The sequence below is a fragment of the Gordonia sp. McavH-238-E genome (assembly GCF_022348225.1).
GTDB classification, from domain to species: Bacteria; Actinomycetota; Actinomycetes; order Mycobacteriales; family Mycobacteriaceae; genus Gordonia; species Gordonia terrae.
Genome location: NZ_JAKRFE010000007.1, coordinates 285,658 through 342,720, shown reverse-complemented (window position 1 = coordinate 342,720; position 57,063 = coordinate 285,658). Strand labels below are relative to the sequence as shown.

Here is a 57,063-nt window from a genome sequence, read left to right as displayed (position 1 = left end):
GATGGATCGGTCCGTGGCCGGGAAGCAGTATGTCGGCCTCGAGCTCGGTGAATCGTTCGACGCTGCGTCGAGCCGTGGGTTCGTCGTGCTGGAAGAGCGACGGGATGCACTGTGGGCCGGTGATCGTCGAGATCTCGTGTCCGCTCACGAGCGCGTCGCCGGATACCAGGGCGCGGCCGTCGGCGACGAGGTAGGCGCTGTGGCCGTCGGTGTGGCCGGGACTCGCGACGGGGACGGGCGCACCCGGGAGATCGAGCGGTTGCCGCTCGTCGACGGCGGCGTCGACGGGGAAACCCGACGCCCGTGCCAGGCCCGCGCGGCTGAGGACACCGAGCGGAGTGGTCTTGGCGAGCCATGCCCATAGTCGCGGATTCGCGACCTGCGGGGCGAGGTCGAGTGCATTGGCCTGCTGAAGGTGGTGGCGCAGCGCGTGATCCACCTCGACCGCATCCATGTAGACGTCGAACCCGTACTGCGCCTGCAGCTTCACGAGGCCGCCGAGGTGATCCACGTGGGCGTGGGTGAGCAGCGCGCCGCGCACATCCTCGGGCGAGCGGCCGATCCGCTCGATGGATTCGACGACCTGACCGGCCTGCCCCGGGTAACCGCCGTCGATCAGCGTCAGTTCACCGTCCTCCTCCAGGAGGATCCAGTTCACGACGTCGGTGGAGACGAAGTGCGTCGTCGAGGAATCGCCGTCGACCCGGGTGATCGTCATCGGCCGCGAGGTGCCGAACGGGCGCCGCATCGTGATCACTTCCGGACGACGAGGACGAACGGGCCGCGCTCGGTGACGTCGAAGCGCGGGTCGTCGAAGACCGTGGGGTCGAAGGTGACCGTGTAGCGCTTCACGTTCGGGTCGTTGGGATAGACGTCCTCGGCGAGACGGAGTGTGTAACCGTCTGCGCTGTACCGGAACAGGAAGACATTCGGCGGAGTCCACGGCGAGCGGTCGAGGGCGTCGACGAGCTGGTCGGCGTTCTCACTCTCCGCCCATCGCGCGATCGCCGCTGCGCGCTTGTCGAATTCGGCGAGCGGATTCGCGTAGTGGGAGGTGAGTCCCTGGAAACCCCAGTAGGGGTAGATCGACAGGAACCCGAAATCGGCGGTGAGAACGACGTTGTCGGTGCGCGGCTTGCCGGTCTGCTCACGGATCAGTGTGTCCAGCTCCGCGAAATACGATTCGGCGCCGGCCGGGCGGGCATCGGCGCGTTCGCCGTAGCCGTCGGTGTCGGTGTAGGCGGTGGTGATCTCGGTCCCCAGATGGCCCGGGATGCTCTGTGCCATCGCGATGGCCGAGAGAACGGCGAGTGCCCCCACGACGACGCGCACGTCGCCGAACCGGCGCACTGCCCAGTGCGTGAGATCGACGACGCCGAAGACCCCGGCCGCGCTCAGGGTGGCGACCAAGATGGGCTCGAGGCGGAACGAGAGCAGGGTGGTGCCCAGTGCGGTCATCAGCATCGACAGCAGACAGAAGAGGTAGACCGTGACGACCGTGACGCCCATCGCCAGGGCGACGGTGCGTGTGCGGAAGCGCAACAGGATCCACAGGAGGCCGATCATCGTGATGGCGCCGACGAGATCCAGGCCGAACATCGGGAGCGGCAACACCGAACCGCGCTCGGGCAGATAGTGTTCGGCGGTCCCCCCGCTGGCGGGGGTATTGGTCAGGCGCGCCCAGAGGTAGGGCGCCCAGACCAGCAGTGCGATCAGTCCGGAGATGACCCCGACGGCGACCAGGCGACCGACCACCGCGAGCACCACGCCGCGTCGTCGGCTCGTGACGGTCGCCGATGGAGTGGCCTTGTTCGACGCGCCCAGCCATCCCTGCACAGCGAAGTAGCCGACCAAGAGGACGGCGGTGAGGGCGAACAAACCGGTGTAGAGCGTGTAGGTCGCGGCCGAGATACCCAGGAACACACCGGACGCCGCCACGGCAGGCCAGCTCGTCGCGCCGAACAGCGGGCCCACCGGTCCGTCGGCGGCTCGCGTTCGCCCGCGCAGCGCGTAGGTCAGGGTGATCAGCATCGGCACGCCGATCAGCACCAGAATTGCGGCGTACGGTTCCGGCGAGGCATACAGGAGAGTGACGGTCGTGACCGCGAGACCGAGCGCGACACCGCGATCCGCGCCGAACATGCGGATGAACAGGATGACGCCCACGGCTGCCGCGACCGACATCGACACGATCGCCCACGTCTTGTAGGCCTCCCAGCCGGGCTGGCCGAGCAGGTTGGCGAAGCGGCCGCCCCACCAGAACCAGCCGGCCGGGTAATAGGGCGCCAGGTCGGTGTAGGTCATGTCCGCGAGGTGCGGGCTCGACGTCATCCGGGTGAGGTACTCGGTGCGGAACTCCTGATCGACCGACAATCCGAACAGGTAGAGACGTGTTGCGCCCAGCGGCATTCCGATGGTGACGGTGACGAACCCCGACATCGCGGCCGCGGACAGCGCCGGCACCAGCAGGCGTCCCTTGCCGTACCGGTAGAGCAGTGCGGCCACCACCAGGATGGCGATGGCGAGCACCTGCCCGGCGGTCGTCAGCGACCGGGTCACGTTGGAGGAGTTGAACGCCGGCCAGTCGACGGTTCCGATGGCCGTCAGTCCCGCCATCGACACCGCCCCGCCGACCACCACGGCGATCAGCAGTGACAGTGCCGTCCGCCCGTAGCCCGTTGGACTTCGACGGTCGGCCGGCGAGGTTTCCCCCGCTCCCTGTGGTGCGGGCGGCGAGTCTCCCCCCGCTCCCTGAGGAGTCCCGGAGCTTGCGGGCGGCGAGTCTCCCCCCGCTCCCTGAGGAGTCCCGGAGCTTGCGGGCGGCGAGTCTCCCCCCGCTCCCTGAGGAGTCCCGGAGCTTGCGGAGGGACGTCTCGAAGGGTCAGGTCGGTTCATCACGTCCACTCAGACTCGGCGATTCAGCGATCAGATCGGCAGCTTGCGGAAGATCGGCCGCGGGATGTGGCGCAGCACCATCATGATGTAGCGGAACGGTCCCGGCACCCAGACGATCTCCTTGCCCTTGGTGGCCGCGGCCACGGCGAGGCGCCCCACATCTTCCTTGTCGACCGTGAGCGGCGCTTCCTTGACATGCGCCGACAACCGGGTCCGCACCTGGCCGGGACGGATGACGAGGACGCGAGCACCGAAGGGGCGCAGCGCCTCTCCGAGTCCGAGGTAGAACCCGTCGAGGCCGGCCTTGGTGGACCCGTAGACGAAGTTGCTGCGACGGACGCGCTCGCCGGCGACCGAACTCATGGCGATGATCTGGCCGTGTCCCTGGGCCTTGAACTTCTCACCGAGCAGCACGCCGACGGACACCGCTGCGGTGTAATTGATCTCGGCTTCGGCGACGGCGAGGCCGTGATCCTGCCAGGCCTGTTCGTCGTCGCCCTGGATGCCGAAGGCGACGATCGCGACGTCGACGTCGCCGTCGGCGAATGCCTTGTCGATGACGGCCCGGTGGGTGTCGGTGGCGCGGGCGTCGAAGTCGATCTGGGTGACCTCGGTGGCGCCGGCGTTCTTGGCCTTCGCCACGGCCGCGGCGGCGGTGGGATCACCCGGCAGGGTGGCGAGGATGACCCGCGCCGGGCCCTTGGTCAGGTACTCGGCGGTGATGGCGAGCCCGATCTCGGAGCTGCCGCCCAGGACCAGGATGGACTGCGGGGCGCCCACGGCGTTCAACATGTGTACTCGCTTTCGATGACGTGCAGGTCGGTGGGGTGCGTCGGAAAGGCTGGGAGTCAGGCGAGTTCGAGTCGCCGGCCCATGTCCGACATGAACACCCGGTTGGGGTCGATCCGACGACGCGTGGCGATCCACTTGTCGATCTCCGGGTACATGGCGTGAAAGTTCTCGGCCGAGGTGCGCGAGTCCTTGGCGGTGTAGAGGCGGCCGCCCATCGACATGACGCGGCGGTCGAGCTCGTTGAGGAACTCGGCGAGACCGGCCTTGACGGGGAAGTCGAGGCAGACGTTCCAGCCCTTGAACGGGAAGCTCAGGGGCGCCCGGTTGCCCTCGCCGAAGAGCTTGATGACGTTGAGGAAGCTGACGTGGCCCGACGCCTGGATGTCCTCGATGAGTGCGGTGAACTCGCCCTCGTTGCCGGTCGGCACGATGAACTGGTACTGGCAGAAGCCGCCACCGCGTCCGTACGCGTTGTTCCAGTCACCGAACACGTCGAGCATGTGATAGAACTGCGCGAGATTTTTGACCTTGCCCTCGCTCGGCGGTCCGATCCGGTAGTAGGCCTCGCCGACCGCGGAGAAGCTGAGCTTGTTGGCGAGCCCGCGCGGGAAGATGTCGGGGAACCGGACCAGCGGCTTGTTGTTGAACGACAGCGGGTTGTCCCGGTACTTCTCCGGCATTTCGTCGACGCGGGCGAGGTTGCCCCGCGAGAAGGTGCCGCGGCCCAGCTTGGGCGGTGCGCTGATGGTGTCGAACCAGCCCGAGGCGTACTCGTACCCGTTCTCGAAGCCGTCCTCGAGGTGCAGGTCGATGGTTTCCTGCAGCGAGCCGGTACGAGCGGTGTCGGCGATGAAGTACGCGCTCTCGGTGCGCTTCATCTGGATCGTCGCGCGCAACACGATCCCGGTCAGTCCGATGCCGCCGATGGTCGCCCAGAAGAGTTCGCCGGTGGGATCGTCGGCCGAGCCGCCCGGGGTCAGGGTCAGGACCCGTCCGTCGGCGACGAGGAGTTGCATCTCGACGACATGATTGCCGAAGCTGCCCTGGCTGTGGTGGTTCTTGCCGTGGATGTCGTGCGCGATCGCGCCGCCCACCGTCACCTGGCGGGTGCCCGGAAGAACCGGCACCCACAGGCCGTGCGGGAGCGCTGCCTGCATGAGCGCGTCCAGGGAGACACCGGCATCGACATCGACGGTGGCCGATTCGTCGTCGATGGCATAGATCCTGGTCAGTGGCGTCATGTCGATAGTGAGGCCGCCGCTGTTCTGGCCCGACTCGTTGTAGGAGCGACCGAGTCCGCGGGCGATGACGCCGCGCTTGAGGTAATCCGGCTTGTCCGCGTTGTCGTCGGCCACGCGGGCCACGGCCTCGGCGATGACCTCGGGGTACGGCGTGGACAGGACATGACCCTCGATCGGGGTGGTGCGAGACCAGCCCACGAGCTTGCGGGTCGTGATCGGCAGCAACTCTTCAGTAGACATCGCTAGAGAGGGTACCTGGGCGAGGTGCTCACCGACCGTCATGCCGGGGCCGGGTCCGGGAGGCGCACCGGTGGACACGAGGGTCGTCGGTGCCATCAGGAAACGAACCATTGACTGATGGCACGATCCGTGGTGGCATGCATCACAGACGCAGTCCCGCGTACGACGAGGAGTCCGGCATGGAAGCGCTCAGTGATGTGACCCGTTCCGACGACGGGATCGACGAGGTGTCGCAGCGACTCCTGGCGTCGGCCGCGCGGTTGTCGCGCAATGCGCTGACGGAGATCGACTGGGAGGCGCCGCTCGACCCGGGCAAGTACGGCTGCAGCCCGGAATGGTCGACGCTGTACGGCACCGCGTACTGGGACGAGATGACCGAGCAGCAGCGGATCGCCCTCACCCGGCACGAGACAGCCTCGATCATGAGCATCGGCATCTGGTTCGAGATGATGCTGCAGGAGATGGTGATCCGCGACCAGTACCTCGGGGACTATCACCGGCCGGAGTTCCAGTTCGCGCTGACCGAGGTCGCCGACGAGTGCCGGCACTCGCTGATGTTCGCCAAGACGTCGTACAAGCTGACCGGGACCAGCTATACGCCGCACCCGCGCCTGGGTCGCTTCGGCAAGCTGTTCATGCGGGTTGCCGGCAGCGAAGTCGCCTACGCCGGAATCCTTGCCGCGGAGGAGGTCCTGGACGTGCTGCAGCGCGGGTGCATGCGCGACGACCGGGTGCTGCCGCTCGTGCGGACCGTCAACGAGATCCACGTCCTGGAAGAATCCCGGCACATGCGATTTGCTCGCGAAGAGGTCCGCCAGTCGATGCAGGACGCCAATTGGTTTCGACGACAGTTCAGTTCGGTGATCACCGCGATGGCAGTGTCGTACATCCTGGTCAGTCTCGTCCGTCCCAAGGCCTACGCCGACGCCGGCTTGGACCACCGTCGCGCCGTGGGGGAGATGCGCCGCAACCACCACTTCCAATCGATGGTCCGCTCGGGCTGCGCGCACCTGATGGGTTTTCTCGACGACGTCGGCCTGCTCACCCGGCCCGCGGCGCGCATCTACCGCAAGGTGCACATGCTCTGACGGCGCGACGAGACCGTCTACTCGACGTTGTCCACGGTCTCATCGGCGTGCTCGAGAACGCCCGCACCGCCTTCGGCGAGTTGGGCGCGTGAGGTGTCCTTCAGTGCGACTCCCGATCGTCCGAGTTTGCGGGCGCCGTCGACGAGGGATGCGGTGATGGCGGCCGCGGTCGTGTAGTCGAGACCGTCGGGCGGATGGATGTTGGAGATGCAGTTCCGGTCGGCATCGCTGCGCCCCGGTCGGGGGAGGTGGGTGAGGTAGATCCCCAGGCTGTCCGCGACCGACAGACCGGGACGTTCGCCGATGATCACGATGATCGTCTGCGCGCCGAGGGCTTCGCCGATGTGATCACCCAGGGCGACCCGGGCCTGGGTGGCGATCACCGGGGGTGCGATCGAGAACCGCGAGCCCAACTCGTCGATGAGCGCCGCGAGCAGTCCGCGTCCGTGGTCGACGAGCGCGCGCGGCGACAGGCCGTCGGCGAGCACGATCCCGACGTCCGAGCCGGTCTCGGGCAGATGTGAGAGGTCGTCGGGCTGCCGTCCGAGGTCGGGTCGTCGTAGATACTCACCGCGGGACCCGGCTCTGCTGGAGACGTGCAACGCCGGCTCGATGTCGACGTCGCTGATCTGCTCGGTGAGGGCGGCGACGTCGAGTGGTTCGTGAACGGCATCGCGGGCGGCGGAGTGGGCGGCCTTGAACTCGAGCACCCGCCGCGACGGGAGCGAGTTCCCCGCCCGGCCGAGTCCGATGCGCGCCTGTGTGGTCTGTCGCAACTCGGCCCAGGGGTCCTGCGCCGGCCGGGAGGAGGCGTTCATCGGGCCACGGTCAGTGATCGCAGGGGTGAGGTGTCCAGATCGACGGGCAGGATGCGTCCGTCGGGGTCGACCATGCCGAGCCCGGCGAGCCAGGTCTCGAACTCCGGGGCAGGGCGAAGGCCCAGTGCGCGGCGAACATACAGCGCGTCGTGGAACGACAGGCTCTGGTAGCCGAGCATGACATCGTCGGCGCCCGGGACCGCGATGACGAAGGCCGCCCCGGCAACGCCGAGCAGGGTCAGCAGAGTGTCCATGTCGTCCTGGTCTGCTTCGGCGTGATTGGTGTAGCAGACGTCCACGCCCATGGGGAGGCCGAGGATCTTGCCGCAGAAGTGGTCCTCGAGGCCGGCCCGGATGATCTGCTTTCCGTCGTAGAGGTATTCGGGCCCGATGAATCCGACGACCGTGTTGACGAGCAGGGGTTCGAGGATGCGGGCCACTGCGTAGGCGCGCGCCTCCAGGGTCTGCTGATCGACGGGTTTGCCGCCGGTCCCCAGGTGAGCGTTCGCGGAGAGCGCCGACCCCTGCCCGGTTTCGAGATACATGAGGTTGTCGCCGACCGTGCCGCGATGCAGCGACCGTGCGGCCTCGTTGGCTTCGCGCAGGATCGAGATGTCGATCCCGAAGCTGCTGTTGGCCTTCTCGGTTCCGGCGATGGACTGGAACACGAGGTCGACCGGCACGCCTTGGTCGATCATCTCGATCGTGGTGGTGACGTGGGACAGGACGCAGGACTGCATCGGAATTCCGAAGCGTTGCCGTATGTCGTCGAGCAGGTGCAGCAGGTCGGAGGTGGCGTGAGGTGAGTCGGTTGCCGGGTTGATCCCGATGACCGCGTCCCCGCACCCCATCAGCAGTCCGTCCAGGGTTGCTGCGGCGATGCCGCGGGGATCGTCAGTGGGGTGGTTGGGCTGTAGGCGGGTGGAGATGCGTCCGGGCAGTCCGACGGTCGTGCGGAATGCTGCGGAGACCGTTGCTGCCGACGCGGCCAGGATCAAGTCCTGGTTGCGCATGATCTTCGACACCGCGGCAACCATCTCTGGTGTCAGTCCCGGTGCGACCGCGGCGATTCGGGCGGCGCTGTCCTTCCGGACCGCGGTTTCCAGGAACCAGTCTCGAAGGCCGCCGACGGTGAGGTGTGCGACCGCCTGGAACGCGCGGCGGTCGTGGGTGTCGATGATCAGTCTGGTGACTTCGTCTGTCTCGTAGGGAACGACGGGATTCTCGAGGAAGGTCGTCAGCGGGAGGTCGGCGAGTTGCCATGCCGCAGCTGCACGTTCGGCATCGGACTCGGCGGCGCACCCGGCGAGTTCGTCGCCGGAGCGACGGGGGGTGGCCTTGGCCATCAGGTCGACCAGCCCGTCGAATGTGTATGTCGTGCCCGAGATGGTCTGGGTGTAGCTCATCGGAGATCCTCCTCGGCTTCGGCGAGGGCGGCGAACTCCTCGTCAGGAGAGTTGGCCACCAGGTGATGGCGGCTGTACAGCGCGAAGTACAGCATGAACAAGGCGAACACACCGAGGCAGCACAACGCTGCGACCACGTCGACCAGGAACGTCGCGATGACGGCGATCAGTGCGACGACGAGGGCGAAGCCGGTGGTGACGACGCCACCGGGGGTGCGGTAGGGGCGATTCATGTCGGGTTCCCGCCGCCGCAGGATGATGTGACTGACCATCATCAGCACGTAGCTCGACGCCGCGCCGAAAACGGCCATGTTCAGCAGCAGGTCACCTTTCCCGGTCAGCGACAACAGGAAACCGATGATGCCGGGCACGATCAGCGCCAGGGTCGGCGCCTTGCGCTTGTTGGTCACCGACAACACGGGCGGCAGATAGCCTGCGCGCGAGAGCGCGAACAACTGTCGCGAGTATGCGTAGATGATCGAGAAGAAGCTCGCGATCAGTCCGGCCAGCCCGATGTAGTTGACCACCTTGGCCATCGACGAATCCCCGAGTGCCTCGACGAGCGGATTGCCCGACTCCGACATCGGCCCTGCGCCACCCGCGCCGGTGGTGAGGAACAGCACGGTCACGCAGGTGACGAGCAGAACGCTGATCGCGGCGATGATGCCCCGCGGCACGTTGCGTTCGGGATCGGCGGCCTCCTCGGCTGCGAGCGGCACGCCCTCGATGGCCAGGAAGAACCAGATCGCGAACGGAATCGCCGCCCAGATGCCGAGGTAACCGAACGGCAGGAACGATGACGCCCCGGCTGCGTCGGTCGGTGCGATGTCGGTGAGATTGCCGACCTCGAAGTGCCCGATCGCGGTGATCGCGAAGATCACCAGGCCGATCAGCGCAATCGCGGTGATCGCGAACATCACCTTCAATGCCTCACCGGCGCCCGACAGGTGAATCCCGATGAAGATCGCATAGACGGCCAGATAGACCCACCAACCGTCGGTGATCCCGAACAGGTTCAACGATTCGACGTAGGCGCCGATGAACGTGGCAATCGCGGCCGGTGCGATCGAGTACTCGATCAAAATCGCTGTGCCCGTGGCGAAGCCGCCCCATGGACCGAGGGCGCGGCGCGCGAACGTGTAACCGCCACCGGCCGCGGGGAGGGCCGAGGACAGTTCTGCCATTCCCAGCACGAGGCACAGGTACATGGCCGCGATCACCACCGCGGCGATCGCGAGCCCGCCGAAACCGCCCTGCGCCAGTCCGAAATTCCACCCCGAGTAGTCGCCGGAGACCACGTAACTCACGCCCAGGCCGGCGAGCAGCAACCACCCCGCGGTCCCGCCCTTGAGCTGGCGTCTTGCCAGATAGTCCGGAGACTCCGAATGGCTGTCCGCACCCCCGGCGTGGTGCGCGCTCGCCGAATCGTCGATGGCCATGATGGCCTCCCTTTACTCAGGGGCCAGCCACTCGGTTCTCCGGGCAACACTGGTCCAAGAAAATGTGACGCCCGACACTAAGTCGCGCAACGTTGCAACCGAGTTGGCCAGGTTGATCACCTACCCGACCGGCCAGGTCGATCGGCCTGCGCACCCTGCCCGCGCCACGGCGGGCCGCAGGGCCCACCTGTTCTGACGGACCAGGGTCGACGGTGCCGTGGATCAGGAATCGTGACGCGGGGGAGTGATGATCGCGGCGTTGACCAACGACAGCAGGTCCTCGACCCCGGTGCCGTCGGGCAGCTCGGTGGCGAAGTCGGTCTCCAGCGAGGCCAGCCCGTGCGCCATCGCGAAGGTCGCGATCGCGATGAGATTGCCGGGCACTCCGCCGCCCCAGCCGTCATCCGCGGCGTCGGAGACCGTGCGCATGTGGAGTTCCCACGCCCGTGCCCGCGCCGCGACCAGCTCCGGGGCTTTGTTGTCGACCAGGCGTGAACCCATCATCAGGCCGACCGCGGCGCGGTGGTCGCGCGCGAACCGGACGTAGACCTGGCCCAGAGTGGCCACCGCCTCTCCGAGCGGCGCATTGCCGGGCAGCTGTTCGAGCGCACGGGTGTGCTCGGCGTGCAGGGTGTCGAACCCCTGCACGGCCACCGCCGTGAACAGCGCACGGCGATCGGCGAAGTGGTGGGCCACCGACTGATGGGTGATTCCCACGCGGCGAGCGATGGCGCGCAGGCTCGCCTTCTCCGGACCGGCCTCGTCGAGCTCGGCGACGGCCGCGACGAGCAGCGCCTCCCGGACCTCGGGTGTGGTCCGGCGTCGGATCGGGCAAGCCGGCTTCTGCATGTCCGCGATTATGTCCCACCCATGCGGGTGAGTTGGCGGACTCGAGCCGCCGGGGCACGTGCTCGAGGCACGTCTCGGACCCCTCACTGCCGCCACGATCCGTTAGGTTAGGATGCGCTAACTGGCAGGGTCGGGGTTGACCGGTGCCGCTCTCGGCAGCGCCGATTCGTGAAAGGGCTTGTTGCATGCGTGCGTCCGTGGTTCGACGTGGAGTGGTGCTGGCGGCGGCGATCGTCGTGGGATTGGCGGGGTGCTCGTCTCAGTCGGACGGCGAGGACGACTCGGCTGCCGGTGGCGGAACACAGAGTGTGGAGCATGCCCGCGGCACGGCAGACGTTCCGACGAATCCGCAGCGGGTCGTCGTGCTCGAGCCGGTGGAACTGGATACCGCGGTCGCGCTCGGGGTGACGCCGGTGGGCGCCGCGGTGGCCAGCAACGTGGCGGGGATTCCGAAGTATCTGGGCGTCGATGGGGTGGAGCCGGTCGGAACGGTGCCGGAACCCGATCTGGAATCGATCGCCGCCTTGAAGCCGGACCTGATCCTGGGTACCGAGTCTCGTCATTCCAAGCTGTACGACCAGCTCGAGTCGATCGCGCCGACGGTCTTCATGGCGTCGCAGGCGGACCCCTGGCAGGAGAACGTCCTCCTGGTCGGGCAGGCGTTGGGCCGCAAGGACAAAGCGCAAGAAATGCTGAACGGCTTCAACGAGCGGTGCGCCCAGATCAAGGACACCTATGACGTCGAGGGCGAGACAGCGAATCTGATCCGGCCGCGCGACGAGACGACACTGAGCCTGTACGGACCGATCAGCTTCGCCGGCGGGACCCTGCAGTGTGTGGGGTACACGATCCCCGACCGCGAATGGGAAGACGGTCTGCAGGCGGACATCTCGCCGGAGAACATCCGGCAGGCGGTGGCCGACGACGTGTTCATCACGACGAGAGATGTCGACGACCCGTCGACGATCCCTGCTGCCATCACCCAGAACCGGGCTGCGTTTCCGTCGGTGACATTGGTGGACACCAGCTATTGGATCTCGGGAGTCGGGCTCAAGGGCGGCGCACTTGTTCTCGACGACATCGAGCGGTTCCTCCAGAAACCCTGATGTCGTCGTTGATCGACGCACCCGCCGGCACCGGCAGCGAGAACGCGGCGTCCGAACGGATGCTGCGGGCCTTGCCGACGCCGATCGGCCTGGTGGGTGTGGCGCTGCTTCTCATTGTCGCGGTGGCGATGTCGCTGATGATCGGGTCGAACTCGATCACACCGGCAGCGGTGCTCGAGGTTCTCCGGGGTGGCGGTTCGCCCGAGGCGCGGTACGTGGTCATGGAGCTGCGGATCCCGCGTACGGCCGTCGGCCTGGTGGTGGGGGCGGCACTTGGCGCCGCCGGCGCGTTGATCCAGGCGTTCACCCGTAATCCGCTCGCCGACCCGGGCATCCTGGGAGTCAACGCGGGCGCTGCGTTCGCGGTTGCGGTCGGAGTGGCGTTCTTCGGGTTGCAGAGCATTCTCACCTCGGTCTGGCTGGCGCTTCTGGGGGCGCTGGTGGTCACGCTCGGGGTGTATGTCATCGGTTCGTCGGGCCGCGGTTCGGCCGACCCGGTGCGCCTCACCCTGGCCGGCGTGGCGCTGGGCGCGGTGTTCTCCGGCATGACCACGGGTATGACGCTGAGCAATCCGGATGCCTTCGAGCACATGCGTTCGTGGAATGCGGGCTCGCTGGTCGGTCGCGGGCTGGATGTGCTGGCCCCGACCGTGCCGCTCGTCGCGGTCGCCTTGCTCGCGGCGTTCGTGCTGGCCGCCGGGTTGAATGCGCTCGCGCTGGGCGAGGATGTCGCGCGGGCGCAGGGGGCGAACGTGCGCGCCCTCCGCATCGGCGTCATCGCGTCGGTGACGGTTCTGGCAGGCACCGCTACCGCGCTCGCCGGGCCGATCGCCTTTGTGGGACTGATGGTTCCGCATGTGGCGCGGTGGTTGTTCGGGGTGGACCAGCGCAGGATCCTGGCGGCGTCGGTAGTCCTGGCGCCGGTGCTCGTCCTCCTCTCCGACGTGCTGGGGCGAATCCTCATCTCGCCGGCGGAGATTCCGGTCGGCATCGTCACGGCGTTCGTCGGGGCGCCGGTACTGATCCTGTTGGTTCGGCGGCAGAAAGCGAGCACGCTGTCATGACCGGCACCGGGTTGATCGACGTCGGTTACCGACGGCGGGTGATCGGCGTCGGTCCGTACGCGGTGCCGGTGCGGGCGCGCAGCGTGGCCGTGGGTGTCGGCCTCGGTCTCGCCGTCGTCGTCCTCGGTGTCGTGGCACTCGGGCTGGGAACCTATCCGTTGTCGCCACTTGCCGTCGTCGAGACCCTGCTGGGCGGGGGCGACGCGCTCGATCGCACCGTGGTCTTCGAATGGCGACTGGCACGCACCCTTGCCGCGATCATTCTCGGCGCACTACTGGCGGTGGCCGGTGCGATCTTCCAGACGGTGACCCGGAACCCGCTGGCCAGTCCGGACATCCTGGGTCTGTCCAACGGGGCGTTCACCGGCATGCTCGTCACCGTTGTGGTGTTCTCGGCGAGCTGGTCGCAGATCGCAGCCGGAGCGGTCGTCGGTGGTGTGGTGACCGCCGCAGTCATCTGGATGCTCGCCTACAAGGGCGGATTGCAGGGTTTCCGCCTCATCGTCACCGGCATCGGGGTGGCGGCGATGCTGGCGTCGCTCAACACGTGGATGCTCCTCGAGGTCGAGCTGGACACCGCGATGTTCGCCTCCGCCTGGGGCGCGGGTAGCCTGAACGGTGTCACCGCAACGCCTTTGATCGGTGCCGTAGGCGTGGCGATCGTCCCGGTGATGGTGCTGGCGGTCCTGACGCCGCGGCTGCGGCAGCTCGACCTCGGTGACGACGTCGCCGCGGCCACCGGTGCCCGCCCCGCTCTCGTTCGCACAGTGGTACTGCTCAGCGCCGTCACACTCGTGTCCGCGGCGACCGCGGTCATCGGGCCGGTCGCCTTCATCGCCCTCGCGGCCCCGCAGATCGCACGACGACTGTCCGCGACTCCGTATCTGTCGCTGACGGTATCGGCGCTCGTGGGGGCACTGTTGCTGTTGGCGTCCGATGTGATCGCCCAGCACGTTCTGCCCGTGACGCTGCCCGTCGGCGTGGTCACCGTCTCGGTGGGAGGCATCTACCTCGTCGCCATGATCATCCAGGAGATCCGTCGTCGTGCCTGATAAACACTCACCCACATCCGGTAACCGGCCCCGCACGTCGACGGAGGGCTCCGTGCGGTTGCGCGCCGACGACGTGACCCTCGGCTACGACGGCAAGACCATCATCGCCGGGCTGAGTGCGTCGATCCCGGACCGGTCGTTCACCGTGATCATCGGCCCGAACGCGTGTGGCAAATCCACACTTCTCCGTGGCCTGTCACGACTTCTCGCGCCCACGTCCGGGCAGGTGATCCTCGACGGCAAGGCGATCTCGAGCCGGCCGGCGAAAGACGTGGCGCGGCGCCTCGGTCTGCTCCCACAGTCCGCGATCGCGCCGGACGGGATCACCGTCGCCGATCTCGTTGCGCGGGGGCGATATCCGCACCAGGGTCTGCTGCGGCAGTGGAGCAGTGCCGATGAGCAGGCGGTCCTCGACGCGCTCGAGGCCACGGGGACTGTCGATCTCGCCCCGCGACGCGTCGACGAGCTCTCCGGCGGGCAACGCCAACGCATCTGGGTGGCCATGGTGTTGGCGCAGGAGACCGATCTTCTCCTCCTGGATGAGCCGACAACATTTCTCGACATCGCCCACCAGGTGGAGCTCATGGAGTTGTTCGCGCATCTCAATCGCCAGGGACGTACCGTCATCGCGGTCCTGCACGACCTCAATCACGCAGCCCGGTACGCCGATCACATCATCGCCATGCGGGAGGGTGAGATCCTCGCGGCAGGCCCACCCGCGGAGGTGGTCACCAGCCAACGGGTCGAAGAAATCTATGACCTGCCCAATGTCGTCGTCGCCGATCCCATCACCGGCGGGCCCCTCGTCGTACCCCGTCCGATGCCCGTCGGATCCATCGCGCACGAGGAGGCAGCACAATGACGCAGTCGATCGAATCGACCCGACCGTGGGAGTACAGCGCGTTCCCGGTGACAGTCTCTGGCACACAAAGGATCTCGCCGGCCTTCATCCGCGTCACCCTGCTCGACCCGTCGCTGGGGAATTTCGCTCCCTGGGGCCTCGACCAACGCATCAAGCTCGTCCTGCCCATGGTCGACGGCACCGAACCCGACTTCGGACTCCTCGAGGACCCGACCCCGCACCCGAAGCAGTGGTACACCCGTTGGAAGGAGCTCCCGGCGGACCGCAGGAACGAGCTGCGGACTTACACCCCGTCGGCGATCCGTCCCGACCAGGGTGAGATCGATGTCGACGTGTTCGTCCACGAGCCGGCCGGGCCGGCTTCGCGGTGGGCTCTGACCTGTTCGGCCGGCGACCGTCTCGTGATCACCGGGCCGGACGTCCGGGTCGGGCGCACCGGTTATGGAATTCACTACCAGCCACCTCACGCACCTGATCGGTTGCTCCTGATCGGTGATGAATCCGCGATGCCGGCGATCGGCAACATCATTGCCGCCACGCCGCCCACCACCCGCACGGATGTGTTGCTCGAACTCGCCGACCCACTCGACGACATCGTCGGCGCGGGTCATCCGCACGCTCGGATACAGCACGTCACCCGCGGGCCCGACACGGGCCGACGGCTCGAAGAAGCGGTGCGGGACTGGGGTGCTCGGCATGCCGGCGACTTCCGGGACACGCTCCCGGCCGCCTACGCCTGGATCGCCGGTGAATCGACCACGACGACCCGGATTCGTCGGTACCTCACACACGAACTCGGCATGGACAAGAACCACGTCGCGTTCCTCGGATACTGGAAACTCGGTGGGCCGCTGGTCGGATGAGGGGCGGGGTCGAGAACCAGATCGCCTCGCCGACCCTCCGAGTCACCGCCCCATGGAGTAGAACTCGTCGTTGGGTGCGACCGCCGTCAGGTGTGCGAGACGGTTGGATGCGGCGAAGAACGCCGTGATCGCACCGATGTCCCAGATCTCGTCGTCGGTGAGCCCCGCTGACCGAGCCCGGGCCATGTCACTGTCCGCGAACAGTTCCGGTGTCCTGGTGAGGGCGAGACTGAGATCGACGATCGCGCGCTGTCGACCATCCAGGTTCGCGCCCGCCGGGTTGGTTGCGACGTGATCGGACAGGTGTGAGTCCTTGGACCGCACACGCAGAATGGCGCCGTGGGCGACGACGCAGTAGATGCACCGGTTCGCTCCGGACGAGGCGACCACGACCAGTTCGCGCTCGGCTTTCGACAGTGGCCCGGGTTGGTCCATCAGGACGTCGTGGTAGTCCAAGAAGGCTCGCAACTCGTTCGGTCGGTGTCCCAGTGCGCGGAAGATGTTGGGGACGAAGCCCGACTTCGACGCGATGGGTTCGATCCGTTCACGAAGGTCAGGTGGCAGGTCGGCAAGCTCGGTCAGGGGAAACCGACTCGTACTCATGGGCAACGCCTTCCGTCACAGGGGCAGACTCTGTTCGCTGCGCGACAAGCCAATGCTCGCGCCTGGTGACGTGACTCACCACCCCCGGAAGGAGGGGGCGAAACCTTGCCAACGACCGATGTCACATATAGAGTCCCTGCCACTGGCAGTCTGAGTGTGGTCAGACCCGGGAAAGTCCAGGTCGAACCGCACGAGGGCTGATGTCGATGGGGGTCCGATGAAGAAATCCGGTGCACGTGGCGGCTCGCTGTGGATCGTTCTGGTGGTCATTGCCGTGATGGCGGTGTCGGCGTTCTATGTGGGCAAACTGCGTTTGAGTGAGATCCCGGACCGGGCGATCGGGCACTCACCCCCGGCGCCGCAGGCGGGCGTCGTGCGCGACAAGTCGATCGAGTACGTGGTGACCGGCCCGGCGGGATCATCCGCGCGGGTGTCCTACATCGAGCCCAGCGGGCGGGTCGTCGACGACAAGGTGTCCGTTCCGTGGCGGGTGGTGCTCCGAACGCGGAAACTGACGACATCCGTCGGGGTCCTGACCCAGTCATCGGGCCGCGGAACGGTGTCATGTGCGGTGCGGGTCAACGGATTCGAGCGCGCGCGGCAAGCCGGCTCGGGCGCCGACGGCAGCACGGTCGCCAACTGTCTGGTTCCGGTGGCGTAGATGAGCACCGACGACGGGGAACGGCAGATGGCCACCACACGCGGACGGCTCGCGCGCCTTCGGCACGGGCTCTTCGCGGAGATCCGGCGACCCGTGCACCGCGAGGTGCTCCGTGACGGGGCATCGTCGCGTCCCCTGTTCGCGCGCTTCCTGTACGCCTGTTCGATCCCGGTCATCGCCATCTGGCTGCTCATCGCCGGTGGTCTCAACATCGTTGTACCGCAGCTGGAATCGACGGTCACCGAACACGCCCGGTCCTTCCTGCCCGACGAGGCGTCGTCGGTGCAGGCGCTGGTCAAGATGGGCGAGTACTTCGGCGGCGGGGGCAGCAACAACTTCGTCTACGTCCTGATGGAGGGTGACGAACCGCTGGGACCGGAAGCTCGCACCTACTACAACGAACTCCTGGCCGAGCTGACCGCGGACACCGAACACGTGAACTCCGCGATGGACCTGTGGTCGAATCCCGATCTCGCCCCGGCGGCGCAGAGTTCCGACGGTCATGTCGCCTATGTGCTGGTCAACCTCGCCGGCAACATGGGCACGGCGCTGGCCATGGAGTCGACCCAGTCCGCGCGCGACACGATCGCCGCGTCGACGCCGCCACCCGGCATCGACGTTCACGTCACCGGACCGTCGGCCGTCGTCAACGACGAGATGGTGGCCATCAACGACTCCATCATCCTGCTGGTGTCGGTGTGCGCGTTGCTGGTCGGCGCCGTGCTGCTGCTCGTCTACCGATCTGTGGTCACCGCGATGGTCCCCCTGTTGGGCGTGGGACTGGCCCTGGCGGTGGCCCGCGCGACCATCTCCTTCCTGGCCGAGAACGAGGTCATCAAGGTCTCGATCTTCGCCGCGGCGCTGTCGGCGGTGATCGTCCTGGGCGCAGGCACCAACTACGGGATCTTCCTGGTGGGCCGCTATCAAGAGGCCCGACGTAAGGGGCGCGACCGGGAGGACGCCTATTACGACGCGCTGGCCGGTGTGCAGCACATCGTCGTCGCGTCGGCGCTGACCGTCGCGGGTGCGATGGCCTGCCTGGCGGCAACCCGACTCGCCATGTTCAGCACGTCGGGATTGCCCTGCACCATAGCAATTCTCATCACCCTCGCCGCTGCACTCACCCTCGGGCCGGCGGTCCTTGCGGTCGCGACCCGACTGGGTTTCGTGGAACCCCGGGAGTCGGCCTCACCGCGACGCTGGCGCCGCATCGGCACCACCGTCGCACGCTGGCCGGGTCCGGTACTCGCGGCGGCGCTCGCCGTTCTCGCGGTCATGATCCTTCCGCTCGCCATGTACGCGCCGAGCTACAACGAACGCCGCGCGCAACCGGCGGACTCGCCCGCGAACGTGGGATTCGCTGCGGCAGACAGGCATCTACCGCCCAACATCATGGCGCCGAGTGTGCTCATCGTCGAATCCGACCACGACATGCGCAATTCGGCGGATCTGATCGCACTCGCGCAGATGACCGACGCGGTCGCCTCGATCGACGGTGTGAACGCCGTCCAGGGCATCACCCGCCCCCTCGGGCAGACCCTCGACCAGGGAACCCTCACCTCGCAGGCCGGGTACATCGGCAACCGCTTCGGGCAGATGACATCGCTTCTGCGCGATCGGATCACCGATCTCGACGCGATCGGCGCAACGGTCGACCGCCTGGACACCGCCATCGACGGCGTCGACGCCGCGCTGCGGCAAGGGGCGGCCGGCGCGGGGTCGCTGTCCGACGCCACCACGCAACTGCAGCAGACCAGCGACTCGACGCTGGCCAAGGTCGACGAACTCTCGGCGGGGATCGCACCGATGCGCGGGCTGGTCCGGTCGATCCCGCAGTGTGGGGATGTCGCCGCGTGCCGCACCGCCTTGACCGGGCTGTCTGTTCTCGACGATGTTCCCGCCCTCCGCGAATCGGTCCGGGATCTCGCCAACGGCACGCGGTCCCTGAGCGGCGCCTTGCCCACCGCCGCCGAGCAGATCCCGACGCTGCGCGCCACGGTCACACAGATCCGTGACCTGGTCGGGCCGTTGCGCACGACCCTGGGGGCTCTCCTCCCGCAGGTGGGTGAGATCACCGACTTCCTCGACGAGGTCAGTGGCGCGTACTCGGCGGGCAGTCCCGCTGCCGGCGGATTCTTCCTTCCGAGCCAGGCGTTGGAGAGCCCGCTCTTCCAGAGCGGTATCCCGTACTACTTCTCCGACGACGGCAAGGCGACGCGGATGATCGTCACCCCGCAGCGTGAGGGATTCAGCCGTGACGCGATGGACGTGAGCGAGCACGTCATCCCGACTGCCCTGGGCGCGATCAAGGACACGTCCCTGGCCGGATCCACCGTCAGCATCGGCGGCCCCGGCGGGACCCTGCTGAACATCGAGTCGTTTGCGCACGAGGACTTCATCGCCATCGTCGTCGCCGCCTTCGCCTTCGTGTTCTGCGTCGTCCTGTTCCTGCTGCGCAGTCTGGTGGCGGCGCTCGCCGTGATCGGGACCGTCGGCCTGTCGTACCTGTCGGCAATGGGGGTGTCGGTGTTCCTGTGGCAGGGCATCATCGGCAATCCACTGCACTGGTCGGTCGCGCCGATCGCGTTCACCTTCCTGGTGGCCGTCGGCGCCGACTACAACATGCTGCTGGTCAGCCGCTTTCGTGAGGAGTACGGGGCCGGCGGCGGCACCGGGTTGATTCGCGCCATGGTCGGCACGGGAAGTGTTGTCACGCAGGCAGGTCTGACGTTCGGGATCACGATGCTGGCCATGCTCGCCAGCTACGCACACAATGTCGCGCAGATCGGCACGACCGTCGCCATCGGACTCCTGATCGACACTCTCATCGTGCGGACCCTGGTCATGCCGGCGATCGCACGTCTCTCCGGCCGGTGGTTCTGGTGGCCGACGCCGTTCGTGTCGCTACCTGCGCGACGGACCCGCCTGGAACCCGAACTCGACGAGCAGATGAGTCCGACCGTCGCGCAACGGCTCTGACGGTCGTTCGGATCCCGACCCGCTACTGCACCGGTTCGATGCGTAGCGAGCTGATGTGGCCGCCGGCGTCGACCGTGAACCGGTTGGCCAGATCCACTCTGCCGCCGGGGAAGTCGCCTTCGATGCGCTGGATGGCGATGACGGCGTCGCCGTCGCGCTCGATACGCATCAGTGTGGCCGTGTACGTGAACGGGCGGCGACAGCCGCGCGCCACGAGGCGATCGCGGCACGCCCGTCGTAAGTGTGTCCGTCGTCGACGACGGTGGCGAACTCGGCGAACAGCGCGGAGATCTGGGTCGGATCTGTGCTCGGTGTCGCCTCGAGGTATGTCTCGACGGCCGGCGGTGACTTCAGCCGAGCCACCCGTCTCAGCGCGAAAGCGTTGCGGTTCTACCACCGCGTCGGTCTGCTCGAGCCGGCTCGCATCGATGCCGCCACTCAGTATCGCTACTACACACCCGAGCAGATCGACGACGCACGTGTGATCCACCACCTCCGGTCACTCGACATGCCGGTCGAGGAGGTGCGCAGTGCGCTGACAGCGCCCTCCGCAGCTGCCAAGAACGAGATCATCGCCGATCATCTGCGTCGGATGGAGCAACGTCTCGCGGAGACGCAGTCCGCGGTGGAATCGCTGCGCCGACTGTTGACGGACTCGGCGCCCACGTCGGCGCCGATCGAGCGCCGTGTGGTCCCGGCAGTATCGGTCCTCGTCATTCGCGACACGATCGACCTGGTCGATCTCGGCGGATGGTTCACCCAGGCCAACGACGACCTGGACGACGAGCTCGAGCGTTCGGCGCTCTCCGCTCAGGGGCCTCGGGGTGGCCTGTGGTCGACGGAGCTGTTCCTCGACGAGCGCGGCGACTGCGCCGTCTTCTGGCCGGTGTCACCGACAGCCGCCGCGACGGGCGGCGGACGCGTGCGACGGGAGGACCTGCCGCCGGTTCACATGGCTGTCGCCACCCACCACGGCGACGACGCGACCATCGGTGATGTCTACGCCGACCTCGGGGCCTACGTCAGCGAGCACGGGATCGGTGCGACCGGGCCGGTCAGGGAGACGTATGTCGACGGCATCCCGGGCCAGAGCGGGACAACCGAGATCGCGTGGCCGGTCCACAACTGACCCCGGTGACGACAGGCCGCGGGTTTCACGGCCTCCGTCGAGGGGCACGCGGTGGACACAACCCGACGACAGGAGCCCGGCACATGAGTCACAAGCCTCCCAAGGACGTCCAGGAAGCAGCCCAGCGCGCGGTTCGATGGATCGACGACGGCAAGGCGGGGAAGGGATTCACCGACACCGGCCGCCATCGGGCCCACCAGTTGGCCGAGGGCAAGGACGTCGACGACGAGCAGATCCGCAAGATGCGCAACTACTTCTCCCGCCACGAGGTGGACAAGGACGCCACCGGGTTCAGCAACGGCGAAGACGGTTTTCCCTCGGCCGGACGTGTGGCCTGGGATGCATGGGGTGGCGACCCCGGACGCCGATGGGCGAACTCGCAGAAGATCGAGGGGGAGTGACCCGGGCCGCCAGGAGAACTCGGTGAAGATCACGGTGTTGGGGGCGCCGAGTAGTGCCGGTGCCTACTGCGTGGGCGTCGAACGTGCGCCCACCGCATTGCGGGATGCCGGCCTCGTCGAGCAGCTGGCTGCCACTGGCGCGGAGGTCGTCGACGCGGGAGATCTCACGACCCGGTTGTGGTTTCCCGACCGGGAGAGCCCGTTCGCGCAGAACCTGGGTGACGAGACAGATGCACTCGAGGAACTCTCCGCAGCTGCTGCCGGCTTGCTCGCAGCCGGGCAGCGTCTGCTCGTGCTCGGCGGCAGCTGCACGGCTGCGGTCGGGATGTGTGCCGCGATGGCGCTGGGCGGCGAACGCCCCCGCATCGTCTACGTGGACCGGCATCTCGATCTCAACACCCCGCGCTCGACGGCGGAGGGCTCGCTGAGCTGGATGGGCATGGCGCACGCGTTGGCCGTCGAGGGGGCGGCGCCGGAGTTGGTCGGCCTCATCGACCGCACGCCGATGCTGCACCCGTCGGACCTGGTCTACCTCGGAGTGGATGTGACTCGGGAGACCACTCGGTGGGAACGCGATCAGGTTGCCGAGCTGGGACTCGCGATCGTCGATCAGCGAACGCTCTGCGACGACCCCGGAGATGCGGCCCGCACCGCCCGCAGCACTCTCGCCCCCGGTCCGTTCGTGGTGCACCTCGACGTCGACGTGCTCGACTTCCTGGACGCGCCGATCGCCGAGAACGTGAACGGACGCAACAGTGGCCCGACCATCGCGATCCTCGAACAGGCCCTGGTCACGCTGCTGCACGACCCTGACTGTCGGGGGATGTCGATCGGGCAGCTGGACCCCGCGCACGCCGCGGCGGATCGAACTGCGATACCGAGGCTCGTGTCGGCACTCGTGTCGGCACTGACCTTCACCTGAGCGGCCCGGGTCGGATCGGTGAGCCGGTCAGCCCAACGCGTCCACTCCCAGTACCGCGGCAGCGGCGTTGCGGCCCGGGATGCCGCTGACCCCGCCGCCGCGTCGAGCACCCGCCCCGCACAACAACACTCGCGGATGCGGGGTCTCGACGCCCCACCGGCCGACTTCGGCGGCGGTCTCGGCCCACGGCCACTGCAGTGCACCGTGGAAGATGTGCCCGCCGGGGAGACCGATGCTGTCTTCGAGGTCTTGCGGCGTCTTCACCTCGATGCACGGACGACCGTTCAGGTCATGCGCGATGACCGACTGAACGGGTTCTCCGAGTACGGAGTTCAACGACGCGAAGGTTGCACCGACGGCGTGTTCGACGGCACCGGGTTCGTCGAACACCTCGGGCGGCATGTGCAGACCGAAGAGGGTCAGCGTGTGCTTGCCGGCCAGCTCCGGTCCCAGGATCGACGGATCGGTGAGGGTGTGGCAGTAGATCTCGCAGGGTGGAAGATCCGGCACCTCACCACGATTCGCCTGCCGCCACGCATCGCGTAGTTGGGTTGCGGTCTGGTTGATGTGGAACGTTCCGGCGAAGGCCGCCGCCGGCGAGACCGACCCGTCGCGGAGTCGCGGCAACCGGTCGAGCAGCAGATTGATCTTGAGCTGTGCTCCCCGGACGTCGGGCTCGCAGGGGATCGGCACCCCGTCGAGAAACGTGTTGAAGACCTGCGGCGCGCACGCCGCATAGAGCATCGACCCGCGATAGGTCCCGTTCGTCGTCTCGACGGTGCCGTCGTCGGGATCGACACCGGTGATCTCGACTCCCGTCACGAAGTCGGCGCCCGCCGAGTTCGCCGCCTGATACAGCGCTCCCGACACCGCGCCCATGCCGCCGACCGGCACATCCCAGTCCCCGGTTCCGCCGCCGATGACGTGGTAGAGGAAGCAGATGTTCTGGCGCAGGGACGGATCGTCGAGGTCGGCGAAGGTGCCGATGAGTCCGTCGGTCGCGGCGATGCCGCGGACGAGATCGTCGTCGAAGTACTGGTGCAGGAGCGTGCCCAGCGGCAGCGTCGTGAGCGCTTCCCACAGTTCGGCGGTCGAGGTGTCGGTGGTGAGCCCGTCTCGGCCGACGACGAGGTCGTGCATCTCGGCCGCGGTGCGTAGGGGTTGGGTCATGGTCGGGAACACGCGGTCGGCGACCACGCCGAGCCGACGGTAGAACGACCGCCATGCGGTGAAGCCGACGTCGGACCCGGTCACCTCCCGGAACGTCGCGGCCGTCGCGTCGTCGTCGAGGGTGTCGACCAGGATTCCGCGCGCCGGGTCCGAGGGCACCGGTGTGTACGACGAATAGCGTCGGCGGACGAGCGAGATGTCGAGGTCGAGGTCGGCGATGACCGCGCGCGGCATCAGCGAGACCAGGTAGGAGTACCGCGACAACCGCGCGGACAGACCGGCGAACGGTGTCGCGGACACGGTGGCGCCGCCGACGTGGTCCGCTTTCTCCAGGACCAGCACGCGGCGTCCGGCGCGGGCGAGGTACGCGGCGGCGGTCAGGCCGTTGTGGCCCGCGCCGATCACGATGTCGTCATACGACGAGTCGTCTGCGATGCCCATCGGTCCAGCGTTCCAGATCGACACACGACGCAGGATGCGGTTGTCGACATATCCTGATGCGGTGGACATCCCCTCGGTCGAGCTCAGCAACGGAAACTCGATCCCCCTGGTGGGGCTCGGCACCTACAACATGCTCGGCCGGCCGTGTGTGAGCGCCGTTGGGTCGGCCATCAAATCCGGCTACCGCCTCCTCGACACCGCGCCGCGGTACAGCAACGAGCTGAGCGTCGGAATGGGCCTGCACGGCGCCGGTGTCCCCCGCGAGGACATCGTGGTGCAGACCAAGTTGGGTGGCGGCGACCAGGGTTTCGACGAGGCGATCAACGCCGCCAAGGAGAGCGCCCGGCGGCTGGGCGTCGCCCACATCGACGTCTACCTCATCCACTGGCCGTGCCCGAGCCTGGGCCGCACCGTCGACTCGTGGAAGGCCCTGCTGACGCTGGCCGACGAGGGATATGTCCGCACGCCGGGCGTGTCGAACTTCAAGCAGCATCACCTCCAGATGCTGTTCGACGAGACTGGGCGGTGGCCGGTGCTCAACCAGATCCAGTGCTCGCCGGTCCTGCCGCGCACCGAACTGCGAGAGTTCATGGCCGAGAAAGGCATTCACGCACAGGCATGGCATCCGACAGGCCGCAAGGAGGGGCTGCTCGCCGATCCGGTCATCCTCCGCATCGCGCGTAAGTACGGCAAGTCGCCCACCCAGATCGCGTTGCGGTGGTCGGTGCAGAACGGCATCAGCGTGGTTCCGAAGTCGTCGCACACCGGGCGGCAGCTCGAGAACGCCGACCTCTTCGATTTTGCTCTCGACGACGCCGATCTTGCCGAACTCGCCACCCTCGACCGCGGCGAACGTGCCGCCCGCGACTCCGACGTCGACGAGGAGTTCTGACCCGCTCGTCGACCGTGCGTCCGTTTTCGTCGACTGTGCGTCTGATTCCGTTGACCGTGCGTTCTGGACCGACGACTGTGCAGTCTCGGGTCAGCGGATCTTGAAGATGACCATCCGTTGGACGACGAAGTTGATGACCGTTGCCGTGCCTTGGGCGACGACGTAGGCCGCGAAGCTGTAGATCAGCGTCTCCTGCCATGCATGGGACAGGGCCGTGTAGATGCCGACGTTGACGAAGTAGGTCACCACATACAGGGCGACGACCGACACGAACCGCGCCATGCTCGGCTCGGCTCGGAAAGTCCATCGACGATTCAGCAGATACGCGACCGTGGTGCCGAGGATGAACCCCGCAGATTTGGCCGGCCAGAACGGCACGTCCAGGCCGTATTGCAGGAGGATCGTCAACCCGAAGTCCAGGAGCCCGGAGAATCCGCCTGTGATGACGAAGCGAATGAGCTGGGTCTGCAGGCTGACATTCGTCGATGCCTCTTCGTCGTCGAGCGGGAGCTCGATCGGCATCGGCGCATGCCGCGTGGCGAAGTCCTCGTGGCTCGGGTCTTCGTCATCGCGGACGTGATCACCAGGGTCGGGTCGAGACACGCTGACACCCTAGCCGACGATGTCCTGGCAACCGACCCGACGGGCGTGTGGTGGGGATCGGACGCCCAGTCGACGGAAACAGGCGCACAGTCGACGAGATCGGATGCACGATCGACGACAAACGACGCACGGTCGACGGGTCGTCACGCCCGCTGCGGCACTTCGGGCGGGATCGCCGCGAGCAGCTTGCGGGTGTAGTCGGTCGCCGGGTCGTGCAGGATCTCCGACGCCGGTCCGCTCTCGACGACCTTCCCCTCCTGCATCACCGCGACGGTGTCGCTGATCTGCTCGACGACGGCCAGGTCGTGCGCGATGAACAGGTAGGTGAGGTTCTTCTCGCGCTGCAGCTCGGCGAGCAGGTCCAGCACGCTGGCCTGCACGGAGACATCGAGCGACGCGGTCGACTCGTCGAGGATCAGGATCTCGGGGTCCGAGGCCAGCGCACGCGCGATGCTCACCCGCTGCCGCTGTCCGCCGGACATCTCGTGCGGATAGCGGTCGAGGAACGACGCGTCCAGGCTGACGTCGGCGAGCAGCTGCTCGGCGCGTTGCCGCATCCCGTTGCGGCTGTCGGCCAGGCCGTGCGTCCGCAACGGTTCGGCGATCGACGCGGCCACGGTCATGCGGGGGTCGAGTGATGCAGCCGGGTCCTGGAAGACCATCGCGACCCGACGCCGGAGCAGGGCCTCGTCGGAGCCACCGACTCCGACGGCCTCCACCTGTCGGCCGTCGACGGTGACCGCGACGCTGCCCCGGACCGTCGTCCCCTGACCGGAGGTGATGAGTCCGGTGATGACACCCGCGATGGTCGATTTGCCCGAACCCGACTCACCGACGATGCCCAGGGCGCGACCGCGGGCGACGTCGAGATCGACACCGTCGACGGCGTGCACCACCTGGCGTCCCGACGGTCCGCGGACCACGTAGTCGACGCCCAGCCCCGTGACACGTAGCAGGGGGTCGGCATCGATCCGCTTCTCGAGGGCCGGGGCGTCGCCGCGCTCCACGACCTTGCTCAGCAGCGGACGCGAATCGAGCAGCGTGCGAGTGTAATCGTCTTGCGGATCGTCGAACAGCGGTGAGACGTCGCTGCTCTCGACGATCCGCCCCTCGCGCATGACCATCACGCGGTCGGCGATCCGACCGATGACGCCGAGGTCGTGGCTGATCCACAGGACCGCCATTCCGCGTTCGCGCTGGAGTTCGGCGACGAGGTCGACGATCTGCGCCTGCGTGGTGACGTCGAGTGCGGTGGTGGCCTCGTCGGCGATGAGCAGCTCGGGGTCGCAGGCGAGCGCGATGGCGATCATCACGCGCTGCCGCTGGCCGCCGGACAACTGGTGGGGATAGGAACGCAGGCGGTTCTCGGGATCGGGGAGGTTCACGTCGCGCAGCAGCTTCAGCGCTCGCTCCCGCGCCTCGGCACGCGTGAGGCCGAGATGGCGGCGCGGGCCCTCGGTGAGCTGCTGCTCGACGGTGAGCAGGGGATTCAGACTCGACGACGGGTCCTGGAAGACGAATCCGACGCGCGAACCGTGCAGTGCCCGAAGTTTCGACGGTGTGGCGCCGACGATCTCGGTGTCACCGAGAACCGCCGAGCCGTGGACATAGGCGCTCGGCGCGTCGAACAGTCCGGTCGCCGACAGGACGCTCAGCGACTTGCCCGATCCGCTCTCCCCGACGATGCCGAGCGTCTCACCCGGTGCGACGGAGAAGCTTATGCCGTGCACGATCTCGCGCGGGCCGACACCGACGACGAGATCCTCGACGCGCAGGACCGAACCGTCGGATTCGCGGCGCTTCCCGGTCGAGGGTCTTGTCACCGTCGGCGACCTGCGCTCGTGCCCCCGGTTGCGCAACAGCGTGCGCTGACGCGGGTCGAGTACGTCGCGGACCCCATCGCCCACGAGGTTGAACGCGAAGACCGTCACCAGGATGGCCAGACCGGGAAAGACGCCCATCCACCACGCGGTGGTGATGAATCCCTGTGCGTCGAAGAGCATCCGGCCCCACGACGGGTCGGGCGGTTGAACACCGAGGCCGAGGAACGACAGTGCCGCCTCCGACAGGATGGCGAATGCCAGCGAGATCGAGGTCTGGACGATGACCGGTCCGGAGATGTTCGGCAGCACATGGCGTGCCAGGATCGCCGGCGTCCGCACACCCATCGTGCGTGCCGCCTGGACGTACTGGGTCTGCCTCACCCGCAACGTGTCCGCCCGGGCGACGCGGGCGAAGATCGGTATGTACACGACGCCGATCGCGATCATCGCCGAGGTGACGCCTGGCCCCAGGACGGCGACGATGGCCAGCGCCAGCAGCAGGACCGGGAACGAGAACACGACGTCGACGATGCGCATGAGCGCCGTGTCGAGGACACCACCCGCGAAACCCGCGACCATGCCGAGGATCACGCCGACCGTGAGGGAGATGGCGACCGCGATGACCGCCACCCGCATGCTCACCGATGCGGCGAGCACGACCCTCGAGAAGACGTCGCGCCCCAGGTCGTCGGTGCCGAACAGGTGCGACCAGCTCGGCGCCTGCAGCGCGTTCGGGACGTCGATCTCGTTGGCGCCGTAGGGAGCGATGAGTGGACCGAACACCGCACAGACCAGCACGACCGCGATGATGACGAGCCCGATCACCGATGTGCGATTGCGCAACAGCAGGCGCCAGGCCGAGTCGGTCGGCGCGCCGGAGCCCGATGCCCCGGTGGCCGACTCGTCGGCGGTGCCCGGCTCGGGAGGATCGGGTGAGGTGAGGGTCATGACAGTCGGATCCTGGGATCGATGACGGCATAGAGGATGTCGACGACGAGGTTGACGACCAGGAAGATCACCGCGATGAGCAGGATCGCACCTTGCAGCACCGGGTAATCGCGGGCGGCGACGGAGTCGTAGACCAGCAGGCCCAGCCCGGGCCAGGCGAACACGACCTCGACGACGATGACACCGCCCAGGAGGGCGGCGAACTGGATACCGGAGATCGTCAGGACGGGTACGAGCGCGTTGCGGCCGACGTGGTCGAGCATGACCTTACTGGTGCTCAGACCCTTGGACTCCGCGGTGGTGACGAACTGCGCGTTGACCACGTCGAGCACGGACGAGCGCACGTACCGGGTCATGATCGCCCCCGTGACCACCCCGACCGTGATCGCCGGGAGCACGAGGTGTTCCAACCATCCGAGCGGGTCGTCGGCGAAGGGTTGATACCCGGCGGAGGGCAGCCAACCGAGCGCGGTGGAGAACAGCCCGATCAGCAGGATGCCCATCCAGAAGTCGGGCACGGAGATCCCGAACTGACTCACGACGCGAATGACGTTGTCGGCCATACGCCCTTCGCGCAGTGCGGCCCAGAATCCCAGCGGGACGGCGATGAGCAGCGCGACGACGATCGCCGCGGTCGCCAGTGTGATGGTGGCGGGGAGCCTTTCGAACAGCATCGTCGTCACCGGTTCGCTGTTGCGGAAGCTGACTCCGAGATCGCCGGTGAAGGCGTTTCCGACGTAGTTGACCAGCTGTGTGGCCAGCGGCTGGTCGAGACCGGACGCGCTGCGCAGCGCCTCATACGATTCCGGGGTGTAGCGGGTGCCCAGGGCGATGCGCACCGGATCGCCGGGAACGATCTGCATCAGGAAGAACACCGCGACGATCACGCCGAGAAGCACTGCGACCGTGTAGAGCAGTCGCACGAGGATGAAGCGCAGCAGCGGTGACTGCAGGGCGGTCATCTCAGCTCCTCTCCAACCGGGCATCGCGGAACCGGATGGCCTTGTCGGGGCGGACGACGTATCCCTGCAGCTGTGTCACGAAGGCCTGTGTCGACGACGGGTTGTAGAGGTAGAGATAGCTGACGTCGTCGGCGATGATGCTCGCTGCGTCGGCATATGTCTGTTTGCGCGTCGCGACGTCGAGTTCGGTTCGGCCGCGGTCCAACAGCGCGTCGACCTCGGGGTTCGAGTACTTCTGTGAGTTCGAGGTGCCCTCGGAATGGTGTTGGGCGTAGTAGAAATCGTCCGGGTCGATGTTGCCCAGCCAACCGAGTAGCAGAGCGTCGAAGTCGCCTGCCGCCTGGCGGTCGAGCCATGCGCCGAAGTCGAGTTGCTCGATCTTGACCGTGATGCCCACGTCCTCCAGGTTCGAGGCGATCACCTGTGCGGCGGTCACCGTCTCGGGATACTCGGTGGTGACCATGAGCCGCATGTCGAGGCCGCGGATACCGGCCTGGCGCAACAGCTCTTTCGATTTCGCCACTGCGGCGTCGCGATCGAGGCCCGCGGTGTAGCGGTCATACGGGGCGAACCAGGGACTGGTCGACGGGATGGCGAGCTGATTCGGTGTCGCGGTCCCGTATCCCACGACCTGAGCGATGGACTCGCGATCGAGCGCGTAGGCCACGGCTTGCCGGACCCGGGTGTCACCGAACGGTTCGGCGTCGAAGTTCATCGTGACGTACCAGTAGTCGTTGGCGACCACGGTGCCCACGTCGAGTGTGTCGTCGCGGCGCAGAATGCTCAGCTGCTGAGCGGGAATGGCGTCGGTCCAGTCGATCTCACCGGACCGCAGTGCCGATACCGCGGTGGTGCCCTGCGAGATGAAGCTGAAGTGGACGCCGTCGACGGCGGGTGCGCCACCCCAGTAGTCGGGGTTGGCCGCGAGGACGATCGAGGCGCCGGGGGAGCGGGAGACGAAGCGGAACGGACCTGTTCCCACGGGTGTGGTGGCGATCTCGCCGGATTCGACGTTGCGGCGGTTCACGATGGCCAGGCCCTTGAACCCGCCGATGCTGGTGAGGAGATTGGGCGTGGGAGCGGTGACGGTGAACCTGACCCGGCGTTCGTCGAGCGCGGTGATCGAGGCGATGGCATCGAGTTTGTATGCGTTGGAGAGCTCTTCGTCAATGATCCGACGGAAGGAGTATTCGACGTCGGCCGCGGTGAGTGGGTCGCCGTTGTGGAACGTGACCCCGTCGCGCAGGGTGAAGTCCCAGTTCAACCCGTCGGCGTCGACCACCCAGCTCTCGGCCAGGGCAGGCCGCATCTGCAGTTGTTCGTCGGGTTCGACAAGTGTGTCGAAGACATTCTCGAGAACCTCGAAGGTGAAGTAGGAACTCGATTTCTGCGGATCGAGCTGATCGGGTTCACCAGCAATGGCCGCCTTGATCGTGTTGGCGGTGTCCGATGATCCACCACCGCATGCGGCCAGGACTGACGCGCCGAGGACCGTCGTGCCCGCGACACCGGCGACCCGGAAGAATCCGCGCCTGCTCAGCGACGACGACATCGACCCCGCGGCCGAATCGGTCATCGCTGTCCTCCCGCCCGAGGTGTTCACTCACCGGGGTGTGCGCTCTTGTCCGTTCGTGCAGTCTGCCCCAGGGTCGGGGGTGGTGCAACAACGGTGGCGGCGGCGCGTCGGGCCGGTGCGGTGCGTCGAGTCCGGTGGGCGGACTCCGTTTTCAGCCGTTGACCTTCGCGATCACGTTGTCCGCGTACCAGTTCAGGTGGTCGATCTTGGTCTGCAGCGGCTCGGTGTCCTCGCCCATGACGTAGGGGAGCCGGAAGCCGACGATCACGTCGGTGATCCCCTTGTCTTCCAGTCGCTTACAACCATCGACCGTATAGGCGTCCATCGAGATGACGTGGATCTCGAACGGGTCGTTGGTCTTGCCCTCGGCCTTGCGGATCTCGGCGATCCGGTCGAGGAGCGTGTCGAGTTCCTCGGGCGGCCCGCCACCGTGCATCCAGCCGTCACCCCGGATGACCGCACGACGCAGTGCGGCGTCGGCATGCCCGCCGACGAGCAGCGGGATGGGCTCGGTGGGCGCGGGGGTCATCTTGATCTTCGGGATGTCGTAGAACTCGCCGTGGAACTCGAAGTACTCGCCGGTGGTCAGTCCGCGGATGATGTCCATGCACTCGTCCATCCGCTTACCGCGACGCTTGAAGTCCACGCCCATGAAGTCGTAGTCCTCGGGCCACGGGCTGGTGCCCACACCCATCGCGAACCGGTTGTTCGTCAGATAGGCCACCGAGCTCGCCTGCTTGGCGACCAGTGCCGGCGGCCGGACCGGCAATTTCACCACGAAGGGCGTGAAACGGATGGTCGAGGTGACCGCACCGAGAGCAGCGGCCTGGATGAACGTCTCGATGAACGCCTTGCCGTCGAGGAACTCGCGGTTGCCGTCGGGGGTGTACGGATACTTCGCGTCCGACTCCTCGGGATAGGCGAGTGAGTCGGGAATGGTGAAACCGGCGTACCCGGCCGACTCCGCGGCCTGCGCGAGCGGCGCGTAGTACGACGGATCGGTCATGGCCTCGGCGAACGTGAACCGCATCATGCTCCTCGGGACGGCAAGTGGAACTGCCCTCACAGTAGAACACGTTCTAGTTACGTGGCATGGAGTTCGTCATTGTGGCAGGTGGGCGCCGCCCGGACGACACCCTTGCTGCAACTGACCGATCGGTCTAATATTTGTCCATGCGGTCAGGATCAACGACGGGTCGGACGTTCGCCGACGAGGCGAGGCGACGTCAGATCGTGGCGTGTGCGATCGAGTTGATTGCGGAGGTGGGGTATCCGACGGCGTCGTTGGCGAAGATCGCAGAACGCTCCGGAATTGCGAAAAGTGCTGTCCTGTATCACTTTCGTGGCAAAGACGAATTGGTTTCGGCGATCGTCGAAACAGTCTTCGAGGCGTCGGCCACGACAATGATTCCCCGCATCGTCGCGCAGACGAGCGCGACCGACCGTCTGCGCGCCTACATCGAGTCGAACGGCGAGTTCCTGGATGTCCACCGGCAAGAGGCCGTCGCGCTGTACGAGATCTCGGTCAGTTACCGGGACAAACGGGGTCTCCGGTTCGATCAGGCCGTGCAAGCATCCGTGGATGATGCCGGCGTCCCTCCGGAGCTCGCGCTGCTCGATCCGTTGTCCATCCTCGGCGACGGAATCCGAGACGGCGAATTCGACGCCACCGCAGCACCGGCGGTGGTGAAGAGCATCGTCCGCTCTTCTCTAGACGGCGTGGTCCGCGAACTGGCGCGTGACAGTGACTACGACGTCCTCGGTCACACGTCGGCACTGGCCTCGATCATCATCTCAGCGATCGGAAGATGACCATGAGCACACGAATCACCATCCTGGCTTTCGGCACGCGGGGGGACGTCGGGCCCATGACCGGTCTGGCGGCGGGACTCGCGGACCACCTGGGCGCGACAGTGGCGATCGCCGCGCAGCGTCCCTACGAATCGATGATCACCGGGTCCGGGTTCGAGTACCGACATCTCCCGCGGGACACCGAGGCCGATACTCGTGCGTCGACGTACGGACAGGCCATGGTCGACGGGCGCCGACTCAAACCCTCCAGGGAGGCGCTCGAGGGTATGCGCGAGGATCTCCGCGGCGTCGGCGAGGCCATGGCCGTTGCCGCTGAGGACGCCGACCTGATTCTCTGCGGCGGTCCGGTCGGCACGATGCTCGGTTGGCACGTTGCCGAGGCAAGCGGGCGGCCGAGTGCCGCGGTGGTCCTACAACCGTCGTATCCCACCGGGAACTTTGCGCCACCGCCACTCGGCACACGTTCATACGGTCGCTGGGGAAACCGTGCGGCGTGGAATCTGGCCGCCGCCGGTGAGAAGTTCTTCGCGCCCTTGATCGATGACCTCCGTCGGACCCTGGGTCTGCCCGCTCAGTCGGTCGGCGCTCGTCGTCGCCTGCAACGATGCTGGACCCAGCTGTGTGGGTTCAGCAGTCACGTTGTGCCGACTCCGCGTGATTGGCCGGATCATGTGCACACGACCGGATACTGGTGGCCTGTGGACAGTTCCGCCACGAAGCCTTCCGCCGAGCTACTCGACTTCCTCGACGACGGTCCTCCACCGGTGTTCGTCGGCCTCGGCAGTACAGCCATCAGCAACGGCGAAGAAATCAGTACGATCGTCGCGGACGCGCTGCGCCACACCGGTCGAAGGGGTGTCGTACAGCGCGGGTGGGCTCGACTGGATGGTGGCAACGACACCACAACACTGCACACCATCGATGATGTGTCCCATGCGTGGCTCTTTCCGCGGACTGCCGGGGTGGTACACCACTGTGGAGCGGGGACCACTGCCTCGACATTGCGATCGGCAACCCCCTCTATCGCCTTGCCCGGGATCATGGATCAGCCGTTCTGGGCTCACCGTCTCCAGCAACTGGGGTGTTCCCCCCGCCCGATTCCGCGCAGCACACTGACCGCCGGGCAGCTCAGCGAAGCGATCACCGAGGCGGTCGACGATGGCCGATACCGCCACGCTGCGACCGAGCTCTCGGCCAAGCTGTCCTCCGAGGACGGGCCGCTGGCCGCGGCCCGGGTGGTGGAAGCTTTGCTCTAGCGCAGAGCCTTCAGCGGATTGGCCGCCGTCGCGCCGGGGCCGGCGTGCACGCGAAGGTCGCCGACGGCGATGCGCTCGCCGCACGCCGAGCACGTCGGTTCCACGGTCATCGTCTGCCCGCACGAATGGGTCGACACCACCGGCGCACCGTCTTCCGCGGTCCACTTGTCGCCCCACTGACGCAGCGCGGCCAACACGGTCCAGAGGTCGCGCCCCTTCTCGGTGAGGCGGTAGTCGTAGCGCACCGGGTTGTCTTGATACGGCTCCTTGGTCAGGACGCCGTGCTCCACGAGGGTGTCCAGTCGCTGTGTCAGGACGTTCCGGGCGATGCCGAGGCGAGACGAGAACTCGTCGAAGCGCGTCACGCCGAACATCGCGTCCCGAACGATGAGCAGCGTCCACCATTCACCGACGACCTCCAATGTCTGGGCGATCGAGCAGTTCATCTCGGCGAACGAGGCGCGGCGCATGAAATCCAGACTAGTGGGTTGCATGACGCAACTCAACCTGCTTGCATGAGTTGCGTGAAGCAACTCAGCAGGCACAGCCCTGTCGACGACGGATTGTCGGACAGTTTCGGAGCGACCCCGACCGGCGATGGCCGTTGGTCGGCGACCATCGACCCCTCCTGGTGGGGGTGGTCGGGTCCGCACGGCGGTGCGATCGCGGCGTTGGCCGTCCGGGTCGGTGCCGATGCGGCGCCCGACGTATCGGTGCGCGCTCTCGATCTGCGGTTTGTCGGCAAGCCGGACGGCGGGGAGTTGCTCCTGACGCCGTCGGTTCGGGAGGTCGGTCGGTACACCCGGATCGTCGATGTCACGGTCACGCAGGCCGGTGTCGAGGTCGCGACGGCGTCGGTCACCGCGGGACGCGTCGGCGATGCGGAGATCACGGATGTCGTCGATCGGATCTCGGGCGTGCCTGGTCCGGAAGGACTGGCCGCGTTCATGATTCCACGCGACATCGTGCCCATGGGTGCGCATTTGGACCTGCGGCCGGTCGACGGTCCGCTGCCGCTCACCGGCGCGAGCGAGTCGTGGATGCGCGCCTGGATCACCACTCGCACCCCGATGGCCGTCGATGCCGCCTACCTAGCTCTGCTCGCAGACTGTCTGCCGCCCGCGGTGTTCCCGACTCTGACTGCGCCTCTGGCGCTTCCGACGGTCGCCTTCTCCATGCACGTGACCGCCCCGTTGGACGATCCGACCCCCGCGCCGGTTCTCGTCCACACTCGTAACACGTCGACGTCCGGCGGGTGGTCGGTGGACGACACCTCGCTGCGCGACCGCAACGGCCGACTCCTGGCCTCCGCACGCCAGAGTCGTCGCGTTCTCGGATGGCCGACCCGATGACCGCCACGCGTGCCGGAACATCCACCCCGGCCACACTTCACGCGCGTCCGGGCATCGTCCTGCTCATCCTGTCCGGAGCCGCGTTCATGGCCAGCCTCGATGTGTTCATCGTCAACGTGGCCTTCGACGACATCGGTGCCGACTTCGCCGACGCAACCCTGTCGCAGATGTCGTGGATCCTCAACGCCTATGCCATTCTGTATGCCGCACTGCTGGTTCCGGCCGGGCGGATCGTCGACCGGTACGGTCGCAAGGGTGGATTCCTACTCGGTCTGGCGATCTTCACCGTCGCGAGTGCCGCATGTGCTGCAGCGCAGGGGGTGTGGTGGCTGGTGGCATTCCGGGCGCTGCAGGCGCTCGGCGCGGCGATCCTGACCCCGGCGAGTCTGGGGTTGGTGGTCTCGACGATCCCGCCAGAGCGCCGCGCCCGGTCGGTCCGCATCTGGGCCGCCACCGGGGCACTCGCCGCTGCGTTCGGACCGGCTGTCGGCGGGTTGCTCGTCGAGGCGTCATGGCGCTGGGTCTTCCTGGTGAACATCCCGGTGGGTGTGGCAGCCCTCGTCGCCGGGGCTGTTGTGCTGGCCCGTCCCCGGAACGACTCGGTCAGCGGCTTTCCGGATGCACTGGGTGCGACGCTGCTCGTCGTGTCGGTCGGTGCGCTCACGCTCGGCCTGGTCCAGGGAAGTGAGTGGGGCTGGTCGGACTTCCGGATCACCGGGGCATGGGTGATCGCCGTGGTGGCTCTGGTGGGGTTCATCGTCAGTTCGATGCACCACGACGAACCGGTCATCGCGCCGGCTCTGCTCCGGGTCCGGGCGTTCTCCGTCGCCAACGTGACGATGCTCCTGTTCTCGATCCCGTTTGCCGGCGCACTGCTCGCGAATATTCTGTGGCTGCAGCAGGTCTGGGGCTTCTCGCCGATCGCGACGGGGCTCGCGGTGTCGACCGGACCGCTGATGGTCCCGATCTTCGCGGCCGTCTCCCATCGTCTCAGCGCACGCGTGCCGGTCGGTGTGCTCGTCGCAATCGGGTGCGCATTGTTCGGGCTCGGCATCGTGCTCGTCGCCCTGTCGGTCGACGCCACACCCGATTTCGCATCGGAGATCCTGCCGGGGTGGCTGATCGGTGGCGTGGGAGTGGGATTCGCGTTGCCGTCGATCCTGTCGTCGGCGACCGCCGACCTACCCGCTGATCAGGCGGCAACGGGGAGCGCGGTGGTGAACATGAGTCGCCAGATCGGCATGTCCCTCGGCGTCAGCCTGCTGGTCGCGATCATCGGTACGTCGGTCGTGTACACAGACGTGCACCAGTCGTTCGTGACCGCGTGGTGGGTTCTCGCGGGAATCGCTGCGCTGGGGGCTGTTTCAGCGTTGGGGATGACCCCGCGGCATGGTGCTCCCTGATCCGAAAGAAGCGCCCCCTCTGCTCCCTGAGGTGGCCGGACCCATGGCTCCCTGAGGTGCGAGGAGCGCAAGCGACGAGCCTCGAAGGGCTCGGTCACGTGCCTCGCAGGGCCCTTCGAGGCTCGCTTCGCTCGCACCTCAGGGAGCGTGGGCGGGCTCGTTTCACCTCAGGGAGTAGAGCAGGATCTAGCCCTCAGGGCCGCGTGAACCGTTCCCGGCGACCGAGGCCGCGGAGTCGTACCCACTCGGCGAACCCCTTCGGATCGCGTTGCTGCACAAGGAAGAACCATCCGAACCGGGCGTACTCCTGGGGCAGCAGCTTCCGGAGTCCGGGCTGGCTCATCAGATAACCGCGGTTGCGGTACGTGAAGAACCGTTTGGTCTCGTTGTCCGGGTACTGGGTGTGCATGCGACCGCCGAGAATCGGGCGGAACTCTGCCGACCCGTCCGGGTGCAGGTAGCCCGCGCGCAGGCATGTCCCGAACCGCACACCGGATCGCACCAGACGACGGTGCACCTCGACCTCGTCGCCGCGGAAGAACAGCCTCAGGTCGGGAACACCCACTTGCTCAAGGCAGTACGCGGAGAACAGTGCACCGTTGAACAGGGACGCGATACCGGGCAGCAGGTCATCGGACTGCGCCTCACCGTCGGCAAAGAGCTCTGACCGCTTCCGCCGCCAGACGAGTCCACGACGCAGCGGGAAGGCGAGGATGTCGGGGTCGTCGAGGTTGGCGACGACGGGCGACACCTCGTCGAGCCGATGGCGCTCGGCGCAGTCCAGGAGCGTCGAGAGCACGGTCGGTCCGTCGGGGCGCCCGTCGTCGTCGGCGCACCAGACCCAGTCGGCGCCGAGGGCGAGCGCGTGCAGCATGCCGAGGGCGAAGCCGCCGGCGCCGCCGAGGTTGCGCTGCGAACCGAGGTACGTCGTCGGAACTGACTGTGCGGCAACCAGTGCCGCCACCTCGGGTTCGTCGGCGTTGTCGACGACGATCAAGTGGTCAACGGGCCGGTCCTGTCCGGACACCACGGCAAGTGACTCCGCCAGCAACTCGACGCGACGGTGGGTGACCACCACCGCGATCACCTTCTGGCCGGCACCGGCGTCGGTCACTCCGGCTTCCCCTGCGCGTCGGACTTCTCGAGGTCGGCGATCACTTTCCGGACATGCGCCGCGGCGTCGGGTCCCTCGTACGCGCCGACGACCTCTTCGATGCCGCCTTCCATCCGGACCTGACCGTGGTCGATCCACAGGGCGCGGTCGCAGAGCTGGGCCAGGAACTCGTTGGAATGGCTGGCGAACACCAGGATTCCCGACCGTTCGACGAGCGCCTGGAGCCGACCGCGTGCCTTGCGCATGAAGTCGGCGTCGACCGCACCGATGCCCTCGTCGAGGATGAGGATCTCGGGATCGATGGAGGTCACGACGCCGAGCGCGATACGCACGCGCATACCGGTGGAGTAGGTGCGCAACGGCATCTGCAGGTAGTCACCGAGCTCGGTGAACTCCGCGATGTCGTCGATCTTCTTCAGCATCTCCTTGCGGGTCATGCCCAGGAACATGCCGCGGATGATGATGTTCTCGTAGCCGGAGATCTCCGGGTCCATGCCGACGCCGAGGTCGAAGACGGGTGCGACGCGGCCGTGCACCCGGCACGCGCCGCGGGTGGGTTCGTAGATGCCGGAGAGCAGGCGCAGCAGCGTCGACTTGCCTGCGCCGTTGTGTCCGACCAGGCCGACCCGGTCGCCGTGCTTCAGATGCAGGTTGATGTCCTTGAGCGCCTCGACGACCACCACGTTCGACTCGGTGGAACCGATCACGCCGCCGGCGGCGCCGATGACCGACTTTTTCAGCGAGCGCGTCTTGGCGTCGAAGATGGGGAAGTCGACGCACGCATCCCACGTGTCGACCCGGACCCGATCGTCGACGGGGTTGATGTTCTTGGCCATCTCGATTCCGTCCCTACACCCAGTACGCCACGCGGGCCCGGTAGTTGCGCATCACCAGCATCGCCAGCACCCAGCCGACGGCGGTGCAGCCCAGGACGACGGCCCAGTGATAGAACTCCACCGACTCACCCAGCAGCGGCCCACGTGCGATCTCCAGGTAATGGAACATCGGGTTCAGCTCGACGAGCTTCAGCCGCGACGACGTCTCGCCCGTCGAATTGCCCAGGCTCTGGGTGGTCCAGATGATCGGCGTCATGAAGAACACCAGCTGCACCACGGTGGTCAGGAGTTGGCCGATGTCGCGGAACCGCGTCGACAAGATACCGAAGACGATGGTCACCCAGATCGAGTTCAGCACGTAGAGCACCAGCGCGGGGACGATCAGCGTCACCGTCCAATTGAGCGGCGGCGGAAAGATCAGGAACAGGATGACGATGATGACGACGTTGTGGGCGAAGATGATCAGCGCTCGCCACACGACCCGGTAGACGTGCACGCTCACCGGGGCCGGGAGCTGCTTGATCAGGCCCTCGTTCTTCGAGAAGACTTCCGCACCCTCGAGGATCGAGCTCGAGATGAAGTTCCAGAAGATGAAACCGAGTGCGACGTACGGCAGGAACACCTTGATGTCCATGCCGAACAACTCGCCGTAGAGCAGGCCCATCGCGATGGCGGTCACACCGGTTGCGATGACGATCCACAGCGGTCCCAGCACCGAACGGCGGTAACGCTGCTTGATGTCCTGCCAACCGAGATGGAACCACAGCTCGCGGCTTGCGAAACCGTCGCCGAGGTCCTTGACCGCGCGCGCGAAGCTGCGCGAATCGGACCCCTCGGGACGCGCGGGAATCGCGTCGTCGTCTACTACCGCTGACACGAGGAGTCAGCGTACCCGTCGGCCCATTTGCTGCTCCCCGCTGGTTGAGCAGGCGACGAGCGCAGCCGCCGGGGCGAGCAAGCGGCCAAGGAGCGCGTCGAGGTCGAGGAGCCGTGTCGAAGCCACTCGACCCGACCCACAGCTGTCAGAGGTACTGCCCGGTGCTGTGACCGGGACCGCCGGGCGCGGGCATCCCGGGCGGGAGCGCGCCCTGTCGCATCTGCTCGAGCTGCGCGCGGGCGGCCATCTGCTGGGCGAACAGTGCGGTCTGGATGCCGTGGAACAGGCCCTCGAGCCAACCGACGAGCTGGGCCTGTGCGATACGCAGTTCGGCATCCGACGGGGTGCCCTCGTCGGAGAACGGGAGGGCGAGCCGCTCGAGCTCTTCACGGAGCTCCGGCGCGAGCCCCTCTTCGAGTTCACGGACCGACGACTGGTGGATCTCACGCAGGCGGTTGCGCGACGCGTCGTCGAGCGGAGCCGCGCGAACCTCTTCGAGCAGCTGCTTGATCATCGTGCCGATCCGCATGACCTTGGCGGGCTGCTCGACCATGTCGGCGACGCTGGTCGATTCCGACGACTCGTCGCCCGTCTGCCCGTCCGTCCCCGCGCCGACGATGATCACGTTGTCGGAGTCGCCGGCCGAGCCGAACGGTCCTGGGGTCGGGCCGGGTCCTGGAGTGCCTTCGATAGCCATGGGCTCCATTGTGCCCGGACACCGCGAAACGGCAGATCGCCGACGTCTATCCTCGTGCCCATGGCTTTCGACGTCGCCTATGTGCGTGGATTGATTCCATCGCTCGGCGACGGCTGGATCCATCTCGACCCGCAGGCCGGGATGCAGATCCCGGATTCGGTCGCGACCGCGGTGACCACCAGTTTCCGCTCGCTCTCCGCCGCCCCGGGCGGGGTGTATCCATCGGCTCGGGCGAGCGCCGAGGTGGTCGACGGTGCGCGCCGGGCGATCGCCGATCTCGTCGGCGGCGACGCCGCGGGTGTGGTCCTCGGACCGTCGCGCTACGCGCTGTTGTCCGGTCTCGCCGATGCGCTCGCGCCGCACGCGTGGTTGCGCGGCGATGTCGTCGTCACGCGCCAGGACGACGAACCGAACATCGTGCCCTGGCTCCGTGCCGCCGATCGGTACGGCGGCCGCGTCCGCTGGGCCGAAGTCGACGTCGAGACCGGCGGCCTCCCGGCCTGGCAGTTCGGCGACCTCGTCACCCCGGAGACGGAGGTTGTCGCGGTGACGCTCGCGTCGTCGACGACTGGGGCGATCACCGACATCAGCGAGATCGCGCCCCTGGTCCGTGAAGCAGGTGCACTGCTTGTTGTCGACGCCACGAACGCCGCGCCGTACCTCAGCCTGGACATCCACGATCTGGGTGCCGACGTCCTCGTCGTGTCGGCCGAGCGCTGGGGTGGTCCGCGGATGGCGGCCATGGCCTTTCGCGAGCCCCACCTGATAGACCGCTTGAAGCTGATGGCCATGGATCCGGCCGCGCGCGGGCCCGCCCGGCTGGAACCCGAACCGCACCAGGGCGCGATGCTCGCGGGGCTCGTCGCATCGGTGGAACATCTGGCCGGACTCGACGAGGCCGGCATCGGCAAGCGGCGGCGCCGCCTCGTCACCTCGATGGACGGTGTCTACGAATATCTCCAGCGCCTCACCTACTACCTGGTGACGACACTGTCCCAGCTCAACCACGTGAACTTCGTGGGCACCGAGGACAACCGGATACCGCTGGCGAGTTTCACCGTCGAGTCCGTGGGTGCGGACAAGGTGGTCCGACGCCTGGCCGACAACGGTGTCTGCGCACTCGCCGACCTCCCCAATCGCGCGCTCGCGCGCATGGGCGCACCCGATTTCGGCGGGGCCGTGACGGTCGGGCTGGCCCCGTATTCGACGCCATACGAGGTCGACCACCTAGTGCGCACACTCGGTTCACTCGCCTGACAGCGCGCCGGTAACGTGCCGGTATTCACTATGGTGTTGTTTGAGTTAACGACAATGTATGTTGTCATGCTGTGTCGGCAAAAACGATTGATGGTCCAGACAAGGGCCCACCCCGGTCGCTCACCGCTGCCGAGGCGGAGAGTTGGAAGAACCTGGTCGACGGCGGCTGGGCACTGTTCGCCCGCGTCAACGACGAGTTCACCAAACGGAGCCTGTCCGTATCCGACCTGCGCATCCTCGAAGCGGTCTGCACCAGCCGGCAGCTGGGCGTGAGCGAGGTCGCCGATGCGGTGCACATGCGCGTCAGCACGGTGTCGCGCATGATCGCCCGCCTCAGCAACGACGGCGACATCGAGCGCCTCGAGTCCAAGGTCGACGGGCGGCATCGGCTCGTGCGACTCACCGATCAGGGACGACGCACCCTCGCCGACCACGTCAACGTCCGCGATCGGGTGATCCGGCAGTTCGTGGTCGACGCGATGAGCCCGGACGAGTTCGCCGCGCTCGGTGCCGCGTTCCGCAAGATCCGCGCGGCGGTCGACGCCGCGGAACCTCCTACTGCCGGTTGAGCAGGCGACGAGCGCAGGGGACCGCCCCCCTGCTGGTTGAGCAGGCGACGAGCGCAGCGAGGAGCCGTGTCGAAACCACACCCTCCGCACTCGATCACCCCTCGACGCTCAGCAGCACCTTTCCGACGACGTCTCCGCTGTTGAGGTGATCATGCGCGGCAGCGGCATCGGCGAGCGGGAACACGCGGTCGACGACGGGAACGACCTCCCCGGCTTCGATGAGCGGCCAGGTGCGGGTCAGCGTCGACGCGACGACCTCGGCCTTGCCGCCGGGACCGTGCACGGGCCGGGCGCGCAGCGTCGTGCCCATCACGGACAAACGCTTCGCCAGCAGATGCCCGAGGTTGATCTCGGTGGTGGTGCCGCCCTGCATGCCGATGATGACGAGGCGCCCGTCGGTACGTAGCGCCTTCAGGTTCGACTTCAGGTATTTCGCGCCGATGATGTCGAGGATGACGTCGGCGCCGCCGGCGTCCTTGAGGACCTCGGCGAAGTCCTGGCTCGAGTAGTCGATGAGGATCTCGGCTCCGAACTCGCGGCAGCGTTCGAGCTTGTCCGGGGTGCGAGCGGTCACCGCGACCCGCGCGCCCATCGCATGGGCGATCTGGGTGGCATGCGTGCCGATACCGCTGGACCCGCCGTGGACCAGCAGGAGCTCGCCGGTGGTCAGGTGAGCGGTGTCGAAGATGTTCGACGACACCGTGCAGGCGACCTCGGGCAGCGCCGCCGCGGAGACCAGGTCGACGCCCTTCGGTACCGCGAGCAGCTGCTCGACCGGCACGGCGACCTTCTCGGCATAACCGCCGCCGGCGAGTAGTGCGCACACCTCGTCGCCCTCGGACCAGCCGGAGACGCCATCGCCGAGAGCCGATATCCGCCCGGAGACCTCCAGGCCGAGGGTGTCCGACGCACCGGGTGGCGGGGGATAGTTGCCCGCACGCTGCAGGATGTCGGCGCGGTTCACGCCGGCCGCGACCACGTCGATCACGACCTCACCGGCAGCGGGGGTCGGGTCGGGCACATCGGAGAGGGACAGGTTCTCGGATTCGACGACGATGGCTTTCACCTCTTCGATGGTGTCACAGCGCACCGGAGTGCCAGGCGAGGTCCGTTCCGGCGTCGCTGTGTAACCTTGCTCGTCAGGGAAGCGTGGCAGAGCGGCCGAATGCACTCGCCTTGAAAGCGAGCGTGGGTAAAACCACCGGGGGTTCAAATCCCTCCGCTTCCGCCAGATCAGAAGGGTTGTTCCGGCGCCCGGTTGGGTGTCGGAACCCGCGCCCGCGCTGTTTCCCGGCCAAAACTAGTTGCGGGTCCTTAAACCCCAGTGCACAGTGCGGGGCGCTGTCGGCGGCCTCCGATACGTTCCCTGCATGGGCGGAAATCGGATGACCTCTTCGCGCGGTCGCTATATCCGCGGTGACCGGTGTGCCAACTGCCTCGGCGACGAGCCTCGAACGTCCAAACTGGAATCGGAAGTGTTCACGCTCCTGGGATTCGTGCTTGGTCACGGCGAGCGTGATATTCGCCTGCCGAGTGACGCGCGCATGCACTTGGACATGCGTTTCCTCTTGCCGGACGGTCGGATGCTCGGGTTCGAATACGACGGAGCGTACTGGCACTCGGGTAAGGAAGACGCCGACCAGCGGAAGGCGTATCGCGTTTTGCAAGACCGACTCGCCTGTGTCGTGATTCGCATCCGAGAGCAACCACTCGCCGCGTTGGCTCGAGAAGACGTCGTAGTCCCGTATGGCTCGTCGGCGTCGGTGATAACCGCTGTGACGCTCGTCCATCTGTGTCACTTGGGGTTGGTCGACGATCCGACGGCCCACCGCGTCGAGACCATGATCGGAGTACTCGGCGAGCGTCTCGCCGACGAAGAGCTCCTGTGTGATGACTGTTGGGACTTGAACGCTCAGCTGACGGGTGTTGGCGTCGAAGACTTCGCTCGCGACAGGCGCCGACGATGGGATCGCCGCCGCAGGGGCGGCGGTCCGGCCACTCGACGACGGCTCAACTTCCGGTGAGGACTAGCTCGCCGGACGGCCGAACCGCGGCGCAGAGCACCCCGTGCGAACGCTCACACCGCGCGGACGAGATCAGCCGTGGAAGGTAGGGACATGGGCGCCGGTGATTTCACCGTTGCATCGTTCAACGTCAACGGGATTCGGGCTGCGCGTCGTCGTGGCTTCGACGCCTGGCTTGCCGGACGGCAGCCCGATGTGGTCGGACTGCAGGAGTTGCGGTGCGGCATCGACGACGTCGGCGACTTCGACGGTTATCACGCTGCGATCGACGTCGGCTCCATCGCGGGACGGAACGGCGTCGCGGTGCTCACCCGAGACGAACCGGCCGCGGTGCGCACGTGGGTGAGCCATCCGCCCAAGGCCCGCGGACTGCCCGCCTTCGCCCACGAGGGCCGCTACATCGAGGTCGACCTCGCCGATCGGCCGCTGACCGTTGCCAACATCTACCTGCCCAAGGGTGGGCTACCCGCCGAGTTGCAGCGTCCCGGTTCGTCGCGCGAGCCGCTCGACGGTGGCGCCAAACACGCGCGCAAGCAACGCTTCCTGGCCGGGTTCACGCGTGAGTTGGCGCGCAACCGGCTCGCCGCACGTCGCGCCGGCCGGGAGTTCCTTCTCCTCGGTGACCTCAACGTGGCGTACCTCGAACACGACGTCACCAACTGGCGCGCGGCCCGCAAGATGGAGGGCTTCCTGCCCGAAGAACGGGCGTGGTTCGGCGAGATCACCGGGCCGCGCCGGCTCGTCGACGTCGTCCGCGCAATGCACGGCGACCGCCCCGGACCGCTCACCTGGTGGAGCTGGGCGGGCGAGTCGTTCGTCAAAGACGTCGGATGGCGCATCGATCACCAACTCGCGTCGCCCGCACTGGCCCGGCGGGCGCGCGCGGTGGCGGTCGACAAGGAGGCATCGCCGGACGCTCGGCTGTCCGATCACGCCCCGCTGGTGGTCGAGTACGCCGATCTGTGAGTCCGGGCGCTCGGCGCCATCCGGATCACGCAAGCCGGTTGTGGCCCAGTGGCTTCGACTCGGCGCCTCGACTTCGACGCGCTCCTTCGTCGCTTGCTCGGCCCGGCGGCTGCGCTCGGTGCCGGCTCAACCAGCGGTGGGGTGGCTCGGCGAGTGGCTTCGACTCGGCGCCTCGCTGGCGCTCGGTGCCGGCTCAACCAGCAGTGGGTGCGGTGCCGGCTCAACCAGTGGTGGGGTGGCGGGGGCGCCGGGTCAGGTGACGGTCAGCACAGCTCGGAGGTACTCCCACTCCATCCGTCCGTCGGTGAGGTAGCGGTCGGCGTGGGCGGCGATGGCGGCGTCGAGTTCGGCGACCCGCGCGGGGTCGTCGCCGATGTTGCGGTACGCCATGATCGTCGGTCCATAGTGGGCCTTGAAGAACTCGCGGAACGCCGCGCCGTCGTCGAACTCGCTGATCTCCACGGTCTCGGTGACGAACTCATGGTTGGTGACACCGGAACCGAACAGCGACCGCACGTGGTCGGCGTCGCCCCAGAGCGGACCCGGCTGCGCCCCGGGCGGCGGTGGCGGGGCGTACGGCTTCATGACCGCGAACAGTTCGCCGATGAAACCTGTTGGCGTCCAGTTGATCAGCCCGATCCGTCCGCCGGGTCGTACGATGCGGACGAGCTCGTCGGAACACTTCTGATGGTTCGGCGCGAACATGACCCCGACGCACGACGTCGCGATGTCGAACTCGTTGTCGTCGAACGGGAGATCCTCGGCGTCGGCGGTACGCCAGGTGATCGGCAGGTCGCGGTGCCGGGCTTCGCCCACGGACAGGAGTTCGGGTGTGAGGTCACTGGCGACGACGTGCCCGCCGGCTTCGGCCGCCGGTACGGCCACATTCCCGGCGCCGGCGGCGACGTCGAGGACCTTGTCCCCAGCGGTGACGTGCAGGGCGTCGACGAGGCGTCGGCCCAGCGGTGCGATGAGGTCGGCGACGGCCGGATAGTCGCCGGAGGCCCAGAGCTTGCGATGGCGAGCCTTGATCTCGGCGTCGAACGGGGCGCGTTGCGAAGTGGTCATGATGGAAGGTCCCTCGAGTCGTCGGGTGGCTGTTGTCCGTGACCGGACACAACGAGCATCCGACGAAGCCCGGCCCGCCCTCTAGACCAAGATCTGTACCGGTGGCAGTTCAGTTTCTGTACTGGTCATCAGTCGACGACGGGTGTGTACTGGGTCGAGGAGGTTTCGACACGGCGCCTCGCTTCGCTCGGGGCCGGCTCAACCAGCATGAGACGCGCCTCGCTTCGCTCGGGGCCGGCTCAACCAGCAGCGGGGAGGCTGCGATGACATCGTATGGACAGTTCTGTCCGGTGGCCAAGGCGATGGAGTTGCTCGACGAGCGGTGGACAATTCTCATCGTTCGCGAACTCCTTCTGGGCAGTAGACATTTCAACGAGCTACGACGCGGCGTGCCGAAGATGTCGCCGGCGCTGCTCACCAAACGGCTGCGAAGTCTCGAGCGCGCGGGGGTGATCAACCGCTCGGAGGTCGGCGCCGGGAGCGGAGCGAGCGGGCCGAAAGGTGGCACAGTCGGCGGACGTTCGGTGTACACGCTGACGGCCTGGGGGAGGAGCTCACGACGGTCGTGGAGGCGTTGAGCGCGTGGGGTATCCGCTGGATCGGCGAACTCGGCGACGCCGACCTCGACCCCCATCTGCTCATGTGGGACATGCACCGCACCGTCCCGATCGACCGGTGGCCGCGCCGACGCACCATGGTGCAGTTCGTCTTTCGAGACGTCATCGGCAAGGCGAGTGCCTGGTGGCTGGTCGTCGCCGGCGGTGAGGCGCAGGTGTGCGACTTCGACCCCGGTTACGAACTCGACGCCACCGTGGTGACCGATTTGCGTACCCTCACCGAGATCTGGCGTGGCGACATCGACTGGCGTCTCGCGCTCACGAGCGATCGGGTCGAGATCCACGGTCCCGCGGAGGTGGCTCGGGACGTGCCGTCGTGGATCGGTCAGAGCCTCACCTCGGCGATTCCGCGACCGGCCTGAGCACGGCTGACCTGGTTCAGGCGATGTCGCGACGGAACGTCGTGTACCGACCGATGACCGCGAACGCGGCGATGTAGGCGAGCATCACGAGCGCGCCGGCCCACTGCGGGAGCAGGTCGTCGCTCCCGCCGCCCATCGTCGCGAAGAAACTCGATCCGACAAGGGCGTCGGCGGCCGACCCGGGCAGGAACTTCGACACCGAGGACGTGACGTCGAACGTCGCGAGTGCGATGCGCGCGATGGGTTCGACGAGCTGGGTGAAGGCCAGCAGGATCACGATCGCGGCGACCTGGTTGGACACCACCGCGCCGAACGCGACGCCCATCGCCGTCCACAGCACCATCACCAGCATCGAGAGACCGATCACCTCGAGGGTGGAGCTGTCGCCGAGGAACGCGCCGTCCCCGACCGTGGCGAGGATCGGTGCTGCCGTCGCGACGACCGCCAGCGTGCCCAGGACGCCGTAGAGCAGGCCCATCGGGATACCCGCGATCAGCTTCGCCACCAACAGGACTCCGCGTCGGGGCTCGACGAGCAGGCTCGCGGTGATGGTCTTGTGCCGGAATTCTCCGGTCACCGCGAGGCTGCCGATCACGAGGGCGAACACATAGCCGATCGGGCTGGTGAGCGCGTAGATCGAGCGGGCCAGGTCGGCGCCGACGAGGGTCGTCGGTTGCTGCATCGCATTCTCGGTGGTCATCGAGAAGGCCAGCGCCGCACCGATGAAGCCGAGGTATACGACCATCGCGACGAGCAGTACCCACCACATCCTGGTGGAGGTGAACTTGCGGTACTCGGCGATCAGCGCGGCCCTCATCGGACAGCCTCCGGCGACGTCGGGCCAGCGGCCGGGGGACCGGGTGGACCGCTCGGGAAATGACTCGTCGGTGCGTCCGACGACCTCGTGAGGTTCAGGAAGACCGCCTCGAGGTCGGCGCCGACGTCGGCGAGCTGGTGGAGTTCGATGCCCGCGGCGAAGGCCGCCGTACCGACCGTGGCAGCGCTCACGCCGGGAATCCGGAAACCGTCGTGGGTGTCCTCGACCTGCCAGCCGCGCTCACCCGCGAGCGCGACGAACGACGCCCGCGACGGGGTCCGCACGACGACCGCGTGCTCGGCCAGCGCCTCGAAGTCGGCGAGCGTCGACGCCCGGACCAGCTTGCCGTTACCGATCACCACGACGTCGTCGACGGTGCTCCGCACCTCGGCGAGCACGTGGCTGGAGACGAGAACCGTCCGTCCCTCGTGGGCCAGTGAACGTAGCAGTCCGCGCAGCCACACGATCCCCTGCGGATCGAGTCCGTTCGCCGGCTCGTCGAGTAGGATGATCTGCGGGTCGCCGAGCAACGCGGTGGCCAGGCCGAGGCGCTGCCGCATGCCCATCGAGTAACCGCCGACGCGGCGGTCCGCGGCCTGGGCGAGTCCGACGAAGTCGAGCACTTCCCGGCATCGTGACGTCGTGACGCCGACCTGTGGAGCGAGTGCTTTGAGGTGCCCGAGTCCGGTGCGCCCGGGGTGGAAGCTCGACGCCTCCAGTGCCGCGCCGACGTGCTGGGCGGGTTGCGGGATCTGCCGGAACGGACGGTCGCCGATCAGCGCCCGGCCGGTGGTCGGTTCGACCAGGCCCAGGAGCATCCGCAGGGTCGTGGTCTTGCCCGAACCGTTCGGTCCGAGAAACCCGGTGACGCGACCGGGCGCAACGGTGAACGAGAGGTCGTCGACCGCGGTCAGGCTGCCGAACCGCTTGGTGAGACCGTCGATCGTGATCGCGGGTGACTCCATCGGTGCCTTCCGTTGGTGGGTTGGCCACTTACGCTATCAAACGCGCTCGTAATCAACCGGATTCGCGAGAATTCACCGAAAGAGCCGGGAGCTGGCGCGCAAACTGTTGCGGCGCAGTCCAATCGGAGTTCAGCTCACAGCCAGTCGCGTTTACGGAACGAGAGGTAGAGGCCGACGACCACCACGACGATGAGCGTCGTGCTGGTGATGAAGCCGAGTAGTCGCTCGAAACCGGGGAACGGCACATTCTGTCCGTAGAAGCCGGTGATGGCGGTCGGCACGGCGATGATCGCGGCCCACGCGGTCAGCTTCTTCATGACCGTGTTGAGGCGCGCGTCGGCGAGGGTCAGGTTGGTCTCGAAAACAGTGGTGATCATGTCGCGCAACGACTCCGTCCACTCCGATGCGCGCAGCGCGTGGTCGTAGAGATCGGAGAAATGCGGATCGAGTTCGGGCGGTGCGTGGTTGTCGAACCGTCGTCGCTGGATGCCGGCGATCACCTCACGCATCGGCAGGACCACCCGCCGTAGGACGACGAGGTCCTTGCGCAGGTCGTAGGTTCTGCGTTGCAGCTCGCGCCCCGGGATGCGCTCGTCGAAGAGCAACGCCTCGAGATCTTCGATCTCGTCGTCGAGGCGCTGCACGGCGTCGAAATGTCCGTCGACGACGACGTCGAGCAAGCCGTGCACGAGCGCGCCGATCCCGTATTGCATGGCCCCGCTGTCCGACCACCGCCGCATGACCTCGTCGATGTCGAGCGCCGGGGTCGGTCGCACGGTGATCAGTGCGTTGCGTTTGACGAAGACGGAAATGCGGTGCAGGTCGAACATTCGCGCCCGTCCGTTCGCAGAGGCGCGGAAATCGGTCGCCGCGGAGCCGTCATCGTCATCGTCCCGGTCCTCGGACGGTGCGTCTCCGTTGTGCAGCGACACCGCGTAGACCATCACGAAGGTGTGCCCGGTGTACGTGACGGTCTTGACCCGCTCGGCCGCCGCGACGGTGTCCTCGATCGCGAACGGGTCGAGTTCGAGTTCGTCGGCGAGCCGGGACAGCGTCTCGTGGGTGGGACATTCCAGATCCGCCCAGATCAGCTTCTCGGGATCCTCCAGGCAGTGGGAGATCTCGCCGAGGTCGAAGCCGTCCACCGGGTCACCGTTCCGCCAGATCTGACCGCGGATGCGTTCGACGCCGCGAGGTTCCGACACATCCGAGGGCACTGTCATGCGGCCATCGTGACACCGTCGGACGTTTTCCGGCGGTTCGACAGGCAGTGGCGACGTCGGTCACGCCGGGTGGTCGTCGTCCGCGGGTAGCATCGAAATCGGTGCCTGCGACGGGAACGGACACCGAATCTCCAGGTAAGGCGGCGACGACATGGTCGACAGCAGTTCCCGCGGACATCGGTTGATGCCCGCGCGCACGAGCGAACAGATCCGCGAGTGGTGCGATCGTTCCGCGGTGCCGGGCGAGCGGCGCGAACTGTCCGACACCGCGGCGCTGCTCATCGCGTCCGGATATCTCACCCCGGGTGGGCGGGCGATCGTGGTGCGCCGGATCTCCACCGGCCGGCCGATGCCGTCGATGTCCGCGGGCTTCGGCGACCTCCGACGCATGCAGCGCGCGATCGTCCAGATCGAACACCAGTTGTCGAGTCCGGTGGTGCCCGGCGTGGTCGGTGCCGTGATGCGCAACCGGCTCAACGGTCTGCAGCGCCGCCGCGAGGACGCCCGCAAGCAGATCGTCGCAGCCAAGGGTGTGTTCGCGTCGGGAACCAGGGCGATACGGCGGGAGCGGCGCGAGAACGTCTATCTCGAGATCGAGGAACGGGACCGGCTCTTCGCCGGCCTGCTGTGCACGCCGACCCCCAACGTCAACACGTCGAGCTATGTCCGTCGCGCCGGAACCGCGGCGTTCGACCGGATCGCCGGCGTGGTCGGGCAGGTGGCCGCGAAGTCGGGCAACTCGCAGGCGGGGCAGTGGGCCGACCAGTTCCTGTCCGGCGTGCGCGAGGCGCCGGGCGGTGCCGCGCAGGCCGGTGCGCCTCGCGCCGCGACCTTCGTGGACGGTTACGAGACGCTCTTGTTCATCACCGGCCACTACTACGACCGCATCCTCGGCAACCCTGCGTGGCGTTCCGACCACTTCGAGGTCCAGCGCACCCAGGTGAACCTGCATGCCGAGGTCGCCGAGATCGCCGCCGACGTCATCGCACTGCGAGCTGTCCGCATCGACCTCGATCGGGCCAAGCGCAACGGCGGCTTCGACCGCACCTTCGCCGCGCAGATCGATCAGCGTGAGACGACGCTGCGACCGGTGTGGACCGAGCTCATCGACCGCGTCCAGGCGCTCGGCGAGGTCGCGCACGTCGTCGAGTCCGCGGCCGTCGAGTTACAGGTCCTCGCCGAGTACAACAAGGCGGCCACGCTGGATGATCGCATCGACGCGCTGATCGCGAGATCAGGTGACCGGGAGATCTCCGTCGACAACGCCAAGCGACTCACCGAGCAGGTCCGCAGCGGCGAAGAGCAACTGCGGATCTATCGAGATGTGTTGCAGGGCAACATCGCGCGGATCTCGCCGGCGGTGCCTCGCGAGCTACCCGCCCGTTACGAGCCCTCGTGACCACGCGCTGAGGTAGTCCTTCTCGGCGGGGGTGAGCCTTCGCAGGGTGTGCTTCTCGATGTCGACGACTGCCATCTGCGTACTCGCCACACATGCCGGACGACTGTCGGCTTCGGCGCCGGCGCTGCGGATCTCGTAGCCGATGGTGAAGTCCACTGAACGAAAGCCCCTGATCCACATCCCGATTCGCAGTGGCGAGTCGTCGTGGCGCAGCTGTGCCTGGTATCGGATGTCGACGTGCACGATCATCGCGCTGGTGATCAGCGGGGCGTGGTCCTCGCCGGCGCTCAACAGCCACGCGATGCGCGCCTCCTCCATGAGCGTGACCATCCGCGCGTGGTTGATGTGACCGAACGCGTCCATGTCCGACCATCGCACCCCGACGTCGGCGACGTACGCGAAGTCGTGTCGTCCGAGCCTCTCGGTCGACGGTGCGTCGTCTGGCTGGGGAGGCTGGGGGTGAACAGCAGGTGAACTGGGCATCGTCGACTTTCCTCGGCGGTCCCGGTGACCGTGAGACGCCGTGGTCACGGCCTTCCACTCCGCTGGACGCCGGGTAGTCTGTGAGTCTAGATGTCCGCGCCGCGCCGATCCGACCGGCGCGGACGCGTACGTGGTGACACGACGGGTCCGAGTGCGCTCGGGGGGACTGTCGGCGAGGGAGTTGGCTGGATGTCGAGGCGATTGATCGCAGGTCTGGTGTGCCTGATGGTGGGGATTCTGTCGACCCCCGCCATTGCCGACGCGGCTCCCAAACAGGTGGCGCGGATCGCCAAGTCCGAGAAACTGAGCGCTCTGCGCACCGACATCTGGGTGTTCTCGCCGGCGATGAACGAGCGGATCAAGCTCTCGGTGCTCACGCCGGTCGGCGGTTCGGCGCCGCGCTCGACGGTCTACATGCTCGACGGCGCGGGTGCCGAGGGCGAGGTCAGCGACTGGATCACCAAGGGTCGGGCCGGGCGCTTCTTCGCGGACAAGAACGTGAACGTCGTGCTGCCCACGGGCGGCAAGGGCACCTTCTACACCGACTGGCAGAAGAAGGACGCGGCGCTCGGGAAGCCGATGTGGGAGACCTTCCTGACCAAGGAGCTGCCCCCGCTGATCGACGAACGGTTCGACGGGAACGGCCGCAACGCCGTCATCGGGCTGTCGATGGGCGGACAGGCCGCATTCTCGCTGGCCATCCGTCATCCCGAGATGTACACCGGGGTGGCCTCGCTCAGCGGTTGTCCGCCGGTGTCCGGTCCGGTCAACGAGGCGTATGTCCGGGGGACCGTCGGCCGCGACGGCGGCGACGCCACCAACATGTGGGGCCCGTTCGGTTCCGCGGGCTGGCGCGCGCACGATCCGAGCCTGCATCTGGACCGCTTGCGGGGAAAGAACATCTTCATCTCCGCCGGGTCGGGTGCCGTCGGTCCCCTCGACCTCCAGCGACAGATCGATCCGGAAGAGGGGCCGCGCGAGGTCGTGACCGCGTCGTCGTCGGCGCTCGAACTGGGTGCATACCGGTGCTCGCTGGAATTCGCCATCACGCTGCGCGCGGCGGGGGTGCGCTACACGGACGGGTTCCGGCTCATCGGGACCCACACGTGGGCGTACTGGGAGCGCGATCTCGAGGTCCTCTGGCCGACGATCGGCCGCGGGCTGTAGTCGGCCGCGGGCTCGCGATCGCGACGGCAGATCGTCAGGACCGCGGGCCCTCCCAGTTCTCGGCGAACCGTAGGAACACGTCGTCCTCGGTGGCGTTGGTGACGGTCACGCGGACGCCGTCACCGTCGAACGGGCGGACCACCACACCGGCGTCGACGCAGGCGCGCGCGAATTCCATCGACGCCGCCCCCAGCTCGAGCCACACGAAGTTGGCCTGTGAGTCCGGCACCCGGTATCCGGCGTCGCGCAGTCGAGCGGTGACGCGGGCACGTTCGGCGACGACCGCGTCGGTGCGGGCCAGCAGCTGCTCGCCGGCGTCCAGGCTGGCGAGCGCTGCGGCTTGCGCCACGCTGCTGACCGAGAACGGGATGTGGACCTTTCCGAGGGCTGTGATGACCTCCGGGTCGCCGATCGCGTACCCGACCCGCAACCCGGCCAGTCCGTACGCCTTCGAGAAGGTCCGCAGCACCACCAGGTTGGGGAACTCACGGCGGAGCTCGAGTGCGTCGTACGCCTGATTCGACGGCAGGCGCAGGTACTCGAAGTACGCCTCGTCGAGGGCGACGACGATGTCCGACGGTACGTTGTTCAGGAACTCACGGAGATCGGCTGCCTCGACGACGGTGCCGGTCGGGTTGTTCGGGTTGCACACGAAGATGAGCCGCGTGCGGTCGGTGACCGCGTCGGCCATCGCGCGCAGGTCGTACGTCAGGTCTCCGGTGAGCGGGACCTGCACCGGTGTCGCGCCCGCGACGCGGGTCGCGAGGGGATAGGTCTCGAACGACCGCCACCCGAAGACGACCTCGTCGCCCGGTCCGCTCGTGATGAGGATCAGGTTCTGGCAGAGGATGACCGATCCGCAGCCGACCTGGACCTCGTCTTCGGTGACACCGAGACCCTTGGCCAGCGCCGCGGTCAGCTCGACCATCCCGTTGTCGGGGTAGCGGTTCACGGCTGCGGCCGCAACGCCGATGGCGTCGATGACGCTCGGCAGCGGACCTTCGGTGACCTCGTTGCTCGCGAGTTTCACCGCTCCCGGAAACGTCTTGCCCGGCACGTACACGGGAAGGTCGTCCAGGTCGGGGCGGATTCGCAAGCTCACCCGACCAATGTAGGCCGCTACCCCGGAGACGCAGAAACCGGCTCTGACCAACCGGTTTGCTTGTGGACGCGAAGGGTGTGTAACCTTTCGACTCGGCAGTTCGAAAGGACTCCGCCAGGGAGGCGTGCCAGAGCGGCCGAATGGGACTCACTGCTAATGAGTTGTTCCGCTTAAAACGGAACCGGAGGTTCAAATCCTCTCGCCTCCGCCACCGCAGTCGGCCGACGGCGGTACAACTGAAGAGCTGTACAACTGAATATCACGCGCCCGTAGCTCAACGGATAGAGCATCTGACTACGGATCAGAAGGTTTGGGGTTCGAATCCCTACGGGCGCACCACAGAGGCCCGTCACCGATCCCGGTGGCGGGCCTCTTCTGTGTGCGCCGGAACCCTGGGTGGGTGGACGAGGTGCCGGGGCACACGCTCTGGGGCACGGCGGTTATCGGGAGGCCGCCGATGAGCTCGCGGATGATCCGTCGTGGTGCCATCCATCCTCGCCGGGGATCACGGCGTCGACACGAGTACGGCACTACCCCAATCGGCGAGGGGGTGGCTACCCGCGCAGGATCACCAGCTGCTGGGTCGCCCGGGTCATCGACACGTAGCGGTCGACCGCACCCTCGATGCCCGCGCCGAAGGAGTCGGGGTCGACGAGCACGACGAGATCGAACTCGAGTCCCTTGGCGAGGGTCGGGGTGAGTGACCGCACGCGGTCGGTCCCGGCGAACCCCGGTTCGCCGATCACGCAGGCGATCCCGTCTCGATGCGTCGACGTCCACTCGTCGACCACGGCGTCGAGGTCCGCGCGGTCGCCGTACGTGACCGGAATGTCCGCCCGCCGAACAGAAGTCGGCACATTCGCGTCGGGGAGAACCGCGCGGATGACGGGTGCAGCCGCGTCCATGATCTCCTCGGGGGTTCGGTAGTTGATCGTGAGTCCCGCCGCTGTGACGTCGCTCAACCCGACCCGCTCGAGTCGCTCGGCCCAGGACTCGCCGAATCCTCGGCGGGCCTGTGCGCGGTCGCCGACGACGGTGAAGCTCTTCGACGGGCAACGATCGATCAGCATCTGCCACTGGGCGTCGGTCAGTTCCTGGGCCTCGTCGACGACGATGTGCGCGAACGGCCCGGCCAGCAGGCCGGTGGTCTCACCGTCGAGGTCGTCCCCGAGGTTGTGGCGCAGGTTCTCGTGTCGCAGCATCGCCATCAACCCCTCGCCGTCGTCGTGGACCTCGGCGGCGATCAGGTCGTCGACCACCTGGTCGATCTTCTCGCGCTCCGCCTCCCGGTCGGAGCGCTGCCTACGACGACGGGCCGACGCCGCCGGGTCGCCGATCCGGCGGTGGGCGCGGTCGAGGATCGGCAGGTCGGCCTCGGTCCAGGCGTCCGGGGTGCTGCGCTGGAGTGCGCGGACCTCGTAGGGTGACAGCCACGGCGCGCACATGCGGAGGAAGGCCGGCACCGACCACAGGTCACCGACGATCTCCGTGGCGTCGAGCACCGGCCACGCTCGCGAGAAGGCCGTCACGAGTTCGTCGTTCGCCGCCAGTGCACGACGCAGCGCGTGGTGCGGCACGTCGTCGTCGTGTCGCGACGCGATGATCGACATCAGCTCCTCCCAGGCCTCGTCGCGGGCATCGTTGTGCGCCGTGCCGCGTTCCGGAACGTCGAAGGCCTCCGCCCAGTCGGTCGGGGTCAGAGTTGTCTCCGCCCAGGGCGTTTCGACGACAAAGGGTGCTGTGGGTGGTTGTTCGTAGAATCGGACCGCCGGTTCGACGGCCTCGACCATGCGAGCCGACGACTTCAACCCTGCGACGTCGGCGTCGGCTTCGGTTGTCGCCGAATCGCCTTCGGCAACCAGATCGGCGAGAGTGCATGTCTGGACACTCTCCTCGCCGAGGCTCGGCAACACATCGGCGACATACGAGAGGTAGGGCCGGTGGGGCCCGACGACCAGCAGCCCGCCCCGATTGCCGGCGAGGCGCGGATCGGCGTAGACGAGGTAGGCGGCACGATGCAGCGCGACGACGGTCTTGCCTGTCCCGGGCCCGCCGTCGACGACGAGGGCGCCGTGCGATCCGGCGCGGATGATCGCGTCCTGATCGGTGGCGATGGTGCCCAGGACATCCCGCATGCGCGGAGAACGACTGGCACCGAGGTCGGCGAGGAAGGCGGACTGGTCGTCGAGTGCCGCGTGTGAGGCGAGCACCGCCGGGTCGTCGACGAAGACCTCGTCCCAGTAGTCGGTGATCCGACCGTGTGTCCAGCGGTAGCGGCGTCTGCTCCGCAGCCCCATCGGGTCACGCCGGGTGGCGGCGAAGAACGGCGCGGCCAGCGGCGTGCGCCAGTCGACGAGCAGGGTGTCGCCGGTGGGATCGGTCAGACCGAGTCGACCGATGTACAGGATCTCCCCGTCGTCGCGGACCAGACGGCCCAGGCAGAGGTCGAGGCCGAATCGGCGCAGAGATCGAATGTGCGCTCCGAGCTGGTGGATCTCCATGTCGCGGTCGACCGCCCGGCGGCCCTTGCCGCCGGCTTCGCGCCGCAGTCCCTGCAAGCGTTCGTCGGCGTCGGCCAGCGTGCGGCGCAGATTCGTGGTGATCGAGGTGAAGTGTCGAGCGTCGTCGGCGATGAGGGCGGGATCGTTCTTCGGGGAAAGGCGGTGAGGGAGGTCGAACACCGCGGTGGTCGTCGAAGTCGCGTCGGAGGGGGCGTCGGGGGCTGAGGTCACAGAGAGGGGCTCCGAATCGGCAGGCGGCAGGGTGGTCTCGGCAGGTGAGACAGCGATTCTGCACCGCATGGGGGGCCTTGCGGCAAGCCCCTGTCCAGGGCTTATGGTGAAAGGGGAAGAGTGATCGTCGGGCGCGCGGG

General features: G+C 67.3%; 51 protein-coding genes, 3 tRNA genes and 1 pseudogene (1 of these 55 only partly in view). 26 read left to right on the top strand and 29 right to left on the bottom strand.

Annotation, left to right across the window (positions count from 1 at the left end):
* The 4 genes from MHN80_RS13195 to MHN80_RS13180 form a co-directional block, all read right to left on the bottom strand.
* Positions 1-748 carry the 5' portion of an MBL fold metallo-hydrolase gene (locus MHN80_RS13195; protein WP_239402145.1) on the bottom strand. Its footprint begins 44 nt before the window's first position, so the window shows 748 of its 792 coding nt (coding positions 1-748); the start codon lies at positions 746-748; the stop codon falls past the left edge of the window.
* A gap of 5 nt (positions 749-753) precedes the next feature.
* Positions 754-2,658: a galactan 5-O-arabinofuranosyltransferase gene (locus MHN80_RS13190; RefSeq protein ID WP_275447713.1), complete on the bottom strand. Its 1,905-nt coding sequence runs from the start codon at positions 2,656-2,658 to the stop codon at positions 754-756.
* 267 nt (positions 2,659-2,925) lie between these two features.
* Entirely contained in the window at positions 2,926-3,687 is a 762-nt protein-coding gene (locus tag MHN80_RS13185; RefSeq protein ID WP_004021843.1) for a decaprenylphospho-beta-D-erythro-pentofuranosid-2-ulose 2-reductase, read from the bottom strand.
* Positions 3,688-3,743: 56 nt separating this feature from the next.
* Positions 3,744-5,168, bottom strand: coding sequence for an FAD-binding oxidoreductase (locus MHN80_RS13180; protein ID WP_239402141.1), 1,425 nt, complete (start codon positions 5,166-5,168; stop codon positions 3,744-3,746).
* 179 nt (positions 5,169-5,347) lie between these two features.
* Here MHN80_RS13180 and MHN80_RS13175 point away from each other — a divergent pair, with 179 nt between their 5' ends.
* Positions 5,348-6,256, top strand: a complete 909-nt coding sequence (locus MHN80_RS13175; protein ID WP_239402139.1) for a diiron oxygenase — start codon at positions 5,348-5,350, stop codon at positions 6,254-6,256.
* Positions 6,257-6,273: 17 nt separating this feature from the next.
* Here the strand turns inward: MHN80_RS13175 and eutC are convergent, their stop codons facing one another.
* The 4 genes from eutC to MHN80_RS13155 form a co-directional block, all read right to left on the bottom strand.
* The gene (gene eutC, locus MHN80_RS13170) at positions 6,274-7,074 is read right to left on the bottom strand and encodes an ethanolamine ammonia-lyase subunit EutC (protein WP_101820637.1); all 801 of its coding nucleotides are present in this window, start codon (positions 7,072-7,074) and stop codon (positions 6,274-6,276) included.
* The gene (locus MHN80_RS13165; protein ID WP_101820638.1) at positions 7,071-8,480 is read right to left on the bottom strand and encodes an ethanolamine ammonia-lyase subunit EutB; all 1,410 of its coding nucleotides are present in this window, start codon (positions 8,478-8,480) and stop codon (positions 7,071-7,073) included. Before MHN80_RS13165 ends, eutC begins: the two co-directional genes overlap by 4 nt.
* Positions 8,477-9,919 (bottom strand): ethanolamine permease, encoded by a 1,443-nt coding sequence (gene eat, locus MHN80_RS13160; RefSeq protein ID WP_004021838.1) that lies wholly within the window; start codon positions 9,917-9,919, stop codon positions 8,477-8,479. The genes MHN80_RS13165 and eat overlap by 4 nt, the downstream gene beginning before the upstream one ends.
* A gap of 222 nt (positions 9,920-10,141) precedes the next feature.
* On the bottom strand, positions 10,142-10,768 hold the full coding sequence (locus tag MHN80_RS13155) for a TetR/AcrR family transcriptional regulator (RefSeq protein ID WP_239402137.1): 627 nt from the start codon (positions 10,766-10,768) through the stop codon (positions 10,142-10,144).
* Positions 10,769-10,953: 185 nt separating this feature from the next.
* Here MHN80_RS13155 and MHN80_RS13150 point away from each other — a divergent pair, with 185 nt between their 5' ends.
* Genes MHN80_RS13150 through MHN80_RS13130 form a run of 5 tightly spaced genes read left to right on the top strand, consistent with a single transcriptional unit; the run spans position 10,954 to position 15,715 of the window.
* Entirely contained in the window at positions 10,954-11,874 is a 921-nt protein-coding gene (locus MHN80_RS13150; RefSeq protein WP_239402136.1) for an ABC transporter substrate-binding protein, read from the top strand.
* Positions 11,874-12,938 carry an iron chelate uptake ABC transporter family permease subunit gene (locus MHN80_RS13145; RefSeq protein ID WP_239402134.1) on the top strand — a complete coding sequence of 355 codons (1,065 nt, stop codon included), beginning with the start codon at positions 11,874-11,876 and terminating at the stop codon, positions 12,936-12,938. The genes MHN80_RS13150 and MHN80_RS13145 overlap by 1 nt, the downstream gene beginning before the upstream one ends.
* Positions 12,935-13,990 (top strand): iron chelate uptake ABC transporter family permease subunit, encoded by a 1,056-nt coding sequence (locus MHN80_RS13140; protein WP_239402132.1) that lies wholly within the window; start codon positions 12,935-12,937, stop codon positions 13,988-13,990. The genes MHN80_RS13145 and MHN80_RS13140 overlap by 4 nt, the downstream gene beginning before the upstream one ends.
* A gap of 52 nt (positions 13,991-14,042) precedes the next feature.
* Positions 14,043-14,852 (top strand): ABC transporter ATP-binding protein, encoded by an 810-nt coding sequence (locus MHN80_RS13135; protein WP_239402130.1) that lies wholly within the window; start codon positions 14,043-14,045, stop codon positions 14,850-14,852.
* On the top strand, positions 14,849-15,715 hold the full coding sequence (locus MHN80_RS13130; RefSeq protein ID WP_239402129.1) for a siderophore-interacting protein: 867 nt from the start codon (positions 14,849-14,851) through the stop codon (positions 15,713-15,715). Before MHN80_RS13135 ends, MHN80_RS13130 begins: the two co-directional genes overlap by 4 nt.
* A 42-nt stretch (positions 15,716-15,757) precedes the next feature.
* Here the strand turns inward: MHN80_RS13130 and MHN80_RS13125 are convergent, their stop codons facing one another.
* Positions 15,758-16,318, bottom strand: coding sequence for a peroxidase-related enzyme (locus tag MHN80_RS13125; RefSeq protein ID WP_239402128.1), 561 nt, complete (start codon positions 16,316-16,318; stop codon positions 15,758-15,760).
* Positions 16,319-16,535: 217 nt separating this feature from the next.
* On the opposite strand from MHN80_RS13125, the gene MHN80_RS13120 reads away from it, so the two are divergent.
* Together MHN80_RS13120 and MHN80_RS13115 are read left to right on the top strand one after the other, a co-directional pair.
* On the top strand, positions 16,536-16,979 hold the full coding sequence (locus MHN80_RS13120; protein ID WP_239402127.1) for an MmpS family transport accessory protein: 444 nt from the start codon (positions 16,536-16,538) through the stop codon (positions 16,977-16,979).
* Positions 16,980-17,006: 27 nt separating this feature from the next.
* Positions 17,007-19,958, top strand: a complete 2,952-nt coding sequence (locus tag MHN80_RS13115; protein ID WP_239402198.1) for an RND family transporter — start codon at positions 17,007-17,009, stop codon at positions 19,956-19,958.
* Between the two features lie 22 nt (positions 19,959-19,980).
* Here MHN80_RS13115 and MHN80_RS13110 read toward each other — a convergent pair whose 3' ends face one another.
* Positions 19,981-20,127: a hypothetical protein gene (locus MHN80_RS13110; RefSeq protein WP_239402125.1), complete on the bottom strand. Its 147-nt coding sequence runs from the start codon at positions 20,125-20,127 to the stop codon at positions 19,981-19,983.
* Between the two features lie 93 nt (positions 20,128-20,220).
* Here MHN80_RS13110 and MHN80_RS25810 point away from each other — a divergent pair, with 93 nt between their 5' ends.
* The 3 genes from MHN80_RS25810 (at position 20,221) to MHN80_RS13095 (ending at position 22,410) form a co-directional block, all read left to right on the top strand.
* Positions 20,221-21,087, top strand: a complete 867-nt coding sequence (locus MHN80_RS25810; protein WP_239402123.1) for a MerR family transcriptional regulator — start codon at positions 20,221-20,223, stop codon at positions 21,085-21,087.
* Between the two features lie 83 nt (positions 21,088-21,170).
* A complete protein-coding gene (locus MHN80_RS13100; protein WP_004021827.1) occupies positions 21,171-21,488 on the top strand; it encodes a hypothetical protein in 318 nt (105 codons plus the stop codon).
* 22 nt (positions 21,489-21,510) lie between these two features.
* Positions 21,511-22,410, top strand: a complete 900-nt coding sequence (locus tag MHN80_RS13095; protein ID WP_239402121.1) for an arginase family protein — start codon at positions 21,511-21,513, stop codon at positions 22,408-22,410.
* Positions 22,411-22,437: 27 nt separating this feature from the next.
* Here MHN80_RS13095 and MHN80_RS13090 read toward each other — a convergent pair whose 3' ends face one another.
* Positions 22,438-24,021, bottom strand: a complete 1,584-nt coding sequence (locus tag MHN80_RS13090; RefSeq protein ID WP_239402120.1) for an NAD(P)/FAD-dependent oxidoreductase — start codon at positions 24,019-24,021, stop codon at positions 22,438-22,440.
* 61 nt (positions 24,022-24,082) lie between these two features.
* Between MHN80_RS13090 and MHN80_RS13085 the strand changes: the two genes are divergently transcribed.
* Positions 24,083-24,913 (top strand): aldo/keto reductase, encoded by an 831-nt coding sequence (locus MHN80_RS13085; protein ID WP_239402118.1) that lies wholly within the window; start codon positions 24,083-24,085, stop codon positions 24,911-24,913.
* A gap of 90 nt (positions 24,914-25,003) precedes the next feature.
* On the opposite strand, the gene MHN80_RS13080 is transcribed toward MHN80_RS13085, so the two are convergent.
* The 5 genes from MHN80_RS13080 to MHN80_RS13060 all read right to left on the bottom strand — a co-directional run bounded on the left by MHN80_RS13080 (position 25,004) and on the right by MHN80_RS13060 (position 31,855).
* Complete coding sequence (locus MHN80_RS13080; RefSeq protein WP_239402116.1) at positions 25,004-25,516, bottom strand: GtrA family protein; 513 nt, start codon at positions 25,514-25,516, stop codon at positions 25,004-25,006.
* 143 nt (positions 25,517-25,659) lie between these two features.
* Positions 25,660-28,287, bottom strand: a complete 2,628-nt coding sequence (locus MHN80_RS13075) for a dipeptide ABC transporter ATP-binding protein (protein ID WP_239402114.1) — start codon at positions 28,285-28,287, stop codon at positions 25,660-25,662.
* Positions 28,284-29,249, bottom strand: a complete 966-nt coding sequence (locus MHN80_RS13070; protein WP_239402112.1) for an ABC transporter permease — start codon at positions 29,247-29,249, stop codon at positions 28,284-28,286. The genes MHN80_RS13075 and MHN80_RS13070 overlap by 4 nt, the downstream gene beginning before the upstream one ends.
* Position 29,250: 1 nt before the next feature.
* Entirely contained in the window at positions 29,251-30,825 is a 1,575-nt protein-coding gene (locus MHN80_RS13065) for an ABC transporter substrate-binding protein (protein ID WP_239402110.1), read from the bottom strand.
* A 151-nt stretch (positions 30,826-30,976) separates the two neighbouring features.
* Entirely contained in the window at positions 30,977-31,855 is an 879-nt protein-coding gene (locus tag MHN80_RS13060; protein ID WP_101820724.1) for a TIGR03619 family F420-dependent LLM class oxidoreductase, read from the bottom strand.
* Between the two features lie 143 nt (positions 31,856-31,998).
* On the opposite strand from MHN80_RS13060, the gene MHN80_RS13055 reads away from it, so the two are divergent.
* Both MHN80_RS13055 and MHN80_RS13050 read left to right on the top strand, forming a co-directional pair.
* A complete protein-coding gene (locus MHN80_RS13055; protein ID WP_239402108.1) occupies positions 31,999-32,637 on the top strand; it encodes a TetR/AcrR family transcriptional regulator in 639 nt (212 codons plus the stop codon).
* A gap of 2 nt (positions 32,638-32,639) precedes the next feature.
* Positions 32,640-33,893, top strand: coding sequence for a glycosyltransferase (locus MHN80_RS13050; protein ID WP_239402106.1), 1,254 nt, complete (start codon positions 32,640-32,642; stop codon positions 33,891-33,893).
* On the opposite strand, the gene MHN80_RS13045 is transcribed toward MHN80_RS13050, so the two are convergent.
* Positions 33,890-34,363 carry a helix-turn-helix domain-containing protein gene (locus tag MHN80_RS13045; RefSeq protein ID WP_239402196.1) on the bottom strand — a complete coding sequence of 158 codons (474 nt, stop codon included), beginning with the start codon at positions 34,361-34,363 and terminating at the stop codon, positions 33,890-33,892. The genes MHN80_RS13050 and MHN80_RS13045 overlap by 4 nt on opposite strands.
* Before the next feature lie 54 nt (positions 34,364-34,417).
* Here MHN80_RS13045 and MHN80_RS13040 point away from each other — a divergent pair, with 54 nt between their 5' ends.
* Both MHN80_RS13040 and MHN80_RS13035 read left to right on the top strand, forming a co-directional pair.
* The gene (locus MHN80_RS13040; RefSeq protein WP_239402194.1) at positions 34,418-35,245 is read left to right on the top strand and encodes an acyl-CoA thioesterase II; all 828 of its coding nucleotides are present in this window, start codon (positions 34,418-34,420) and stop codon (positions 35,243-35,245) included.
* Positions 35,230-36,648, top strand: a complete 1,419-nt coding sequence (locus MHN80_RS13035; RefSeq protein WP_239402104.1) for an MFS transporter — start codon at positions 35,230-35,232, stop codon at positions 36,646-36,648. Before MHN80_RS13040 ends, MHN80_RS13035 begins: the two co-directional genes overlap by 16 nt.
* 193 nt (positions 36,649-36,841) lie before the next feature.
* Here MHN80_RS13035 and MHN80_RS13030 read toward each other — a convergent pair whose 3' ends face one another.
* The 4 genes from MHN80_RS13030 to MHN80_RS13015 form a co-directional block, all read right to left on the bottom strand.
* Complete coding sequence (locus MHN80_RS13030) at positions 36,842-37,762, bottom strand: glycosyltransferase (protein WP_239402103.1); 921 nt, start codon at positions 37,760-37,762, stop codon at positions 36,842-36,844.
* On the bottom strand, positions 37,759-38,598 hold the full coding sequence (locus MHN80_RS13025) for an ABC transporter ATP-binding protein (RefSeq protein ID WP_004021813.1): 840 nt from the start codon (positions 38,596-38,598) through the stop codon (positions 37,759-37,761). Before MHN80_RS13025 ends, MHN80_RS13030 begins: the two co-directional genes overlap by 4 nt.
* Positions 38,599-38,611: 13 nt before the next feature.
* Entirely contained in the window at positions 38,612-39,475 is an 864-nt protein-coding gene (locus MHN80_RS13020; protein ID WP_239402102.1) for an ABC transporter permease, read from the bottom strand.
* 145 nt (positions 39,476-39,620) lie between these two features.
* Positions 39,621-40,172 (bottom strand): bacterial proteasome activator family protein, encoded by a 552-nt coding sequence (locus MHN80_RS13015; RefSeq protein ID WP_101820726.1) that lies wholly within the window; start codon positions 40,170-40,172, stop codon positions 39,621-39,623.
* A 60-nt stretch (positions 40,173-40,232) separates the two neighbouring features.
* Between MHN80_RS13015 and MHN80_RS13010 the strand changes: the two genes are divergently transcribed.
* Positions 40,233-41,429 carry a cysteine desulfurase-like protein gene (locus tag MHN80_RS13010; protein ID WP_239402101.1) on the top strand — a complete coding sequence of 399 codons (1,197 nt, stop codon included), beginning with the start codon at positions 40,233-40,235 and terminating at the stop codon, positions 41,427-41,429.
* A gap of 71 nt (positions 41,430-41,500) precedes the next feature.
* Positions 41,501-41,998 carry a MarR family winged helix-turn-helix transcriptional regulator gene (locus MHN80_RS13005; protein ID WP_004021809.1) on the top strand — a complete coding sequence of 166 codons (498 nt, stop codon included), beginning with the start codon at positions 41,501-41,503 and terminating at the stop codon, positions 41,996-41,998.
* 94 nt (positions 41,999-42,092) lie between these two features.
* Here MHN80_RS13005 and MHN80_RS13000 read toward each other — a convergent pair whose 3' ends face one another.
* Positions 42,093-43,064, bottom strand: a complete 972-nt coding sequence (locus MHN80_RS13000) for an NAD(P)H-quinone oxidoreductase (protein ID WP_239402099.1) — start codon at positions 43,062-43,064, stop codon at positions 42,093-42,095.
* A 77-nt stretch (positions 43,065-43,141) separates the two neighbouring features.
* Between MHN80_RS13000 and MHN80_RS12995 the strand changes: the two genes are divergently transcribed.
* From MHN80_RS12995 to MHN80_RS12985, 3 genes are all read left to right on the top strand, one after another.
* Positions 43,142-43,229 (top strand) — tRNA-Ser (locus MHN80_RS12995).
* A gap of 154 nt (positions 43,230-43,383) precedes the next feature.
* Positions 43,384-44,022, top strand: coding sequence for a hypothetical protein (locus tag MHN80_RS12990; RefSeq protein WP_239402097.1), 639 nt, complete (start codon positions 43,384-43,386; stop codon positions 44,020-44,022).
* 93 nt (positions 44,023-44,115) lie between these two features.
* Positions 44,116-44,988 carry an exodeoxyribonuclease III gene (locus MHN80_RS12985; protein WP_239402096.1) on the top strand — a complete coding sequence of 291 codons (873 nt, stop codon included), beginning with the start codon at positions 44,116-44,118 and terminating at the stop codon, positions 44,986-44,988.
* A 252-nt stretch (positions 44,989-45,240) separates the two neighbouring features.
* Here MHN80_RS12985 and MHN80_RS12980 read toward each other — a convergent pair whose 3' ends face one another.
* Entirely contained in the window at positions 45,241-46,056 is an 816-nt protein-coding gene (locus tag MHN80_RS12980) for a class I SAM-dependent methyltransferase (RefSeq protein WP_239402094.1), read from the bottom strand.
* Between the two features lie 263 nt (positions 46,057-46,319).
* On the opposite strand from MHN80_RS12980, the pseudogene MHN80_RS12975 reads away from it, so the two are divergent.
* Positions 46,320-47,035, top strand: a pseudogene (locus MHN80_RS12975) (winged helix-turn-helix transcriptional regulator).
* 16 nt (positions 47,036-47,051) lie between these two features.
* On the opposite strand, the gene MHN80_RS12970 reads toward MHN80_RS12975, so the two are convergent.
* The 3 genes from MHN80_RS12970 to MHN80_RS12960 all read right to left on the bottom strand — a co-directional run bounded on the left by MHN80_RS12970 (position 47,052) and on the right by MHN80_RS12960 (position 50,040).
* Positions 47,052-47,852, bottom strand: a complete 801-nt coding sequence (locus MHN80_RS12970; RefSeq protein WP_004021802.1) for an ABC transporter permease subunit — start codon at positions 47,850-47,852, stop codon at positions 47,052-47,054.
* Positions 47,849-48,817 carry an ABC transporter ATP-binding protein gene (locus MHN80_RS12965; RefSeq protein WP_239402092.1) on the bottom strand — a complete coding sequence of 323 codons (969 nt, stop codon included), beginning with the start codon at positions 48,815-48,817 and terminating at the stop codon, positions 47,849-47,851. Before MHN80_RS12965 ends, MHN80_RS12970 begins: the two co-directional genes overlap by 4 nt.
* Positions 48,818-48,951: 134 nt before the next feature.
* A complete protein-coding gene (locus MHN80_RS12960; RefSeq protein ID WP_239402090.1) occupies positions 48,952-50,040 on the bottom strand; it encodes a magnesium transporter CorA family protein in 1,089 nt (362 codons plus the stop codon).
* A gap of 151 nt (positions 50,041-50,191) precedes the next feature.
* Between MHN80_RS12960 and MHN80_RS12955 the strand changes: the two genes are divergently transcribed.
* Positions 50,192-51,439: a hypothetical protein gene (locus MHN80_RS12955; RefSeq protein ID WP_004021799.1), complete on the top strand. Its 1,248-nt coding sequence runs from the start codon at positions 50,192-50,194 to the stop codon at positions 51,437-51,439.
* Here the strand turns inward: MHN80_RS12955 and MHN80_RS12950 are convergent.
* The gene (locus MHN80_RS12950; RefSeq protein WP_239402088.1) at positions 51,413-51,922 is read right to left on the bottom strand and encodes a thioesterase family protein; all 510 of its coding nucleotides are present in this window, start codon (positions 51,920-51,922) and stop codon (positions 51,413-51,415) included. The two genes, MHN80_RS12955 and MHN80_RS12950, sit on opposite strands and share 27 nt — an antisense overlap.
* Before the next feature lie 189 nt (positions 51,923-52,111).
* Here MHN80_RS12950 and MHN80_RS12945 point away from each other — a divergent pair, with 189 nt between their 5' ends.
* Positions 52,112-53,089 carry an alpha/beta hydrolase family protein gene (locus MHN80_RS12945; protein ID WP_101820662.1) on the top strand — a complete coding sequence of 326 codons (978 nt, stop codon included), beginning with the start codon at positions 52,112-52,114 and terminating at the stop codon, positions 53,087-53,089.
* Between the two features lie 34 nt (positions 53,090-53,123).
* Here MHN80_RS12945 and hisC read toward each other — a convergent pair whose 3' ends face one another.
* Positions 53,124-54,191, bottom strand: a complete 1,068-nt coding sequence (gene hisC, locus MHN80_RS12940) for a histidinol-phosphate transaminase (protein WP_239402086.1) — start codon at positions 54,189-54,191, stop codon at positions 53,124-53,126.
* 118 nt (positions 54,192-54,309) lie between these two features.
* Between hisC and MHN80_RS12935 the strand changes: the two genes are divergently transcribed.
* Positions 54,310-54,402, top strand: a tRNA-Ser gene (locus MHN80_RS12935).
* Positions 54,403-54,454: 52 nt separating this feature from the next.
* Positions 54,455-54,530, top strand: a tRNA-Arg gene (locus MHN80_RS12930).
* 215 nt (positions 54,531-54,745) lie between these two features.
* Here the strand turns inward: MHN80_RS12930 and helR are convergent.
* The gene (helR, locus tag MHN80_RS12925; RefSeq protein WP_239402084.1) at positions 54,746-56,923 is read right to left on the bottom strand and encodes an RNA polymerase recycling motor ATPase HelR; all 2,178 of its coding nucleotides are present in this window, start codon (positions 56,921-56,923) and stop codon (positions 54,746-54,748) included.
* Positions 56,924-57,063: the final 140 nt, after the last annotated feature.

Bases quoted from the DNA above. Each gene is read 5' to 3' on its own strand.
- MHN80_RS13185 (WP_004021843.1), bottom strand. From the start codon at position 3,687: ATGTTGAACGCCGTGGGCGCCCCGCAGTCCATCCTGGTCCTGGGCGGC.
- MHN80_RS13180 (WP_239402141.1), bottom strand. From the start codon at position 5,168: ATGTCTACTGAAGAGTTGCTGCCGATCACGACCCGCAAGCTCGTGGGC.
- MHN80_RS13175 (WP_239402139.1), top strand. From the start codon at position 5,348: ATGGAAGCGCTCAGTGATGTGACCCGTTCCGACGACGGGATCGACGAG.
- eutC (WP_101820637.1), bottom strand. From the start codon at position 7,074: ATGAACGCCTCCTCCCGGCCGGCGCAGGACCCCTGGGCCGAGTTGCGA.
- MHN80_RS13165 (WP_101820638.1), bottom strand. From the start codon at position 8,480: ATGAGCTACACCCAGACCATCTCGGGCACGACATACACATTCGACGGG.
- eat (WP_004021838.1), bottom strand. From the start codon at position 9,919: ATGGCCATCGACGATTCGGCGAGCGCGCACCACGCCGGGGGTGCGGAC.
- MHN80_RS13155 (WP_239402137.1), bottom strand. From the start codon at position 10,768: ATGCAGAAGCCGGCTTGCCCGATCCGACGCCGGACCACACCCGAGGTC.
- MHN80_RS13150 (WP_239402136.1), top strand. From the start codon at position 10,954: ATGCGTGCGTCCGTGGTTCGACGTGGAGTGGTGCTGGCGGCGGCGATC.
- MHN80_RS13145 (WP_239402134.1), top strand. From the start codon at position 11,874: ATGTCGTCGTTGATCGACGCACCCGCCGGCACCGGCAGCGAGAACGCG.
- MHN80_RS13140 (WP_239402132.1), top strand. From the start codon at position 12,935: ATGACCGGCACCGGGTTGATCGACGTCGGTTACCGACGGCGGGTGATC.
- MHN80_RS13130 (WP_239402129.1), top strand. From the start codon at position 14,849: ATGACGCAGTCGATCGAATCGACCCGACCGTGGGAGTACAGCGCGTTC.
- MHN80_RS13125 (WP_239402128.1), bottom strand. From the start codon at position 16,318: ATGAGTACGAGTCGGTTTCCCCTGACCGAGCTTGCCGACCTGCCACCT.
- MHN80_RS13120 (WP_239402127.1), top strand. From the start codon at position 16,536: ATGAAGAAATCCGGTGCACGTGGCGGCTCGCTGTGGATCGTTCTGGTG.
- MHN80_RS13115 (WP_239402198.1), top strand. From the start codon at position 17,007: ATGGCCACCACACGCGGACGGCTCGCGCGCCTTCGGCACGGGCTCTTC.
- MHN80_RS13110 (WP_239402125.1), bottom strand. From the start codon at position 20,127: ATGCGTATCGAGCGCGACGGCGACGCCGTCATCGCCATCCAGCGCATC.
- MHN80_RS13100 (WP_004021827.1), top strand. From the start codon at position 21,171: ATGAGTCACAAGCCTCCCAAGGACGTCCAGGAAGCAGCCCAGCGCGCG.
- MHN80_RS13090 (WP_239402120.1), bottom strand. From the start codon at position 24,021: ATGGGCATCGCAGACGACTCGTCGTATGACGACATCGTGATCGGCGCG.
- MHN80_RS13075 (WP_239402114.1), bottom strand. From the start codon at position 28,287: ATGACCCTCACCTCACCCGATCCTCCCGAGCCGGGCACCGCCGACGAG.
- MHN80_RS13070 (WP_239402112.1), bottom strand. From the start codon at position 29,249: ATGACCGCCCTGCAGTCACCGCTGCTGCGCTTCATCCTCGTGCGACTG.
- MHN80_RS13065 (WP_239402110.1), bottom strand. From the start codon at position 30,825: ATGACCGATTCGGCCGCGGGGTCGATGTCGTCGTCGCTGAGCAGGCGC.
- MHN80_RS13060 (WP_101820724.1), bottom strand. From the start codon at position 31,855: ATGCGGTTCACGTTCGCCGAGGCCATGACCGATCCGTCGTACTACGCG.
- MHN80_RS13055 (WP_239402108.1), top strand. From the start codon at position 31,999: ATGCGGTCAGGATCAACGACGGGTCGGACGTTCGCCGACGAGGCGAGG.
- MHN80_RS13050 (WP_239402106.1), top strand. From the start codon at position 32,640: ATGAGCACACGAATCACCATCCTGGCTTTCGGCACGCGGGGGGACGTC.
- MHN80_RS13045 (WP_239402196.1), bottom strand. From the start codon at position 34,363: ATGCGCCGCGCCTCGTTCGCCGAGATGAACTGCTCGATCGCCCAGACA.
- MHN80_RS13035 (WP_239402104.1), top strand. From the start codon at position 35,230: ATGGCCGACCCGATGACCGCCACGCGTGCCGGAACATCCACCCCGGCC.
- MHN80_RS13025 (WP_004021813.1), bottom strand. From the start codon at position 38,598: ATGGCCAAGAACATCAACCCCGTCGACGATCGGGTCCGGGTCGACACG.
- MHN80_RS13015 (WP_101820726.1), bottom strand. From the start codon at position 40,172: ATGGCTATCGAAGGCACTCCAGGACCCGGCCCGACCCCAGGACCGTTC.
- MHN80_RS13010 (WP_239402101.1), top strand. From the start codon at position 40,233: ATGGCTTTCGACGTCGCCTATGTGCGTGGATTGATTCCATCGCTCGGC.
- MHN80_RS12990 (WP_239402097.1), top strand. From the start codon at position 43,384: ATGACCTCTTCGCGCGGTCGCTATATCCGCGGTGACCGGTGTGCCAAC.
- MHN80_RS12985 (WP_239402096.1), top strand. From the start codon at position 44,116: ATGGGCGCCGGTGATTTCACCGTTGCATCGTTCAACGTCAACGGGATT.
- MHN80_RS12980 (WP_239402094.1), bottom strand. From the start codon at position 46,056: ATGACCACTTCGCAACGCGCCCCGTTCGACGCCGAGATCAAGGCTCGC.
- MHN80_RS12970 (WP_004021802.1), bottom strand. From the start codon at position 47,852: ATGAGGGCCGCGCTGATCGCCGAGTACCGCAAGTTCACCTCCACCAGG.
- MHN80_RS12965 (WP_239402092.1), bottom strand. From the start codon at position 48,817: ATGGAGTCACCCGCGATCACGATCGACGGTCTCACCAAGCGGTTCGGC.
- MHN80_RS12960 (WP_239402090.1), bottom strand. From the start codon at position 50,040: ATGACAGTGCCCTCGGATGTGTCGGAACCTCGCGGCGTCGAACGCATC.
- MHN80_RS12955 (WP_004021799.1), top strand. From the start codon at position 50,192: ATGGTCGACAGCAGTTCCCGCGGACATCGGTTGATGCCCGCGCGCACG.
- MHN80_RS12950 (WP_239402088.1), bottom strand. From the start codon at position 51,922: ATGCCCAGTTCACCTGCTGTTCACCCCCAGCCTCCCCAGCCAGACGAC.
- MHN80_RS12945 (WP_101820662.1), top strand. From the start codon at position 52,112: ATGTCGAGGCGATTGATCGCAGGTCTGGTGTGCCTGATGGTGGGGATT.